This window comes from Mesorhizobium sp. M0518, from assembly GCF_040321125.1.
In the GTDB taxonomy this organism is placed as follows: Bacteria; Pseudomonadota; Alphaproteobacteria; order Rhizobiales; family Rhizobiaceae; genus Mesorhizobium.
On sequence record NZ_JAMYQY010000023.1, the window covers coordinates 1 to 56,932 of the forward strand.

General features: G+C 63.1%; 54 protein-coding genes. 37 read left to right on the top strand and 17 right to left on the bottom strand.

Features of this window, described 5'->3' with window-relative positions; genetic code table 11:
- Positions 1-225 precede the first annotated feature (225 nt).
- The 4 genes from nikC to NKI66_RS26825 are packed head-to-tail and all read left to right on the top strand — an operon-like array spanning position 226 to position 3,107.
- On the top strand, positions 226-1,152 hold the full coding sequence (gene nikC / locus NKI66_RS26810) for a nickel transporter permease (protein WP_023811431.1): 927 nt from the start codon (positions 226-228) through the stop codon (positions 1,150-1,152).
- Positions 1,149-1,994, top strand: a complete 846-nt coding sequence (locus NKI66_RS26815; protein ID WP_031213315.1) for an ABC transporter ATP-binding protein — start codon at positions 1,149-1,151, stop codon at positions 1,992-1,994. The genes nikC and NKI66_RS26815 overlap by 4 nt, the downstream gene beginning before the upstream one ends.
- Positions 1,991-2,740, top strand: coding sequence for an ABC transporter ATP-binding protein (locus tag NKI66_RS26820; protein WP_023811429.1), 750 nt, complete (start codon positions 1,991-1,993; stop codon positions 2,738-2,740). Before NKI66_RS26815 ends, NKI66_RS26820 begins: the two co-directional genes overlap by 4 nt.
- A gap of 37 nt (positions 2,741-2,777) precedes the next feature.
- Entirely contained in the window at positions 2,778-3,107 is a 330-nt protein-coding gene (locus tag NKI66_RS26825) for a hypothetical protein (protein WP_023811428.1), read from the top strand.
- Here the strand turns inward: NKI66_RS26825 and NKI66_RS26830 are convergent.
- The 3 genes from NKI66_RS26830 to NKI66_RS26840 are packed head-to-tail and all read right to left on the bottom strand — an operon-like array spanning position 3,104 to position 8,411.
- Positions 3,104-6,199: an efflux RND transporter permease subunit gene (locus NKI66_RS26830; protein ID WP_023811427.1), complete on the bottom strand. Its 3,096-nt coding sequence runs from the start codon at positions 6,197-6,199 to the stop codon at positions 3,104-3,106. The two genes, NKI66_RS26825 and NKI66_RS26830, sit on opposite strands and share 4 nt — an antisense overlap.
- Entirely contained in the window at positions 6,196-7,275 is a 1,080-nt protein-coding gene (locus tag NKI66_RS26835) for an efflux RND transporter periplasmic adaptor subunit (RefSeq protein ID WP_023811426.1), read from the bottom strand. Before NKI66_RS26835 ends, NKI66_RS26830 begins: the two co-directional genes overlap by 4 nt.
- The gene (locus NKI66_RS26840; RefSeq protein ID WP_023811425.1) at positions 7,272-8,411 is read right to left on the bottom strand and encodes an efflux RND transporter periplasmic adaptor subunit; all 1,140 of its coding nucleotides are present in this window, start codon (positions 8,409-8,411) and stop codon (positions 7,272-7,274) included. Before NKI66_RS26840 ends, NKI66_RS26835 begins: the two co-directional genes overlap by 4 nt.
- A 243-nt stretch (positions 8,412-8,654) precedes the next feature.
- Here NKI66_RS26840 and NKI66_RS26845 point away from each other — a divergent pair, with 243 nt between their 5' ends.
- Positions 8,655-9,932 carry a 4-aminobutyrate--2-oxoglutarate transaminase gene (locus NKI66_RS26845; protein ID WP_023811424.1) on the top strand — a complete coding sequence of 426 codons (1,278 nt, stop codon included), beginning with the start codon at positions 8,655-8,657 and terminating at the stop codon, positions 9,930-9,932.
- Positions 9,933-10,048: 116 nt separating this feature from the next.
- Here the strand turns inward: NKI66_RS26845 and NKI66_RS26850 are convergent, their stop codons facing one another.
- Complete coding sequence (locus tag NKI66_RS26850) at positions 10,049-11,302, bottom strand: NAD(P)/FAD-dependent oxidoreductase (protein ID WP_023811423.1); 1,254 nt, start codon at positions 11,300-11,302, stop codon at positions 10,049-10,051.
- A 433-nt stretch (positions 11,303-11,735) separates the two neighbouring features.
- On the opposite strand from NKI66_RS26850, the gene NKI66_RS26855 reads away from it, so the two are divergent.
- The 18 genes from NKI66_RS26855 (at position 11,736) to trmB (ending at position 29,393) form a co-directional block, all read left to right on the top strand.
- Positions 11,736-13,025, top strand: a complete 1,290-nt coding sequence (locus NKI66_RS26855; RefSeq protein WP_023811422.1) for an imelysin family protein — start codon at positions 11,736-11,738, stop codon at positions 13,023-13,025.
- A gap of 114 nt (positions 13,026-13,139) precedes the next feature.
- On the top strand, positions 13,140-13,451 hold the full coding sequence (locus NKI66_RS26860) for a (2Fe-2S)-binding protein (protein ID WP_023811421.1): 312 nt from the start codon (positions 13,140-13,142) through the stop codon (positions 13,449-13,451).
- Positions 13,417-13,902, top strand: a complete 486-nt coding sequence (gene bfr / locus NKI66_RS26865) for a bacterioferritin (protein ID WP_013527914.1) — start codon at positions 13,417-13,419, stop codon at positions 13,900-13,902. The genes NKI66_RS26860 and bfr overlap by 35 nt, the downstream gene beginning before the upstream one ends.
- A 12-nt stretch (positions 13,903-13,914) precedes the next feature.
- On the top strand, positions 13,915-15,516 hold the full coding sequence (locus NKI66_RS26870) for a di-heme oxidoreductase family protein (protein WP_023811420.1): 1,602 nt from the start codon (positions 13,915-13,917) through the stop codon (positions 15,514-15,516).
- On the top strand, positions 15,516-16,595 hold the full coding sequence (locus tag NKI66_RS26875) for an imelysin family protein (RefSeq protein ID WP_023811419.1): 1,080 nt from the start codon (positions 15,516-15,518) through the stop codon (positions 16,593-16,595). Before NKI66_RS26870 ends, NKI66_RS26875 begins: the two co-directional genes overlap by 1 nt.
- A 352-nt stretch (positions 16,596-16,947) precedes the next feature.
- Positions 16,948-18,054 (top strand): DUF1513 domain-containing protein, encoded by a 1,107-nt coding sequence (locus tag NKI66_RS26880; protein ID WP_023811418.1) that lies wholly within the window; start codon positions 16,948-16,950, stop codon positions 18,052-18,054.
- 95 nt (positions 18,055-18,149) lie between these two features.
- Positions 18,150-18,827 (top strand): tRNA (adenosine(37)-N6)-threonylcarbamoyltransferase complex dimerization subunit type 1 TsaB, encoded by a 678-nt coding sequence (tsaB, locus tag NKI66_RS26885; RefSeq protein ID WP_023811417.1) that lies wholly within the window; start codon positions 18,150-18,152, stop codon positions 18,825-18,827.
- Positions 18,828-19,322, top strand: coding sequence for a ribosomal protein S18-alanine N-acetyltransferase (gene rimI / locus NKI66_RS26890; protein WP_023811416.1), 495 nt, complete (start codon positions 18,828-18,830; stop codon positions 19,320-19,322).
- A 21-nt stretch (positions 19,323-19,343) separates the two neighbouring features.
- Positions 19,344-20,144: a lyso-ornithine lipid O-acyltransferase gene (gene olsA, locus NKI66_RS26895; protein WP_352580083.1), complete on the top strand. Its 801-nt coding sequence runs from the start codon at positions 19,344-19,346 to the stop codon at positions 20,142-20,144.
- A 72-nt stretch (positions 20,145-20,216) separates the two neighbouring features.
- Complete coding sequence (gene miaB, locus NKI66_RS26900) at positions 20,217-21,638, top strand: tRNA (N6-isopentenyl adenosine(37)-C2)-methylthiotransferase MiaB (protein WP_023811414.1); 1,422 nt, start codon at positions 20,217-20,219, stop codon at positions 21,636-21,638.
- An 83-nt stretch (positions 21,639-21,721) separates the two neighbouring features.
- Positions 21,722-22,714, top strand: a complete 993-nt coding sequence (locus NKI66_RS26905) for a PhoH family protein (protein ID WP_023758127.1) — start codon at positions 21,722-21,724, stop codon at positions 22,712-22,714.
- 18 nt (positions 22,715-22,732) lie between these two features.
- Positions 22,733-23,233: an rRNA maturation RNase YbeY gene (ybeY, locus tag NKI66_RS26910; protein WP_023811413.1), complete on the top strand. Its 501-nt coding sequence runs from the start codon at positions 22,733-22,735 to the stop codon at positions 23,231-23,233.
- A gap of 28 nt (positions 23,234-23,261) precedes the next feature.
- Complete coding sequence (locus tag NKI66_RS26915) at positions 23,262-24,374, top strand: hemolysin family protein (RefSeq protein ID WP_023811412.1); 1,113 nt, start codon at positions 23,262-23,264, stop codon at positions 24,372-24,374.
- 286 nt (positions 24,375-24,660) lie between these two features.
- Positions 24,661-24,978: a VOC family protein gene (locus NKI66_RS26920; protein WP_245273216.1), complete on the top strand. Its 318-nt coding sequence runs from the start codon at positions 24,661-24,663 to the stop codon at positions 24,976-24,978.
- Positions 24,979-25,080: 102 nt separating this feature from the next.
- Positions 25,081-26,673 (top strand): apolipoprotein N-acyltransferase, encoded by a 1,593-nt coding sequence (gene lnt / locus NKI66_RS26925; RefSeq protein WP_128304329.1) that lies wholly within the window; start codon positions 25,081-25,083, stop codon positions 26,671-26,673.
- 141 nt (positions 26,674-26,814) lie between these two features.
- Positions 26,815-27,234 (top strand): helix-turn-helix domain-containing protein, encoded by a 420-nt coding sequence (locus NKI66_RS26930; protein ID WP_023811410.1) that lies wholly within the window; start codon positions 26,815-26,817, stop codon positions 27,232-27,234.
- 168 nt (positions 27,235-27,402) lie between these two features.
- Positions 27,403-28,668, top strand: coding sequence for a methionine adenosyltransferase (gene metK, locus NKI66_RS26935; protein ID WP_023811409.1), 1,266 nt, complete (start codon positions 27,403-27,405; stop codon positions 28,666-28,668).
- A 23-nt stretch (positions 28,669-28,691) separates the two neighbouring features.
- Positions 28,692-29,393: a tRNA (guanine(46)-N(7))-methyltransferase TrmB gene (gene trmB, locus NKI66_RS26940; protein ID WP_023811408.1), complete on the top strand. Its 702-nt coding sequence runs from the start codon at positions 28,692-28,694 to the stop codon at positions 29,391-29,393.
- A gap of 10 nt (positions 29,394-29,403) precedes the next feature.
- Here trmB and NKI66_RS26945 read toward each other — a convergent pair whose 3' ends face one another.
- On the bottom strand, positions 29,404-29,571 hold the full coding sequence (locus NKI66_RS26945; RefSeq protein WP_013527898.1) for a hypothetical protein: 168 nt from the start codon (positions 29,569-29,571) through the stop codon (positions 29,404-29,406).
- A 297-nt stretch (positions 29,572-29,868) separates the two neighbouring features.
- On the opposite strand from NKI66_RS26945, the gene rimP reads away from it, so the two are divergent.
- The 10 genes from rimP to NKI66_RS26995 all read left to right on the top strand — a co-directional run bounded on the left by rimP (position 29,869) and on the right by NKI66_RS26995 (position 42,127).
- Positions 29,869-30,513: a ribosome maturation factor RimP gene (gene rimP, locus NKI66_RS26950; protein WP_013527897.1), complete on the top strand. Its 645-nt coding sequence runs from the start codon at positions 29,869-29,871 to the stop codon at positions 30,511-30,513.
- 49 nt (positions 30,514-30,562) lie between these two features.
- Positions 30,563-32,158, top strand: a complete 1,596-nt coding sequence (gene nusA / locus NKI66_RS26955) for a transcription termination factor NusA (protein WP_013527896.1) — start codon at positions 30,563-30,565, stop codon at positions 32,156-32,158.
- 38 nt (positions 32,159-32,196) lie between these two features.
- Positions 32,197-32,847 carry an RNA-binding protein gene (locus NKI66_RS26960; protein ID WP_023811407.1) on the top strand — a complete coding sequence of 217 codons (651 nt, stop codon included), beginning with the start codon at positions 32,197-32,199 and terminating at the stop codon, positions 32,845-32,847.
- A complete protein-coding gene (gene infB / locus NKI66_RS26965) occupies positions 32,844-35,420 on the top strand; it encodes a translation initiation factor IF-2 (protein WP_023811406.1) in 2,577 nt (858 codons plus the stop codon). The genes NKI66_RS26960 and infB overlap by 4 nt, the downstream gene beginning before the upstream one ends.
- A gap of 125 nt (positions 35,421-35,545) precedes the next feature.
- Positions 35,546-35,986 (top strand): 30S ribosome-binding factor RbfA, encoded by a 441-nt coding sequence (gene rbfA / locus NKI66_RS26970; protein ID WP_023811405.1) that lies wholly within the window; start codon positions 35,546-35,548, stop codon positions 35,984-35,986.
- On the top strand, positions 35,986-36,993 hold the full coding sequence (truB, locus tag NKI66_RS26975; protein WP_023811404.1) for a tRNA pseudouridine(55) synthase TruB: 1,008 nt from the start codon (positions 35,986-35,988) through the stop codon (positions 36,991-36,993). The genes rbfA and truB overlap by 1 nt, the downstream gene beginning before the upstream one ends.
- 44 nt (positions 36,994-37,037) lie before the next feature.
- Positions 37,038-38,132 (top strand): magnesium/cobalt transporter CorA, encoded by a 1,095-nt coding sequence (gene corA / locus NKI66_RS26980; protein WP_023811403.1) that lies wholly within the window; start codon positions 37,038-37,040, stop codon positions 38,130-38,132.
- A gap of 140 nt (positions 38,133-38,272) precedes the next feature.
- The gene (gene rpsO / locus NKI66_RS26985) at positions 38,273-38,584 is read left to right on the top strand and encodes a 30S ribosomal protein S15 (protein ID WP_269470859.1); all 312 of its coding nucleotides are present in this window, start codon (positions 38,273-38,275) and stop codon (positions 38,582-38,584) included.
- 276 nt (positions 38,585-38,860) lie between these two features.
- Entirely contained in the window at positions 38,861-41,008 is a 2,148-nt protein-coding gene (gene pnp / locus NKI66_RS26990) for a polyribonucleotide nucleotidyltransferase (protein ID WP_023811402.1), read from the top strand.
- A gap of 99 nt (positions 41,009-41,107) precedes the next feature.
- On the top strand, positions 41,108-42,127 hold the full coding sequence (locus NKI66_RS26995) for a class I SAM-dependent methyltransferase (RefSeq protein WP_023811401.1): 1,020 nt from the start codon (positions 41,108-41,110) through the stop codon (positions 42,125-42,127).
- Between the two features lie 74 nt (positions 42,128-42,201).
- Here NKI66_RS26995 and NKI66_RS27000 read toward each other — a convergent pair whose 3' ends face one another.
- The 4 genes from NKI66_RS27000 to fabA all read right to left on the bottom strand — a co-directional run bounded on the left by NKI66_RS27000 (position 42,202) and on the right by fabA (position 46,565).
- Positions 42,202-43,746 (bottom strand): putative bifunctional diguanylate cyclase/phosphodiesterase, encoded by a 1,545-nt coding sequence (locus tag NKI66_RS27000; RefSeq protein ID WP_352753539.1) that lies wholly within the window; start codon positions 43,744-43,746, stop codon positions 42,202-42,204.
- A gap of 206 nt (positions 43,747-43,952) precedes the next feature.
- The gene (gene fabI / locus NKI66_RS27005) at positions 43,953-44,765 is read right to left on the bottom strand and encodes an enoyl-ACP reductase FabI (protein ID WP_023811399.1); all 813 of its coding nucleotides are present in this window, start codon (positions 44,763-44,765) and stop codon (positions 43,953-43,955) included.
- 13 nt (positions 44,766-44,778) lie between these two features.
- A complete protein-coding gene (fabB, locus tag NKI66_RS27010; protein WP_023811398.1) occupies positions 44,779-45,999 on the bottom strand; it encodes a beta-ketoacyl-ACP synthase I in 1,221 nt (406 codons plus the stop codon).
- A gap of 50 nt (positions 46,000-46,049) precedes the next feature.
- Positions 46,050-46,565 (bottom strand): 3-hydroxyacyl-[acyl-carrier-protein] dehydratase FabA, encoded by a 516-nt coding sequence (gene fabA, locus NKI66_RS27015; RefSeq protein ID WP_013527885.1) that lies wholly within the window; start codon positions 46,563-46,565, stop codon positions 46,050-46,052.
- A gap of 242 nt (positions 46,566-46,807) precedes the next feature.
- On the opposite strand from fabA, the gene irrA reads away from it, so the two are divergent.
- The gene (gene irrA / locus NKI66_RS27020; RefSeq protein ID WP_024503471.1) at positions 46,808-47,239 is read left to right on the top strand and encodes an iron response transcriptional regulator IrrA; all 432 of its coding nucleotides are present in this window, start codon (positions 46,808-46,810) and stop codon (positions 47,237-47,239) included.
- Positions 47,240-47,298: 59 nt separating this feature from the next.
- A complete protein-coding gene (locus tag NKI66_RS27025; RefSeq protein ID WP_245486205.1) occupies positions 47,299-47,427 on the top strand; it encodes a DUF4260 family protein in 129 nt (42 codons plus the stop codon).
- Between the two features lie 29 nt (positions 47,428-47,456).
- On the opposite strand, the gene NKI66_RS27030 is transcribed toward NKI66_RS27025, so the two are convergent.
- Together NKI66_RS27030 and NKI66_RS27035 are read right to left on the bottom strand one after the other, a co-directional pair.
- A complete protein-coding gene (locus NKI66_RS27030) occupies positions 47,457-47,894 on the bottom strand; it encodes a DUF302 domain-containing protein (RefSeq protein ID WP_352439651.1) in 438 nt (145 codons plus the stop codon).
- A 4-nt stretch (positions 47,895-47,898) separates the two neighbouring features.
- The gene (locus NKI66_RS27035) at positions 47,899-48,438 is read right to left on the bottom strand and encodes a carboxymuconolactone decarboxylase family protein (protein WP_023811394.1); all 540 of its coding nucleotides are present in this window, start codon (positions 48,436-48,438) and stop codon (positions 47,899-47,901) included.
- Positions 48,439-48,554: 116 nt separating this feature from the next.
- On the opposite strand from NKI66_RS27035, the gene NKI66_RS27040 reads away from it, so the two are divergent.
- A complete protein-coding gene (locus NKI66_RS27040; protein ID WP_023811393.1) occupies positions 48,555-49,412 on the top strand; it encodes a LysR family transcriptional regulator in 858 nt (285 codons plus the stop codon).
- 111 nt (positions 49,413-49,523) lie between these two features.
- Here the strand turns inward: NKI66_RS27040 and NKI66_RS27045 are convergent, their stop codons facing one another.
- Positions 49,524-50,084, bottom strand: coding sequence for an SH3 domain-containing protein (locus tag NKI66_RS27045; protein WP_023811392.1), 561 nt, complete (start codon positions 50,082-50,084; stop codon positions 49,524-49,526).
- A gap of 219 nt (positions 50,085-50,303) precedes the next feature.
- On the opposite strand from NKI66_RS27045, the gene NKI66_RS27050 reads away from it, so the two are divergent.
- Entirely contained in the window at positions 50,304-51,305 is a 1,002-nt protein-coding gene (locus NKI66_RS27050) for a 2-hydroxyacid dehydrogenase (protein WP_023811391.1), read from the top strand.
- Between the two features lie 33 nt (positions 51,306-51,338).
- Here NKI66_RS27050 and NKI66_RS27055 read toward each other — a convergent pair whose 3' ends face one another.
- The 5 genes from NKI66_RS27055 to dnaA form a co-directional block, all read right to left on the bottom strand.
- On the bottom strand, positions 51,339-51,827 hold the full coding sequence (locus NKI66_RS27055; protein WP_023811390.1) for a GNAT family N-acetyltransferase: 489 nt from the start codon (positions 51,825-51,827) through the stop codon (positions 51,339-51,341).
- A 4-nt stretch (positions 51,828-51,831) separates the two neighbouring features.
- A complete protein-coding gene (locus NKI66_RS27060; RefSeq protein ID WP_023811389.1) occupies positions 51,832-52,587 on the bottom strand; it encodes a molybdopterin-synthase adenylyltransferase MoeB in 756 nt (251 codons plus the stop codon).
- Positions 52,588-52,618: 31 nt separating this feature from the next.
- Positions 52,619-53,764: a DNA replication/repair protein RecF gene (gene recF, locus NKI66_RS27065; protein ID WP_023811388.1), complete on the bottom strand. Its 1,146-nt coding sequence runs from the start codon at positions 53,762-53,764 to the stop codon at positions 52,619-52,621.
- A 184-nt stretch (positions 53,765-53,948) separates the two neighbouring features.
- Positions 53,949-55,067 (bottom strand): DNA polymerase III subunit beta, encoded by a 1,119-nt coding sequence (gene dnaN, locus NKI66_RS27070; protein ID WP_023811387.1) that lies wholly within the window; start codon positions 55,065-55,067, stop codon positions 53,949-53,951.
- A 304-nt stretch (positions 55,068-55,371) separates the two neighbouring features.
- Positions 55,372-56,847: a chromosomal replication initiator protein DnaA gene (gene dnaA, locus NKI66_RS27075; protein WP_023811386.1), complete on the bottom strand. Its 1,476-nt coding sequence runs from the start codon at positions 56,845-56,847 to the stop codon at positions 55,372-55,374.
- Positions 56,848-56,932: the final 85 nt, after the last annotated feature.

Below are 56,932 nucleotides of genomic sequence, written 5' to 3' on the forward strand. Positions count from 1 at the left end.
TGGTGTTCCCAAATGGCATCGCGAACCTCCCGGCGCAAAGCACGCCAAACTGTTCGCGATGTCCTCGCACACCTGTTCGCGATGTCTCCGGTCCAAACACCCCTGCCCGGGGGAGAGGAAAAGCCGGTCGCACGCTTCGCGCCTTTCCTCTCCCCCGTCGAGCGGGGGAGAGGTGGTCTGCGAAGCAGGCCGGAGTGGGGGTCGACAGCTCCAAGAGGCATCATCATGACCGCCTCCGACGCCCGTCCTCTCTCTCGTCGCGACTGGCTGCTCAGCGAGCGGCCGGCCTCGCGCACCCAGGCGAGGCTCGGCCGCGCCTATGTGGCGTGGCGGCGCTTTTCCGCCAACCGGCTGGCCTTTCTCGGCCTGCTCATTATCATTGCCTTGCTGATCGTTGCCGCCCTTGCCGGTGTGCTGGCGCCTTATTCTCCGACGTTCGGCGACCTGAAGAACGCGCGCCTGCTGGCGCCGAGCACCGAGCACTGGTTTGGCACCGACGATCTCGGCCGCGATATCCTGTCGCGCATCCTCTACGGCTCGCGCTGGACCCTTTATGTGGTCATCCTGGTCGCCATCATCGCGGCACCGATCGGCCTTCTGGTCGGCACGGTGGCCGGCTATGCCGGCGGCTGGACCGATGCCATCCTGATGCGCATCACCGACATCTTTCTCGCCTTTCCCAAGCTGATCCTGGCGCTGGCGTTTGTTGCAGCACTTGGCCCCGGCATCGAGAATGCGGTGCTGGCCATCGCCATCACCTCATGGCCGCCCTACGCCCGCATCGCGCGGGCAGAGACGCTGACGGTGCGAAATTCCGATTACATCAAGGCGGTGCAGCTGATGGGCGCCTCGCCCTTCCGCATCGTGCTGCGCCATATCATGCCGCTTTGCATTTCGTCCCTGATCGTCAGGGTGACGCTCGACATGGCCGGCATCATCCTGACCGCCGCCGGGCTCGGTTTCCTCGGCCTCGGCGCGCAACCGCCGCTGCCGGAATGGGGCACGATGATCGCGTCGGGGCGCCGCTTCGTGCTCGACCAGTGGTGGGTGGCCGGTGCGCCGGGCTTCGCCATCCTCATCGTCAGCCTCGGCTTCAACCTGCTCGGCGACGGCCTGCGCGACGCGCTCGATCCCCGCAGTGGTGACCAATGAGCAGGGAAACGAAGACGCTGCTCGAGGTCGACGATTTGCGCGTCACCTTCCCGACCCGCACCGGGCTGATCGAGGCGGTTCGCGGCGTCTCCTTCTCGCTCGGCCGCGAACGGCTCGGCATCGTCGGAGAATCCGGCTCCGGCAAATCGCAGACCGGCCGCGCCATCATGGGCCTGACGCCGCCGCAGGCGCGGATATCGGCCAACAAGCTCGCCTTCGACGGCATCGACCTGCTCAGCGTCTCGCCGCGCGAACGCCGGGCGCTGCGCGGCAAGCGCATCGCCATGATCCTGCAGGATCCGAAATACTCGCTCGACCCGGTGATGAGCATCGGCCGCCAGATCGTCGAAACGCTGCGCACGCATGAAAAGGTCGGCAAGGCCGAGGCGCGCGACCGCGCATTGGCCATGCTGGAGGCGGTGCAGATCCGTGATCCCTCTCGCGTCTTCAACCTGCATCCGCATGAAGTGTCCGGCGGCATGGGCCAGCGCGCCATGATCGCCATGATGCTGATCGCCGGTCCGGAAATGATGATCGCCGACGAGCCGACCTCGGCGCTCGACGTCACCGTGCAGCTTGATGTGCTCGGCATTCTCGACCGGCTGGTCAGTGAGCGCGGCATGGGGCTGATCTTCATCTCGCACGATCTGCGCCTGGTCTCATCCTTCTGCGACCGCGTCATCGTCATGTATGCCGGCAAGGTGGTCGAGCAGCTCAAGGCGTCCGAACTCGGCCATGCCCAGCATCCCTACACGCGCGGCTTGCTCAATTGCATGCCCAAGATCGGTGCCGACCGCCACCCGCTGCCGGTGCTCGACCGCAAGCCGGAGTGGGCGGCATGACTTCTGCGATTGCCGTCGACAGGCTGGAAGTGATCTTCGACCGTTTTCGCGCACTGAAGGGCGTCAGCCTCGACGTGCAGCCGGGTGAATCCTTTGGCCTGGTCGGTGAATCCGGCTCCGGCAAATCGACGCTGCTTCGGGCCATCGCCGGCCTTGCGCCGGTCGCATCGGGCAGCATCGCCGTCAACGGCAAGACGCTCGGGCCACGCCGCGACAAGGCCTTCTACCGCGAAGTGCAGATGGTCTTCCAGGATCCGTACGGCTCGCTGCACCCGCGCCAGACCGTCGACCGCCTGCTGCAGGAGCCGCTTGCCATCCACGGCTTCGCCGATGGCGAAAAGCGCATCCAGCGGGCGCTCGACGAGGTCGGGCTGGGAAACGGCTTTCGCTTCCGCTATTCGCACCAACTATCGGGCGGCCAGCGCCAGCGCGTGGCGATTGCCCGTGCCCTGATCCTCGAACCTTCGATCCTGCTGCTCGACGAGCCGACCTCGGCGCTCGATGCCTCGGTGCAGGCGGAAGTGCTCAACCTGTTGGAAGAGGTACGCAAGCGGCGCAAGCTGACCTTCCTGATGGTCAGCCACGACCTCGCCATCATCACCCATATGTGCGAGCGGCTGATGGTGATGCAAAGCGGCGAGGCGGTGGAGAATCTGGCGGCGGCAGACCTTGTCGAACGCCGCGTGACCAAGGATTATACGCGCAATCTGTTGCGGGCCAGCGACGGGTTTGTGAGAACCGGTTGAAATCTTTGCCACATGACCACTGGTTCAGGGAATTCCCATGGAGGAATGGAAGTTTGCAGATCCACCCAATGTCGCGGTGTTTTTGGACAGAGGCATAGTCACCCGCGGTGATTGGATTGCGTACGTTGTGCATGACGATGACGACGGTAGTTGGCAATTCCACAACAGCGAAACTGGACTTGTTGGCGAAGGCGAAATTATGATCGTCAGCTTGCAAAATGTTTTGCGGCGGGATGAAAGCATCCTGGAATTGGCCGACTTACCAGAGGGTTGGCATGCCTGGCGCAGCTCAAAATCGGCACCATGGCAACGCGCCAAGTCGCGCCAACACCCTCCAACGACAATAACTGATCCGGCAAAGCCTTAAGTCTGAGCTTGCACCGGTTCGCCGCTCTCCACGGGTGGGTCTTCCCGATCTTTCGGCTCCTTGATCCTGAACCACGTCACATAAAGCGCCGGCAGGAACAGCAGCGTAATCGCCGTGCCGGCAATGATGCCGCCCATCATGGCATAGGCCATCGGGCCCCAGAACACTTCGCGCGCGATCGGGATCAGCGCCAGGCTGGCGGCGGCCGCCGTCAGCGCGATCGGGCGCATCCTGTGTTCCGTCGCCTCGATGACGGCCGCCCAGCGGTCCTTGCCTTCTCGGACGAGATCCTCGATCTGCACGATCAGGATGACCGAGTTGCGGATCAGGATGCCGATCAGCGCCAGCACCCCGAGGATGGCGACGAAGCCGAGCGGCGCGCCGCTCGGCACAAGGGCCGCCACAACGCCGATCAGGCCGAGCGGCGCCACCGCCACCACCAGGAACAGGCGCTGGAAACTCTGCAATTGCACCATCAGGATCGTCGCCATGACGAACAGCATCAACGGCACGACGGCGGCGATCGGTCCTTGGCTTTTGGCACTCTCCTCGACCGAGCCGGCGGTAGCGATCGAATAGCCCGGCGGCAGGTTGGCGGTGAAGGCGTCGACCGAGGGCTTCAATTCGTTGACGACGGTGGCCGGCAGCACGTCGCCGACCAGTCCGGCGCGCACGGTGATGGTCGGGATGCGGTCGCGTCGCCACACCGTTGGCTGCTCCAGATCGTAGCGGAAGTTGGCGACGGCCGCGAGCGGGATCGCCTCGCCGGTACTGGTCGGCAGCTGCATGTTCTGCAACGTTTCGATCGAGCCGCGTTCGGACCCACGCGAGCGCGCCACGACATTGATCAGATAGGTGGCGTCGCGCACCTGCGTGATGGTGGCGCCGCCGACCGTACTGTTCAGCGCGCTGGCGATGTCGGAGGAGGTGATACCGAGCTGGCGTGCCTTGTCCTGTAGCACGTCGACCCTCAGCACACGCTGCGGCTCGTTCCAGTCGAAGGTCGGCGCGGCTAGCTTCGGATTGGCGGAGATGACACCGGCGAATTGCTGCGCCAGTTCGCGCACCGTCTGGATGTCGGGACCGCCGATGCGATACTGCACCGGGCGGCCGACCGGGGGCCCGAGTTCGAGCGGCTTGACGAAGGCGTCGGTGCCGACGAACTCCTCGCGCAGCAGTTTTTCAAGCGCCGGCTTGACCCGGTTGCGGGCCGCGATGCTCTTGGTGACGATGACGGTCTGGCCGAAATAGGGGTTGGCCGGCTGCACGTCATAGGCGAGCACGAAACGCACCGCGCCCTGGCCGATATAGGACGAAAAATGGTCGATGTCGGGATTGCCGACCAGCGCCCGCTGCTCGAACCGCTCCATCTGGTCGCGCGTATCGGCGATCGAGGCATTCTGCGGCAGGTTCCAGTCGACGATCAGCTCCGGCCGGTCCGATGGCGGAAAGAACTGCTGCTGCACCAGCCCGAAGCCGGCGATCGAGCCGGCAAACAAAAGCACGGTGACGATGATGGTCAGCCAGTGATGGCGCACCGAGCCGACAAGCACGCGCCGGAAAAGCGAGGTGAAGCGGCCGGGCTGGTCGTGATGCTTGGTTTTCATCGTCGCCGGCAGGATGGTGACGCCGAGCAGTGGCGCAAACAGCACCGCCACGACCCATGACACCAGCAGCGAAACGGCGATGACCACGAACAGGGTGAAGGTATATTCGCCGGCGGCGCTGTTGTTGAGGCCGATCGGGATGAAGCCGGCGACCGTCACCAGCGTACCGGTCAGCATCGGAAAGGCGGTCGATGTGTAGACATAGGTCGCCGCCTTGCGCAGATTGTCGCCGACCTCCAGCCGCGCCACCATCATCTCGACCGCGATCATCGCGTCGTCGACCAGAAGCCCGAGCGCGATGATCAGCGCACCCAGGGAAATACGCTGCAGCGAAATGCCGAGATAGGCCATGACCGTGAAGGTGATGGCCAGCACCAGCGGGATCGACAGCGCCACGACGAAGCCGGCGCGCATGCCGAGGCTGATGAACGACACCGCGAGCACGATGGCGACCGCCTCGAACAGCGCGCGCGTAAAGCCCGAGACGGCCTCCTCGACAATGACCGGCTGGTCGGCCACCAGATGCACGCCGACACCGACCGGCAGGTCGGCCAGCACCTTGTCCATCTCCTTGTGCAGCGCCTCGCCGAATTCGAGCAGGTTGGCGTTGGGTTTCATGCCGATGGCGAGCCCGATCGCGTCCTGGCCGTTGAAGCGGAATAGCGCCGTAGGAGGATCGACATAGCCGCGCGTGATCGTCGCCACGTCGCTGAGGCGGAAGAAGCGGTCATTGACGCGCAGATTGATGGCGCGCAGGCTGTCCTCGGAGGTGAACTGCCCGCCGACACGCACGCTGATGCGCTCCGGCCCGGACTGAATGACGCCGGACGGCGTAATCGCGTTCTGCGCCTGCAGGCTCGCCACGATCGCTTGCTGGTTGAGGCCGAGGGCGGCGATCTGGCGGGTCGAGAATTCGAGATAGATCGCCTCGTCCTGGGCGCCGACCAGGTCGACCTTGCCGGCGTTGGGCACGGTCAGGATTTTTGTTCTGGCGTCCTCGACATAGTCGCGCAACTGGCGCGGCGTCAGCCCGTCCGATGTGAAGGCGTAGATGTTGCCATAGACGTCGCCGAAGCGGTCGTTGAAGAACGGTCCCTGCACCCCCTGCGGAAACTGCGCCCCGATGTCGTTGACCATGTTGCGCACCTGAATCCAGTTCGGCACGACATCGCGTGCCTTGGTGGTGTCCTTCAGGTTGACGAAGATGACGGTCTGGCCGGCCGTGGTGACGGACTTGGTGTAGTCGAGGCTGTCGAGTTCCTCGAGTTTCTTCTCGATACGGTCGGTCACCTGCTGCACGGTTTCCTTGACCGAGGCGCCCGGCCAGTTGGCCTGGATGATCATCGTCTTGATGGTGAAGTTGGGGTCTTCTTCACGGCCGAGATTGAGGTAGGAGAACACGCCAGCCACGACGAAGACCAGCATGAAATACCAGACCATGGAGCGGTGGTTGAGCGCCCAGTCGGAGAGATTGAAGCCTTTCATGAGGCGCCTCCCTCGAGCACTTTCACCTTCTGGCCTTCGCTCAGGCTGTGGACGCCCGCCGTGACGACACGCATGCCCGCGTCAAGCCCTTCGGCCACGGTGAAGATAACGCCATTCTTCGACGCGATCTTGATGTCGCGTGCGTTCACGCTGGATGTCTGCGGGTCGACGATCCACACTTTCGCGGAACCGTTCTTTTCGAACAGCGCCGACATCGGCAGTTCGATCGTCGGTGCCACCTTGGTCACGCGGGTCGCCGTCACCGTCGAGCCGAGCCGGAAGGCCTGTGGCGGATCCGTGAGCGTCAGCTTGACGCGCCGCGTGCGGGTCGAGCCCTCGGATTGCGGTGCGATCTCGCGCAGCTTGGCCCCGGTCTGGATCGTCGGCAGCGACTGCAGGATCACCTGGAAGGGCGTGCCGGCCTCAAGATCACCGGTCAATTGATCGGGAATGTCGACCACCGCCTCGCGCAGGTCCGAACGCGCCACGGTGACGATGGTCTGGCCGGGCGAGACCGTCTGGCCAACTTCGGCGCCCACCGCGGTGACGACACCGTCGAAATCAGAGAACAGCCTGGCATAGCCGAGCTGCTCCTGCGATTTGGCAAGCGAAGCCTTGGCCCGCTCGACACCTGCCTCCGCAGCTTTGCGCGCCTGCTGCGCGGCATCGAAGACAGCTTGCGTGGCGTTGGCCGAGGCGAGCAACTGGCGCTGCCGTTCCTCGCTGGCGGCGGCGTTGGCGAGCTGCGCCTCGGCATTGGACAGTTCCGCCTTGGCCGCCTGGAGGCCCAACTCCAGCGCGGTCGGATCGAGTGCCGCTATCGTCGTGCCCTTGCTGACGATGTCGCCGACCTGGACGTCGCGCGAGACGACCCGCCCAAGCAGGCGGAAGGCCAGGTCGGCGCTGACCTGCGGTTCGACGGATCCGGCAAAACCGAAGATTTGCGTGGTGCGCGGCTCGATCACCATCGACAGCACCGGTCGGATGATCTCTGGCGGCTTTTCCTCCGACTTGGAGCAGGATGCCAGCGCGCCGAGCATGAGCACGCCGAGCAGGATGCGTGGCGTTCGGCTCATTGGCCCGCTCCCGATATTTCGATCGTCTGTCCAGGGCTGAGCAGCTGTCCTCCAGCGGTGACGACGCTCTGGCCCGCGTCCAGCCCCTTGGCGATCACGACCGTGCCCGAATTGAACGCCAGCACTTCGACCGGCGCCATCGTCACCGCCTTGGTCGAGGGATCGACGATCCAGACCGCCGGCTTGCCGCCGCTGGACGTCAGCGCCTGCCAAGGCAGCAGGATCGCCTTCGCCGGTTTGGCGCTTACCGAGCCGATGACGGCTGCCCCCAGCGGCATGCCGGCGGGCGTGTCGGGAATGGCGACTTTGACCCGGATCGAGCCCGAAGCCGGGTCGACCGCAGGCGAGATTTCGCGGACCTTGCCCGTCGCCCTGACCTGCGGATCGGACAACAGCGTGATCGTCACCGCAGGCGATGCCGGTGTCTTGGCGATCAGCGTCTCCTGCACGTTGAATACCGCGTCGCGGTCCCCGTCCTCGGCGACGGTGAAGACGGTTTGCGCGGCTTGCACCACTTGGCCGGTTTCGACTTGGCGGGCGGTAATCACGCCGGCGGCACCGGCCTTGAGTTCGGTGAAGGACAGGTTTTGCTGGGCGTTGGAGAAAGCGCTCTGCGCGGCATCGACGCTGCCTTGTGCCATCTTCAGGGCCTGGTCCGCGGCGTCATAATCGCGCCTGGTGGTGAAACCCTGGGCGAGCAGCGTCTTCTGCCGTTCGAAGGCGGCGGCGGACTGGGTCAATTGCGCCTGTGCCGCGTCGAGATCGGCCTGCGCCGAGCGCAAATCGGATTCCTGCTCCTGCGGATCGATCCGGGCAAGCACCGTGCCTTGATCGACATGCTGGCCGACATCGACAAACCGTTCGGCGACGCGACCGCCGACCCGGAACGACAGATTGTTCAGCGTACGCGCCGCGATCACCCCGGTCAGCGAGGTCCTTGGCGCATAGTCGGCCATCGCCACCGTTTCGGTGCGCACCATGATCTGCAGTTTCTTGTCCACCGCTTCCTGCTTCTGGCAGCCGACCAAAAGCAGCGCAGCCGTGCAGGCGAAAAGCGCCGGGGCGGCTGGAAAAGACAAAAGACCGGGAGCTTGGACCGACGGCTGCGAGACGGGCGAAGTCACGTTCCTGCTCATGGGCTCCCCCGGCCGCGGCGGCTCGCTGGTCGCGATGCCTCGTGGACATCCAGAGGATAGTCGATCCCCGGGAAAAGGAAACCGGTCTCGTACGTGTATCGCCTGACTGGTTAAGCGCCGGGATCTGCCCACCGCAGGCCCAATCGCCTGCCGGTGGTGCCGACTTGAGGAAAACGTGAAATAAGGTCAGAAGATGTCTCAACGGCATCAAACAGGACGGGCGCCGGCCCGGTGAGGGATACGATGAAGAATTCAGCCATTTCCGAACGCAAGAACCAATCGATTTCCCGCGGTGTCGGCATGACCACGCAGATCTATGCCGACCGGGCTGAAAATTCGGAAATCTGGGATGTCGAGGGGCGTCGCTATATCGATTTCTCGTCGGGCATCGCCGTCGTCAACACCGGGCATCGCCATCCCAGGGTGATCGAAGCGGTCAAGGCACAACTCGACCGCTTCACCCACACCTGCCACCAGGTGGTGCCCTATGAGAGCTATGTGCGCCTGGCCGAACGGCTGAACGGCATGCTGCCCGGCAAGTTCGAGAAGAAGACGATCTTCGTCACCACCGGGGCGGAGGCGGTAGAGAACGCCATCAAGATCGCCCGCAATGCCACCGGCCGTCAGGCGGTCATCGCCTTCGCCGGCGGTTTCCATGGCCGCACCTTCATGGGCATGGCACTGACCGGCAAGGTCGTGCCCTACAAGGTCGGCTTCGGCGCCATGCCGGGCGATGTCTATCATGCGCCGTTCCCGGTGCCGCTGCACGGTGTCTCGGTCGCCGACTCGCTGGCGGCGCTCGACCGGCTGTTCAAGGCCGATGTCGATCCGGCCCGCGTCGCCGCCATCATCATCGAGCCGGTTCAGGGCGAGGGCGGCTTCTACGACGCGCCGCGTGACTTCCTGGTTGCGCTGCGCAAGCTTTGCGACCAGCACGGCATGCTGCTGATCGCCGACGAAGTGCAGACCGGCTTTGCCCGCACCGGCAAGATGTTTGCGATGGATCACCATGAGGTGGCCGCCGACATCACCACCATGGCCAAGAGCCTTGCCGGCGGTTTCCCGCTGGCGGCGGTCACCGGCCGCGCCGAAATCATGGATGCGCCCGGGCCCGGCGGGCTCGGCGGCACCTATGGCGGCAGCCCGATCGGCGTTGCCGCCGCGCACGCCGTGCTCGACGTGATCGAGGACGAAAACCTGTGCGACCGCGCCAACACGCTGGGCGCAAGGCTGAAGCAGCGGCTGCAGTCGATCCGCGACGACGTGCCCGAGATCGTCGACATCAGAGGCCTCGGCTTCATGAACGCGGTCGAGTTCAACGACGTCAAGAAGGGCCTGCCGTCGGCCGAGATCGCCAATGCGATCCGGTTGAAGGCGCTCGACAAGGGCCTGATCCTGCTGACCTGCGGTGTCTACGGCAACGTCATCCGCTTCCTGGCGCCGATCACCATCCAGGACGAAGTCATGAACGAAGCACTCGACATCCTGGAAAGCTCGATCCGCGAAGTCTGCGCCGCCTGAACTTCTACCTCCCCCCTGTGGGGAGGTCGGACCGAAGGTCCGGGTGGGGGCCTCGCACAGACCCCCACCCCGCTGCTTCGCAGCGACCCTCCCCACAAGGGGAGGGTAAGCGGGGGCTAGCCCGCAGCCCTGGCAGGCTCATCCTGCTGAAACGCGGCCAGCGCCGCCTTCAAACCGTCAGGTCCCTCAGCAACCGTTTCCTGCGTCGGCGAAAAGCCGGCGCCGAGCATCTTGCGGCCAAGCATGTGGTCGCCGGGGCGGTTGACCGATTCGATGCCGAGCAGCCGGTCGCCGGCATAGTGGTAGATCGAGAATTTGTTTTCGGGCAGGTCGCCCAGCACGACATGGCTGTCGCCGCCGGCGGTCAGGCCGACCATCTGCAATTTCATGTCGCCGATGTCCGACCAGAACCATGGCACCGCCGAATAGGCGTCGGTGTGGCCTGATATCGTGCGCGCGGCAAGCCGCGCCTGATCGGTGGCGTTCTGCACCGATTCCAGCCGCACGTCGCCGCCGGTGAACCAGTGACGGTAGGAGGCAGCATCGCCAATGGCGAGAATCTCCGGCATCGACGTGCGCATCTGATGATCGACGCGGATGCCGTTGGCGATGCCGAGGCCTGCAGACTGCGCCAGTTCGACATTCGGCATGGCACCAATGCCGACGATGACCATGCGCGCCGGCAGCCTTTCGCCTGACGAGGTGATGGCGGCCGTGACATGACCGTTTTCGCCATCGAGCCTGGCGATCGAGGTGCCGGTGAGAATGCGCACGCCTGTCGCTTCCAGCCGTTGCCGGACGTGGCTCGCCACCACCGGCGCCACGGCGCGGCCGAGTAGCCGGTCCACGGCCTCCACCACTGTCACCGTGCGGCCGGTGGCCCGCAGTGTGGCTGCTATCTCCAACCCGATGAAACCGCCGCCGAGGATGACGATTTCGTCGCTTTGCGCGCTGAGGTCGCGGATCAGCCGCGCATCGGCCAGCGAGCGCAGCGACAGCACACCGGACAGGTCGGCACCGGGCAGCGGCAGCGTGCGCGGGCGCGAGCCTGTCGCCAGGATCAGATGGTCAAAGGCCAGCGCACCACCGCCGGCAATATCCAAACTGCGGCGTCGGGTATCGATCCGATCGATCCTGACGCCAGGCCGGTAATCGATGGCGCTGCCGGTGTAAAAGGCCTCGCCGCGCAAGGGTTGCGGCTTGGCCTCGGCATCCTTGATGAAAGTCTTCGACAGCGGCGGCTTGTGATAGGGAAGTTCGTCCTCATCCCCGACGAGGATCACCGGCCCGTCATAGCCGTCTTCGCGCAGACTGGCGGCCGCTTGCACGCCCGCATGACCCGCGCCGACAATGACCACACCGTTCTTCATCGCATTCCAATCCCGCTTCTATCCTAGGATGTCTCGCCAAGTGGCAATTGTCTGGTGCCGCCGCAAGAGAGCTTTTGCGGGTCGCACCCGGAATGGCAGCTGTCAATCGTACAGTTCAACGGCAAGACCGGTGCAGAAAGACGCATAAGTTGACAGTCGTAGTTTAGAATAATTCTAAACTGTTGTTTCAATTGACTTTTCCTACGGATTGTCATTGACATCCGACGATGTCGCAGCTTTATGGAAGCTCGCGCGTCAGCGCATCCCTTTAATGTCTGGGCCTTGAACCCTTTCGATTGGAGGCATTTTGGTGTCTTTCTTCCGCGAACCGCGCGCTAGCGCGGCATCTCTTGCGCCCAATGGCCCGCAGATGGCCTGGCGCCGGTTGCTGTGCGCGCCGTTTACAGAATTTCCGAGAAACTGGAGAGTGATTATGACAGCACGATATGGCAGCAGGCTTGCGGCGATCGGCGCCACTGCCCTGCTGACGGCGGCGGTATTCGTGTTGCCGGCAAAGGCGGAAACCGATGCAAAGGCCGTCATCAAGACCTATTCCGACATCGCGCTCGCCAAATATGAGGATTCGCTGACCACCGCGCAGGCGCTCGACAAGGCGGTCGACGCGCTGCTCGCCACGCCATCGGCGGAAACCCTCAACGCTGCCCGTGACGCCTGGAAGGCATCGCGCGTTCCCTACCAGCAGACCGAGGTCTACCGCTTCGGCAACAAGATCGTCGACGACTGGGAAGGCAAGGTGAATTCCTGGCCGCTGGATGAAGGTTTGATCGACTACGTCGCCAAGAGCTACGGCACCGAATCGGACGCGAATGCGCTCTACACGGCCAATGTGATCGCCAACAAGGAGATCGAGATCAACGGCAAGAAGGTCGATGCATCGAAGCTTTCGCCGGAATTCCTCTCCGGCACGCTGCAGGGAGCCGGCGGCATCGAGGCCAATGTCGCCACCGGCTACCACGCCATCGAATTCCTGCTCTGGGGCCAGGACCTGCATGGCACCGGGCCGGGTGCCGGCGAGCGCCCCTATACCGACTACGACCTCCAGAACTGCACCGGCGGCAATTGCGATCGCCGCGCCGAGTATCTGAAATCGGCCAGCGACCTTCTGGTTTCGGATCTTCAGGAGATGGTCGGCAACTGGAAGGAAGACGGCGCCGCCCGCAAGGCTCTCGTCGATGGCGAGCCGAACACGGCGATCTCGACCATCTTCACCGGCATGGGCTCGCTGTCCTACGGCGAACTGGCCGGCGAGCGCATGAAGCTCGGCCTGCTGCTGCATGATCCGGAAGAGGAGCACGATTGCTTCTCCGACAACACGTACAATTCGCATCTCTACGACGCCATCGGCATTCGCGCGGCCTATCATGCGAGCTACACGCGTCTCGACGGCACCGTCGTTTCGGGTCCCTCGGTGGCCGATATGGTGAAGGCGGCCGATCCGGCGATCGACAAGGAACTGTCTGACAAGCTCGATGTTTCGGTCGCCAAGATGGAGGCGATCAAGGCGCGTGCACTGGCCGGCGAGGCCTATGACCAGCAGATCGCCGAGGGCAACATTGAGGGCAACGCCACCGTGCAGGCGGCGATCGATGCGCTGATCGATCAGACCAAGTCGATTGAGCGCGCCGTCGGCTCCTTGAAGCTCAGCACCATCGCCTTCGAAGGGTCCGATAGCCTCGACGCGCCGGACAAGGTGTTCAAGTAAGGGTCGCAAGACAGGTGACTGATCCGGGAGCCGGAAAACCGGCTCTGGAACGGCCTCCGCTAGAAAATCAAGCCACACGGCGCGGGAGACGCCGTCAGCCAGCCGAGCAAGCCAATGCTGATTTGTCATTGCAATATCATCACCGAGAAGGAGATCGAGCAGACGATCGTCGGGCTGCTGGACCAGGATCCCTGGCAGCTGATCGTGCCGGCGAAGATCTATCATGCCATGCAAAAGCGCGGTCGCTGTTGCGGCTGCTTCCCAAATGTGGTGGAAACGATCATTCGGGTCACCGAAAATTACCACGCCCGCTCGGAGGCGAGCGGCGTGGATGTCGTTTCACACCTGGATCGCGTCAGAGGCCTGCGCGTCCAATACGGGAGCAGAATTCATGAAAGGCGATCCGCAGATCATCGAGCGGCTTAACGAGGCCCTTTTTCTGGAACTTGGGGCTGTCAATCAGTACTGGGTGCATTTCCGCCTGCTCGAGGACTGGGGATACGCCAAGCTGGCAAAGAAGGAGCGGGCGGAATCGATCGAGGAGATGCACCATGCCGACAAGCTCGTCGCCCGCATCATCTTCCTCGAAGGCCATCCGAACCTGCAGTCCGTGGCGCCGCTGCGCATCGGGCAGAACGTCAAGGAAGTGCTCGAATCCGACCTTGCCGGCGAATATGACGCACGTACCGCCTACAAGCGCTCGCGCGAAATCTGCAACGACGCCGGCGACTACGTGACGATGAAGCTGTTCGAGGAATTGCTGGCCGATGAGGAGGGTCACATCGACTTTCTCGAGACGCAGCTCGACCTGCTTGCCTCGATCGGCGAGGAGAAATACGGCCAGCTCAACGCCGCATCGGCGGACGAGGCGGAGTAAGGGCATGCGGGAATGCGGCGCCTGCTAGAATTCGTGCGCCGCTCGCGGCGGGCCGACGGCTCGCCGCTCCCTGAGAAGACGCCGGCCGGATTGGCGCGTCGGCGCTGTGTCGTGCTCGTGTTTGCGCTTGCCTCTTCGGCGATGGCCGGTGATCTTCAGCCGGCCGGGCTCGCCACCACGCGCACCGACCTCAATGCGAAGGATCAGGCGCGCGTCATCGCCGTCACCAGGCCGACCATGGATTTTTCCAGGCCAGAGCAGTTCGAACTGATGCAAGGTGGCGCCGGCACGTCCCGAAAGGACGTCAGCCGCGATTCCTTCTCGCAATCCTCGGCCAACATCACCTTCGAGGAAGAGGGCGACTTCAAGCTCGGCAATGCCCTTTTCCGCAAGAACTGGGTGTCGTCGCCATCCTCGACGCAGGCTTCGGACGGGCTCGGCCCGCTGTTCAACGAACGTGCCTGCCAGAACTGCCATCTGAAGGATGGCCGCGGCCGCCCGCCGCAAGGCGACGCCGGCACGACCTCGATGTTCCTGCGGCTGGCACGGGAGGCCAGCAACGCGGAAGAGAGGGCAGCGATTGCCGAACACAAGGTGCTCAACTTCCCCGACCCGGTCTACGGCACGCAATTGCAGGAGCTCGCCGTACCCGGTCTGCGCGGCGAAGGTGGGATGCATGTCGACTACCAGGAACGTAAGGCGGAGCTGACGGACGGCACCGTGATTTCCTTGCGCAAACCGAGCTATTCGGTCGTCGACCCTGCCTATGGACCACTCGACCCGCGCACCACGCTGTCGCCGCGACTGACGCCGCCAATGATCGGCCTGGGCCTGATCGAACAGATCGCGCCGGCTGATATTCTCGCCCACGCCGATCCGGACGACAGGGACGGCGACGGCATTTCCGGCAGGCCGAACATCGTGCGCGATAGCTTGAGCGGGGAACTGACGCTCGGCCGCTTCGGCTGGAAGGCGCAGACCGCGTCGATCCGCCAGCAGGCAGCGGATGCCTTTGCCGGCGACATCGGCATCTCGACGCCCGAAGAGCCGAAGCATTGGGGCGATTGCACTGCTGCGGAGGCAAAATGCATCGCCATGCCGAACGGCGTGCAGCAGCGTCTTGGCCCGGTCGAGGCGCCGCCGCCGGTGATGGATCTCGTCACCTTCTATTCGCAGAACCTGGCCGTGCCGGCGCGCCGCGACCTCGACACGCCGCAGGTGCTCATTGGCAAGAAAATCTTCTACGAGATCGGCTGCATCGCCTGCCATACGCCGAAATTCGTCACCCGTCGCGGCACGGCCCACAAGGCGCAGGCCTTCCAACTGATCTGGCCCTATTCCGACTTCCTGCTGCACGACATGGGGCCTGATCTGGCCGACGGCCAGGCCGTGGGAGATGCGACGGGCAATGAATGGCGCACGCCGCCGCTGTGGGGCATCGGCCTGACCGAGACGGTCAACGGCAATTCCTTCTTCCTGCATGACGGGCGCGCGCGCAGCTTGACCGAGGCGATCCTGTGGCATGGCGGCGAGGCGCAGAAAGCGCGCGACCGCTTTGCCGCAGCCAATGCGGCCGACCGCAATGCGCTGCTCAAATTCCTGGAGGCACTGTGATGTTCAAGCGCTCTGCATTGTTTCTCGTTCTTCCGCTGGCTCTGCTGGGCGTCGTCCCGGCGTCGGCGGCGGTCAAAGCCTCCGACATCATCCAGCGGGCGATCGATGGCTTTGTCCGCCCGGCCTATGCCGGCCTGCATCAGCATGCGGAAGCCTTGACGAAAGCGATGCACAAGCTCTGCGAAGCGCCCTCGCAAGGAGAACTCGATGCCGCACGCGCCGAATTCTCCGCCACCGTCTATGCCTGGTCGTCAGCCGAAATCATCGCCTTCGGACCGATCAAGGAGAACAACCGGCTGGAACGCATGCTGTTCTGGCCGGATCGCAAGAGCATCGGCCTGAAACAGGTACAGGCGGCGCTGTCCGACAAGGATCCGACCGCGACCGATCCGGCACAACTGGCTGGCAAGAGCGTTGCCATGCAGGGGCTGGGCGCGCTCGAATTCGTTCTTTACGGCGACGGCGCCGATGCACTTGCCGGCAAGGATGATCCCTACCGCTGCGCTTATGGCACTGCTGTTGCCGGCAACATCGAAACCATGGCCGGCGAGGTCAGCGCCGCCTGGAACAAGCCGGACGGCTTTCCAGCCCTTTGGGCCAATCCGGGGACGCAGAACCCGCTCTACCGCGACGGCAACGAAGCGGTGACCGAACTGGTCGGCGTCTTCATCAATGAGCTGGAAATGGTCCGCGACGTGCGCCTGAAAGGGTTTTTCGGCGGCAAGCCGGATGCGGACAAGCCGAAACAGGCGATCTACTGGCGCTCGCAAAACACCACCAATTCGCTGGCTGGAAATCTCTCCGGCATCGACACGCTGTTCCAGGCCTCGAAGCTTGGCGACGCCCTGCCGCCCGATGCGCGCTGGATGGCCCAATCGATCCATATCCAATTGGTCAACGGTGTCGCCACCGCAAAGTCCATTCAGGGCCCGATCGACAAGGCGCTCGCCGATCCGACACTGCGTGACAAACTCGACCATTTCGCGCTGATCACCTCCAGCCTGTCGACCTTGATCGGCACCAGGTTGACCGCTGAATTCGGCCTGACCGCCGGCTTCTCGTCGCTGGATGGGGACTGAGCATGACCTTGAGATTGGCCGAAACGCCCATAGCTTCGTCATCCTGGGGCGAAGCAAGGAGCGAAGCGACGCAGCGCAGACCCCGGGATCCATGCCGCGACTTCAAAGCGCTGCCGCGGTCCAGAATTTTGCTCCGTTGCACCCGACGGTCAAGGTCACGGCATGGATCCTCGGGTCTCCGCGACGGAGCTTCGCTCCTGCTCCGCCCGTGGATGACGAAGTTCCGGAGGCGTCGGCCAACTTCCAATGTCTGCGATGGATCATTCCAAGAATCGGTAGGTGCCAAGCGTCAGCTCCGATCCGTAATAATCACCGTGTCCTGGAGCGAGCCAGTGCAGGGGAGGATAGTCTCTTGAAAACCTCCCTCATCGATCGCCGCGATTTCCTGAGGGCTGCGGGTATCGGCTTTGCCGCGGCAATGGCGCCGTCGGCCTGGGCAACGACGCTTGCGGCCGACGCCGTCTTCGCCACCGCTTTCGTCAAACGCGACGGCAGCTTTGGCGCTGCCGTCCTGTCCGAGGCCGGCAAGCTCCTGCATGCGATCGACCTGCCCGATCGCGGCCACGATGTCACCTTCGATCCCATATCGAAACGCTCGGTGGTCTTCGCGCGTCAGCCCGGCACCTTCGCCGTGGTTTTCGATCACTCGGGCCGTGACGCGCCGCTGACCATCGCCAGCATCGCCGGCCGGCATTTCTTCGGCCATGGCGTGTTCTCGCCCGACGGGGCGCTGCTTTATGCCACCGAAAACGACTTCGAGAATGCTGCCGGCGTCGTCGGCGTCTACGACGCGCGGGCGAAATTCAGCCGCATCAGTGAGTTCCCGACCTACGGCATGGGTCCGCACGAGCTTCTGCTGCTGGGCGACGGCAGGACGATCGCTGTTGCCAATGGCGGCATCGAGACCCATCCGGATTACGGCCGCGCCGAGCTCAACATCGCCACCATGAAGCCGTCCTATGTGCTGATAGACCGCGTTACCGGCTATGTCATCGAGAAACACGAATTGCCGGCCGCACTGCATCAGCTGTCGATCCGCCACATGGACACCGATCCGGCCGGAAGCGTCTGGTTCGGCTGCCAGTACCGGGGACCGGGCAGCGATCGTCCATTGCTGGTCGGTCGCGCCGCGCGCGGCAAGGATCTGCAGTTGCTCGACATGCCGCAGGACGTTTTGTCCGGCTTCCGCAACTACATAGGCTCGGTCGCGGCCAATCGGGCTGCCGGAACCGTCGCCGTTTCCTCGCCGGAAGGCAACTCGCTTGTCGTGATCGATGCGGCCAGCGGCCGGGTCGTTGCGAACAGCGCGTTGGTCGAGGTCTGCGGCGTGGCCCCCGATGGAACCGGCTTCATGGCCACCACCGGCGCCGGCGAGATCGTCGAGGGCAGCGGCGCGACACGCTCCGAACCGGACTATGTCTGGGACAACCACATGCTGCGCATCGAACAGGCCGCATAGTCTACCAGCGAAGCCGTTTAACGAATTATGCACTATCCCCTTGCGGTGGCGGGCCGTGGCGGGCACAGGGAATTGTTTTTCGAACCGGTTGCCTCATGAAATTGCTTGCCATCGACTGTGCCGCCAACCTTTGCGCCGCTTGCGTCTATGATGCTGTGGCGAAGCGGGAGCTTGGCCGCTCGGTGCTCGATCTCGGCAAGGGCCATGCCGAGCACCTGATGGCGGTCACAGCCGAAGCGCTGGAGGCAAGCGCAACCGACTATGCCGGTCTTGGCGCCATTGCCGTCTCTGTCGGCCCCGGTTCCTTCACCGGTCTGCGGGTCGGCGTCTCGACCGCGCGTGGCCTGGCGCTGGCGCTGAAGATACCGGCGATCGGGGTGACGACCCTGGAGGCGCTGGCCGCCGAAGCAGCAGCCGCATTTCCCGGTCGCGCCGTGCTGGCGGCGCTCGATGCCGGCCGTGAGGAGATCCACGCCGCCTTTTACGACGAAACGTCAGCCTTGGCTTACGGTCCGGCCGTGGCCACGCTGGCTGACGTGGTGGCCATGGCGATGGAAACGTCTCCGGTGCTTGCCGGCACCGCGGCAGCGCTCATCAGCGCATCGGCCGGGCGCGAATTTGATGTCGGCCCTCGGACAGCCACCGCCGACATTGTCACCTACGCCCGCCTGGCTGCCGCCAAGGGCGCAGGCGAACGGCCGAAACCACTCTATATGCGCGGCGCCGACGCCAAGCCGCAGGCTGGCTTTATTCTATCAAGGCAAGAAAGATAAATGCGCATACCTTTTCTCCAACCACGCCGCCGGGACTACGCGCTCGAGCCGCTGAGGATCGCCGACAGTCCGGCGGTCTCGCTGCTGCATCGCGAGGACTTTGTCCGCCCCTGGACCGATGGCGAATTCGCCGCCCTGCTCGAACAGGACACCGTGTTCGGCTATGCCGCGCGCGAAACCGGGCAGGGCTCCAAGCCGCCCGTCGGCTTCGTGCTGGCGAGGCTTGCGGCAGGCGAGGGCGAGATCCTGACCGTCGCGGTGGCGCGATCGCATCGTCGCCAGGGGTTGGGCTGGCAATTGATGGACGCGGTGTTGCGCGAACTGCACGCGCAGCGCGCCGAAGCGCTGTTCCTCGAGGTCGATGAGACCAATGTCGCGGCGATCGCGCTTTATCGTCGGCTGGGCTTCCATGAGGTCGGCAAGCGGCCGAATTACTACAGATCGGCCGAACACGGACCGACCGGCGCGCTTGTCATGCGCCGCGATCTTCGCTAGCGACACGGCCGGGATGAGGCGATGATCAAGAAAATCAGGATTTTCCTGGCGCTGGGCCTCGTTGTCGCCGGTTCGCTGGTCCTCGTGCCGTTACAGATCCTGTCGATGAAGACCGGCTGGTGGCCGGAAACCTTCATCCTCAAGATCTGGCACAGGCTGATCGTCAGGGCGCTCGGCATGCGCATCCATGTCAAGGGAACGCTGTCCGACAAGCGCCCGCTGCTGGTTGCGTCCAATCACATCTCCTGGACCGACATCATGGTGCTCGGCTCTTTTGCCGACGTAAAGTTCATCGCCAGGGCGGATATGGAAGGCTGGCCGCTGATCGGCATGCTGTCGAAGCTGCAGCGCACCGTGTTCATCGAGCGCGAGCGCAAGCGATCGTCGGGCGACCAGGCAAGCGAGATTGCCAGCCGCATGGCCAAGGGCGATGCGATGGTGCTGTTTGCCGAGGGCTCGACCGGCGACGGCAATATGATCCTGCCGTTCAAGAGCACGCTGTTCGGCGCCGCCTCGATGGCGATTTCCGAAGGCGCGGCGGAACAGGTGTTCATCCAGCCGGTGGCGATCGCCTATACGCGTCTGCACGGCGTGCCGCTCGGCCGCCGGCATCGCCCGCTTGCCGCCTGGATCGGCGATGAGGATCTGATGCCGCATCTCAAGGTATTGCTCGCTGAGGGCGCGCTCGACGTCGAGGTGCATTTCGGCGAGGCAATCGCCTTTTCCAAGGGTTCGAACCGCAAGGAGACGTCGAAACTGATGGAAAGCCAGGTGCGTGAGATGATGCAGGCGGCGCTTGCCGACCCGCGGCCGAGCCGGTAGCTCCGGCATGCCCTTGCTGGCGCGCCGAGAATCGTCTGTTTTTTGTCACGGAAAGGCGTTAGAAGCCGCCTTATGGACTTGAACACGATAGAAAGCGACGACATCGGCACTACGGCTGGACAGCCGGCGGTGCTTCCCGCGGCAGCGAGAAAAGTCTTCATCAAGACCTATGGCTGCCAGATGAATGTCTATGATTCACAGCGTATGGCCGATGCGCTGGCTGCCGACGGCTATTCCGCGACCGATGCCATTGGCGAGGCCGACCTGGTGTTGCTGAACACCTGTCATATCAGGGAGAAGGCGGCCGAAAAGGTCTATTCCGAGCTCGGCCGTATCCGCGACATGAAAGCCGAGCGTGCCCTGGCCGGCCGTGAGATGCTGGTCGGCGTCGCCGGCTGCGTGGCGCAGGCCGAAGGCGCCGAGATCATCCGCCGTTCGCCTGCCGTCGACCTGGTCATCGGTCCGCAGACCTATCACCGGCTCCCGGACGTGCTGGCGCGGGTGCGCGGCGGCGAAAAGATCGTCGAGACCGACTACGCCATCGAGGACAAGTTCGAGCATCTGCCGCAGCCCAAGCGCGCCGAGGTCATCAAGCGCGGCGTCACCGCCTTCCTCACCGTGCAGGAAGGCTGCGACAAGTTCTGCACCTTCTGCGTTGTGCCCTACACAAGGGGCTCCGAAGTCTCCCGGCCGGTGGCGCAGATTGTCGCGGAGGCTGAGCGCCTGGCCGAAGCCGGCGTGCGCGAAGTGACGCTGCTTGGCCAGAACGTCAATGCCTGGCATGGCCGGGGCGAGGCCAAAGGGGGCAAGACCGAGGAGTGGGGCCTTGGCCGCCTGCTCTTCAGGCTGGCCGAAATCCCCGGGCTGGCGCGTCTGCGCTACACCACCAGCCACCCGCGCGACATGGATGACGAACTGATAGCGGCCCATCGCGATCTGCCGGCGTTGATGCCCTATCTGCATCTTCCGGTGCAATCCGGCTCCGACCGCATCCTCAAGGCGATGAATCGCCGGCACACGGCGAGGGATTATCTGGCGCTGCTCGACCGTATCCGTGCCGCGCGGCCTGACATCGCGCTCTCCGGCGACTTCATCGTTGGCTTCCCCGGCGAGACAGAAGCGGATTTCGAGGCGACGATGGAGTTGGTGCGTCAGGTGAATTACGCCTCGGCCTTCTCGTTCAAATATTCGCCGCGCCCCGGCACGCCGGGCGCCGAAATGTCCGATCATGTGCCCGAAACGGTCAAGGACGAGCGCTTGCAGCGGCTGCAGGCTCTGCTTGTGAAGCAGCAGCAGGATTTCGGCTTGAGCCTCGTTGGAAGCACCATCGACACGCTGATCGAGAAGCCCGGCCGTCAGGCTGGCCAGAAGGTTGGCCGCTCACCTTGGCTGCAGCCGGTTATTGTTGATGAAAAGGCCGGCGAAATCGGTGACATTATCCAGGTGCGAATCACGAAGACGGGCTACAATAGCCTGTTCGCCGAATTGGCCTGAGGGTCTCGGCAGATGAGGAGAGACGGTTGAGCGCAGCAGAGCTGAAGAACCTGCCCCCGGTACCGGCATCTGGGGCTTCTGACATGGCGCACATCGTTCTGACTTTCGACAACAACAAGCTTGCCAGCGCCCTTTATGGTCAGTTCGACGAAAACCTCGCCAGGCTGGAGCAGAAGCTTGGCGTCGACATCCGCTCACGCGGCAACCAGCTGACCATCAAGGGTTCGGCGTCGGCCGCCGAGCAGGCGCGCCGCGCGCTCGACAATCTCTACGGCATTCTCCAGAAGGGCGTCGATATCGGCCAGTCCGACGTCGATGGCGCCGTGCGCATGGCGATTGCCGCCGACGATCAGCTGACCCTGCCGACGCTGGAGCGTAAGGGCAAGGTTTCCGCCGCCCAGATCGCCACCCGCAAGAAGACGATCTATGCCCGTTCACTCAACCAGGACGCCTATATGCGGGCGCTGGAACGGTCGGAACTGGTGTTCGGCATCGGCCCGGCCGGCACCGGCAAGACCTATCTGGCGGTGGCGCATGCGGCGATGCTGCTCGAGCGCGGCATGGTCGAGCGCATCATTCTCTCGCGGCCTGCGGTCGAGGCCGGCGAACGGCTGGGCTTCCTGCCCGGCGACATGAAGGAGAAGGTCGATCCCTATCTGCGGCCGCTCTATGATGCGCTCTACGACATGATGCCCGCCGACAAGGTTGAGCGCGCCATTGCCGCCGAAGTGATCGAGATCGCGCCGCTCGCCTTCATGCGCGGCCGCACGCTGGCGCATGCCGCCGTCATCCTCGACGAGGCGCAGAACACCACGCCGATGCAGATGAAGATGTTCCTGACGCGTCTGGGCGAAAATTCGCGCATGATCGTCACCGGCGACCCGACCCAGATCGACCTTCCCTCCAACACCAAATCGGGCCTGGTCGAAGCCTTGCGCGTGCTGGACGGTGTGGCGGGCGCGGTCACCGTGCGCTTCAACGACGGCGATGTGGTCCGCCATCCACTGGTGGCGGAAATCGTCAGGGCCTACGACCGGGACGCCAAGCTGGCGCGCGGCCTCGGCGCCGAGAATTGATGTTGACGATGCGGCTTCATGCCTGAGGACATAATATCCGGCGACGGGAATGTTCCCGTCGACATCGACATATCGGTTGAGGCGGGCAACTGGCCCGACGAGGTAAGCCTGACGCGGCTGGTCGATGGCGCGGTCAAGGCGGCTTTTGCCGAAACCGGCGTGGCGGGCCGTTCCGAACTCAGCCTCGTTTTTACCGACGACGCCCATGTCCAGCTCCTCAATGCCGGCTGGCGCGGCAAGGACAAGCCGACCAACGTCTTGTCTTTCCCGGCTTTTCCGTTTGCGCAAGGCGGTCCGTTGCCGCCGATGCTGGGCGACATCGTGCTGGCCGCCGAAACGGTCGCCCATGAAGCGGCACTGGAAGACAAGCCGGTCGAGAACCATATCACCCATCTCGTCATCCACGGCCTGCTGCATTTGCTGGGCTACGATCACGAGACCGAGGCCGAGGCCGAGGCGATGGAAGCCGTCGAACGCGCGGCGCTTGCAAGGCTTGCCATTCCCGACCCCTACGCGTAACTACATCTGATCAATTGACCGGACGACGATGAACGACAAACCAGAGACTGCCGCCCGCCCCGACGCCGGCAGTGCGAACAAGGCTTCCGACACGTCGGAAGAGGGATCAAGTCCGAGTACCGTTACGTCTGGCGCTAGCAGTACCTCTGCTGCTGCCGGTGCTGGCAGCGCTGCCAGCGAGACGTTGCCTGCCGGTCCCTCACTGTTCGACCGCGTTCTGGGCCTGTTCAGGCAACGCAACGGAACCAGCCTGCGTGAGGAAATTGCCGGCGCGCTAGCCGAGACGACGAGCGATGCCGGCGCCTTCTCGCCCGGCGAACGCGCCATGCTCAACAACATCCTGCGGCTGCGCGAAGTGCGCGTCGAGGACGTCATGGTACCGCGCGCCGACATTCAGGGGGTCGAAATCACGACGACGCTCGGCGATCTCCTGGGCACTTTCGAACAATCCGGCCATTCGCGCATGCCGGTCTATTCCGAGACGCTCGATGATCCGCGCGGCATGGTCCATATCCGTGACGTGCTGGCCCACATCACCAAGATCGCGCGCGTCAAGAAGGGCCGCACGACCAGGAAAACCCCCGCTGCCACGGTTCTCGATCTTGCCCAGGTCGACCTCGCACGCACCATTGGCGACCTCAATCTGATCCGCCCGGTGCTGTTCGTGCCGCCGTCGATGCTTGCCTCCGACCTGATGGGCCGCATGCAGACGACGCGCACCCAGATGGCGCTGGTCATCGACGAATATGGCGGCACCGACGGCCTCGCCTCGCTGGAAGACATCGTCGAGATGGTGGTCGGCGACATCGAGGACGAGCATGACGACGACGAGCCGATGATCACCCAGAGCGGCGACGGCGTGTTCATCGTCGACGGCAAGGCCGAGATCGACGACGTCGCCAAGATGATCGGCGGGGATTTCGCCGCCGGTGAACATGGCGAATATGTCGACACGATCGGCGGCATGATTTTCAACACGCTTGGCCGTGTTCCGGCCCGCGGCGAGGTGGTGCAGGCCATACCCGGCTTCGAGTTCCACGTCCTCGACGCCGATCCGCGCCGCGTCAAGCGCGTGCGCATCGTGCAGAGCCAGAAGGGTGAGCGCCGCCGGCGCGCCACCGCGCGCACCGAACAGGCGTAAGCATGATGCCGAAAAGTTGCAGACTTTTTGGATGAACATCATGCGGCAAAACCAGGGCTTAAGCATGATGCCGAAAAGTTGCAGACTTTTCGAATGAACATCATGCGGCAAAACCAGAATCCAGGCGCTTAGGGATGGCGGTCGAGGACCCCTTCAAGCATCCAAGTCTGGGGTCCGGTGTTTTCTATAAGGACCCTCGTGCCGCGCTGGACTGGCTGGAAGCAGCCTTAGGCTTCGCGCGCAGCATGGTGGTCAGCGATGCCGAGGGAAACTCGTCCATGCAGAGATGCGATTCGGCGACAGCTACATCATCGTAGATTCCGAATGGAGCGATTATGTTGCCAGCCCGGCTTCGGTCTTGGGCAAGAACACGCAGTCGATCTATGTCAGGCTGAAGCGCGGCCTGGATGCGCATTGCGAGCAGGCGCGGGCGGTCGACGCTGATATAATCCAGGAGCCGGCGGATCAGTTCTACGGCGAGCGCCAGTATCGTGCACGCGACCCCGAAGGCCATGTCTGGACCTTCACGCAGACCATCCGTTCGGTTCCGCGCGAGGAGGCCGAGCGGCTGGGCGGCGTCCAAATCGAGGGTTGGCACCGGTAGGGCAGGGCCGAAGCTGTGCATCTCAGCCAGCCCATCCGCCGTTTGGAGCGCGGAGCGCAGCCTGTTAAATCTTGTGTCCTGATTCGCGACTCGGAAGTATGCATGGAGCGCCTCACCGGCCGGATAATTCTGCTTTGGGGTTGGCGGCGTGCGCTCGTGGCGTTTCTCGCAGGCGCTTTTGCCGTGCTTGGGCAGGCGCCTTACGATTTCTTCGCCGCCTGTTTCGTCTCGTTTCCGCTGCTGGTCTGGCTGCTCGACGGCGCCACCGGCGAAGCTTCCGGCAGCCTGTTCCAGCGCCTGCGGCCGGCTTTCGCCGTCGGTTGGTGGTTCGGTTTCGGCTATTTCCTCGCCGGCCTCTGGTGGATCGGCTCGGCGCTGCTGGTCGAGGCCGACAGTTTTGCCTGGGCGCTTCCCTTCGCGGTGGTCGGCATTCCTTTCATGCTCGCCTTTTTCTACGGCTTTGCGGCAATCGTTGCCCGGCTGCTGTGGAGCAACGACATTGGCCGCATCGCCGCCCTTGCCTTCGGCTTCGGCCTGGCGGAATGGCTGCGCGATTTCCTGTTCACCGGTTTTCCCTGGAATGCCGTCGGCTACGCGGCCATGCCCGTGCCGCTGCTGATGCAGAGCGTCTCGGTGACGGGCATGATCGGCATGAACGCGCTCGCGGTGTTCGTCTTCGCATTGCCGGCACTGCTGGCGGCACGTCGGCATCTGCGCCTCGGCGCGGCACTGTTTGTCGTGCTCGCCGCCGCCCATGTCGGCTTCGGCTATGTCAGGCTTGCCGCTCCCGAACCGCCAGCTTCACGCAGCCTGGATGTCCGCATCGTCCAGCCGGCCGTTGACCTGTCGGAAAAATGGGATGCCTCGGTGCGCGACCGCATCTTCGCGGTCCTGATGGGGCTCTCGGCCAAGGCGCCGGACCCAGGCCATCAAAAGCCGCAACTGATCTTGTGGCCCGAAACCTCGGTGCCGTTCCTCTTCACCGAGCGTCCGGACGCATTGACGGCGCTGGGGGACATGCTCGGACCCGGCCAGATGCTGATTGCCGGCGTCGTTCGCGAGGAAGGCGGTTCGGCCGCGAATGCCGACAGCCGTTACTACAACTCCGTGGTGGCGATCGACGACAAGGGTGAAATCGCTGACGCCGTCGACAAGGTTCACCTGGTGCCGTTCGGCGAATACCTGCCTTTCGCCGATCTGCTCCAGCGTTTCGGCATCGAGCAACTGGTTGCCGGGCCGATGAGTTTCGCGGCCGGCAATGAGCGCCACGCCATCACGCTGCCCGATGGCATCCGTGCGCTGCCATTTATCTGTTATGAGGTGATCTTTCCCGATCTTGTGGCAGTTGACGCTGCGTCAGCGCAGCTTATTGTGAACGTTACCAACGATGCGTGGTTCGGCGACACGCCGGGTCCGTATCAGCATTTCAGGCAGGCCCAGATCCGTGCGGTGGAAAATGGATTGCCATTGGTGCGTGCTGCCAACAACGGCATCTCGGCCGTCGTCGATCCGCGTGGGCGCATCGTCGATGCGCTTGCGATCGACGCACGCGGCGCCATCGACGCCCACATACCGATTTCCGGACAGGCGCTCATATCTCCCGGCCAACGGCGCATTAACGGAATGCTGATCATGTTGCTGTTTGCCGTTGGGGCAGCGCTGTTGAACGTAAGGCAAAGGCTACGGGTGAATTGACAGCCCACACATTAGAAACTCATACTGTAAGTGCCTGAAAATTTCTCGAAGCCGGTGGATCGTTCTGTTGGGGCAGTTGCCTCCGGCTTTGTTTGGGCAGGAAAAAAATAGAGAAAGCCGAAAAAATTCGGCGAGGAAAAAATGACAGAAGACAACAAGAAGAAACCGAATCCGATCGACATCCATGTTGGCAGTCGCATCCGGCTTCGCCGCAACATGCTGGGAATGAGCCAGGAAAAGCTGGGAGAAAACCTCGGCATCACATTTCAACAGATTCAGAAATATGAAAAAGGCACCAACCGCGTCGGCGCCAGCCGATTGCAGGCGATAGCGTCCATACTCGGCGTGCCTGTCGCCTTCTTTTTCGAGGATGCGCCCGGCCAGGAGCCCGTGGCGGGCCGCGGATTTGCCGAGGACGCGTCGATGGCTTTCGCCGTCGAATTCTGCGGCAGTCCCGAAGGACTCCAGCTCAACCGGGCCTTTGTCAAGATCGCGGACGCCAAGGTGCGCCGCAGGATCATAGACCTGGTCAAGTCCCTCTCCACCGACGATCCCGACTGATCGGCAATCACGCCAGGACTGGCGGCGTCTTGCCGCCGGTGGCACAAGATAACTGCATCGACATCATGCCAGAACCGAAGCACCGCTTGACGAGCGGCGCTTCGCCCCGCTAACACGTGGCGCGCCAAAATCGGCAGCCTGCCGATCGTTTTTCAAGAGGGGACACCCGTGACGCGGCAGAACTACTTCTTTACCTCGGAATCCGTTGCCGAGGGCCATCCCGACAAAGTCTGTGACCGGATTTCCGACGAGATCGTCGATCTGGTGTATCGCGAAGCCAAGAAGACCGGCATGGACCCGTGGAAAGTCCGTGTCGCCTGCGAGACGCTGGCCACCACCAACCGTGTCGTGATCGCCGGCGAAGTGCGTGTTCCCGACACGTTGCTCAAGCGGGACAAGGCCGGCAATATTCTCAAGGATGCCGCCGGGCATTCGGTCGTCAATCCGGCCAAGTTCAAATCGGTCGCCCGCAAGGCGATCCGCGAAATCGGCTACGAGCAGGCCGGCTTTCATTGGAAAACGGCGAAGATCGAGGTTCTGCTGCACGGCCAGTCGCCTGACATCGGCCAGGGCGTCGACAATGCCTCCGACCGTCAGGGCGAAGAGGGTGCCGGCGACCAGGGCATCATGTTCGGTTACGCCTGTCGCGAGACGCCGGATCTGATGCCGGCGCCGATCTACTACAGCCACAAGATCCTCGAACTGCTGGCTGCCGCCCGTCACGAAGGCAGCGGTGAAGCCGGCAAGCTCGGGCCGGATGCCAAGAGCCAAGTCACCGTTCGCTATGTCGACGGCAAGGCCGCCGAGGCGACGCAGATCGTGCTGTCCACACAGCATCTCGATGCGAGCTGGGATTCGAAGAAGGTCCGCAAGGTCGTCGAACCCTATATCCGAGAGGCGCTGGGCGACCTCAAGATCGCCGACGATTGCATGTGGTACATCAATCCGACCGGCAAGTTCGTCATTGGCGGGCCGGACGGCGATGCCGGACTGACCGGCCGCAAGATCATCGTCGACACCTATGGTGGTGCCGCACCCCATGGCGGCGGCGCCTTCTCCGGCAAGGACACCACCAAGGTGGATCGTTCGGCGGCCTATGCGGCGCGCTACCTGGCCAAGAACGTCGTGGCGGCGAAACTCGCCGACCGCTGCACCATCCAGCTTTCCTACGCCATCGGCGTTGCTCAGCCGCTGTCGGTCTATGTCGACTTGCACGGTACCGGCAAGGTCGACGAGGCAAAGCTCGAGGACGCGTTGCGCACGGTGATGGATCTGTCGCCGTCGGGCATCCGCCGTCACCTCGATCTCAACAAACCGATCTACGCCAAGACGTCGTCCTACGGCCATTTCGGCCGCAAGGCCGGCCGTGATGGGTCTTTCTCCTGGGAAAAGACCGATCTCGCCAAGGCACTCAAGGACGCGGTCGCCGCCTGACAGCGGCACCGCAAAGTCCCGCCATGGATCCGAAGGACAGACCAAGCCGCGCGACCGAAGCCTTTTTCGGTCGCCGGCGCGGCAAGACCATGCGCCCGCAGCAGGCGGCCGCGCTGGAAAGCGGCTTCGGCACATATCGGCTCGATCTGGCGGCCGAGCCGCCGGCTGATCTCAGCGCTTTGTTTGAGACGGATGTCCGCGCGGTTCGCCTCGAGATTGGCTTCGGCGGTGGCGAGCATCTCCTGCATCGTGCGACCGAGGCCCCAGCGATCGGCTTTATCGGCGTCGAGCCCTTCGTCAACGGCATGGCCAAGATGATGATGGCGGTGCGCGAGAAACCGCTCGGCAATTTGCGGGTTTATGACGACGACGCCACAAGGCTGCTCGACTGGCTGCCGCAAGCCTCGCTCGACGGCATCGATCTGCTCTATCCCGATCCCTGGCCGAAGAAGAAACACTGGAAGCGGCGCTTCGTCAGCCCGGTCAATCTCGAGCGGTTCGCGCGTGTGCTGAAGCCTGGTTCAAAATTCCGCTTTGCGTCCGACATCGACACCTATGTCAACTGGACCCTGCTGCATTGCCGCGCGCATGGCGCGTTCGCATGGCAGGCTTGCGAGGCGGCGGACTGGCACCGGCCCTATGAAGGCTGGCCGGGCACCCGTTACGAGGTCAAGGCCATTCGTGAGGGCCGGCGGCCGGCCTATCTTACCTTCATTCGGAAATAAGCTTGCAGTCTTAGAAGCGGCGGCCGATGCGATCGAAGGCGGCAGGCTCGACGCCGAGGTTGCGCAGGTCGTCGGCGCGCGGCCTGCGACCGGCTTCCACGGCCCGTGAAGCGGCCACGGCGCTGCCGAATACGGTGAAGAAGTCGCCTATTGCAGAAAATATCTTGCGATTGCTCATGATCATGTCCTTTCGCGCACGTGTGACCCACGGCCACATTTGTGCAGCGCAACATAGGTAGGTGCGTTTCGGCGCCAATCCCATGGGGGTCGCCGCATAGGCGCCATGCACCCCATGCAACGCTGGCGCGGGCCGCCTCGATGGCGGCGTTGCCCGACCAGCATAGCGGGCTTGAAACACAGGCCATGATCGTTTATATCAGCCTCAAATTCTTGGTCGGTATGACGAAGAGTGGGTCCACCCGGTCCCGCTCTTTTTTATTACCTGCCGATAACCTAGTAGAACGACAGGGCTTCAATGACTGCAACGGCAAGCGAGGGCGACGATCGCATCATCCGCGAAAGCGGCATCGATGCGCGCATCGCGCTGATCGTCCAGCCGGTCCTGCGTGGCATCGGCTTCCGCCTCGTGCGGGTGCATCTGTCGGGCCAGAACGGGCTGACGCTGCAGATCATGGCCGAACGCGAGGACGGCACCATGACCGTCGAGGATTGCGAAGAGGTCAGCCGCGCGGTGTCGCCGGCGCTCGACGTCGACGATCCGATCGAAAAGGCCTATCATCTTGAAGTCTCATCGCCCGGCATCGACCGGCCGCTGGTCCGCAAATCGGATTTCACGACCTGGACGGGTCATCTGGTGAAGATGGAAACATCGATCGTCGTTGCCGACCGCAAGCGCTTCAAGGGCAAGATCGCCGAAGCCGGCGAAGACGATGTGCTGATCGAGCGCGACAAGGCCGCCTATGGCGAGGAGCCGACGGTGCGCGTCCCCTATGATGCGATTGCCGATGTGCGCTTGATCCTGACAGACGATCTTATCCGCGATGCCCTGTCGAAGGACAACAGGGCGCGCAAGGAAGCCAAGAAACGCCGCGGCGAACCGGACGACGACGAGTCGGGTGCGGAAGCGGACGCCACGGAAGAACACGAACAGGAACTATGATTGAGCTGCCGGGCGCAAAGGTCCGGCAAACAGGCTCGGGAGAAAAACGATGGTTGTAAGCGCCAACAGACTTGAATTGCTGCAGATCGCCGACGCGGTCGCGCGTGAAAAGTCGATCGACAAGTCGATCGTCATCGCCGCCATGGCCGATGCGATCCAGAAGGCGGCGCGCTCGCGTTACGGTCAGGAGACCAACATCCGCGCCGACATCAACCCGAACACCGGTGAGATGAAGCTGCAGCGGCTGATGGAAGTCGTCGAGAAGGTCGATGACTACGCCACGCAGATCGCCATTTCCTCGGCGCGCGAGCGCAATCCCGACGCTCAGCTCGGCGACTTCATCGCTGAACAGCTGCCGCCCATGGATTTCGGCCGCATCGCCGCCCAGTCGGCCAAGCAGGTCATCGTGCAGAAGGTCCGCGAGGCCGAACGCGACCGCCAGTATGACGAGTACAAGGACCGCATCGGCGAGATCGTCAACGGTACCGTCAAGCGCGTCGAATACGGCAACGTCATCGTCGATCTCGGCCGCGGCGAAGCGATCATCCGCCGCGATGAGCTGATCCCGCGCGAGAACTACAAATATGGCGACCGCGTCCGCGCCTATGTCTACGATGTGCGCCGCGAGCAGCGCGGCCCGCAGATCTTCCTGTCGCGTACTCATCCGCAGTTCATGGCCAAGCTGTTCACCATGGAAGTGCCGGAAATCTATGACGGCATCATCGAGATCAAGTCGGTCGCCCGCGACCCGGGTTCGCGCGCCAAGATCGCCGTCATCTCGCGCGACAGCTCGATCGATCCGGTCGGCGCCTGCGTCGGCATGCGCGGCAGCCGCGTCCAGGCCGTCGTCGGCGAATTGCAGGGCGAGAAGATCGACATCATTCCGTGGTCGCCTTCGGCGGCGTCCTTCATCGTCAACGCGCTGCAGCCGGCGGAAGTCGCCAAGGTCGTGCTCGACGAGGATGCCGAACGCATCGAAGTCGTGGTTCCCGACGACCAGCTGTCGCTGGCCATCGGCCGCCGCGGCCAGAACGTGCGCCTGGCTTCGCAGCTGACCGGTTGGGATATCGACATCCTGACCGAGGCCGAAGAATCCGAGCGCCGCCAGAAGGAATTCGTCGAGCGTTCGTCGCTGTTCATGGAAGCCCTCGACGTCGACGAGATGGTCGGCCAGGTGCTGGCCTCCGAAGGCTTCACCAGCGTCGAGGAAGTCGCTTATGTCGATTCCGGCGAGATCGCCTCTATCGACGGTTTCGACGAGGACACCGCTTCGGAAATCCAGACCCGCGCTCGCGAATATCTGGAGAAGATCGAGGCCGAGCACGACGACAAGCGCAAGGCGCTCGGCGTTTCGGACGAATTGCGCGAAATCCCCGGCGTCACCACCGCCATGATGGTGACGCTTGGCGAGGACGGCGTGAAGACGATCGAGGATTTCGCCGGCTATGCCGCCGACGACCTGACCGGCTGGAAGGAACGCAAGGACGGCGAGACAAAAGTCTATCCGGGCGTGCTCGCCAATCATGGCGTGACCCGCGCAGACGCCGAACAAATGGTTCTGGCCGCCCGCCTCAAGGCCGGCTGGATCACCGAAGACGAGCTTGCAGCCGAAGAAGTCTCGGCTGACGAAGCCGTTGGTGCGTGAGGTGAAACCGCATCGCACCGAACCCGCCCTTGGACGAGATGAACGATCGCACCTGCATCGTTACGCGCAAACAAGCCGAACCGGATGATCTGATCCGGTTTGTCGTCGGCCCGGATTCGGCCGTCGTTCCCGACATCAAGAGAAATCTGCCCGGCCGCGGTTGCTGGGTGAGCGCCGACCGCCTACATATCGACAAGGCTGCGGCGAAGAACCTCTTTGCCCGCGCCTTCAAGGCACAGGTGGTCGTGCCGCCCGATCTTGGCGGCATGATCGACGGGCTACTTTCCAGGCACGCTCTGGGCATGCTTGGTCTTGCCCGCAAGGCAGGCGCAATTTCGCTTGGTGCTACCAAGGTCGAAAGTGCTGTCCGCGGTGGATTGGCGCTTTTCGTGCTCCACGCGACCGAGGCGTCCGACGACGGCGTGCGCAAGATCAGCCAGGCGCGACGGGCGACAGTCCATCTCGGCGGGCCCGCCATCCTTGCCTACAAACTTTTCTCCGAGGCCGAGTTGAGCTTGGCATTGGGGGGTACAAATGTGATACATGCTGCCGTTCTCGCGGGAGACGCGGGCAGGGCGGTCCAGAAGCGCATGGTTGCGCTCGACCGGTATCGGGGCGGTTCCCCGGACGATCTGGCAATGCTTGCGGCTGTTGCTGACGAAGATGATGCCGCAGAGGATATGGAATGAGCGATACGAAATCGGGTGACGACAATACGCTGAGTGTGACGCCGAAGAAGACCTTGACGCTGAAGCGGCCCGGTATGGAACAGGGCACTGTGCGCCAGAACTTCTCGCACGGCCGCACCAAGCAGGTCGTCGTCGAAACCAAGAAGCGCAAATTCTCGATGCCCGGCGACAAGCCGGAGCCCGTTGCCGCCCCCGTCTTCACACCGAAGCCGGCGGTCGTGGCCGCGCCCGTCGTCGTGCCGGAAGCACCGAAGGCGCCGCCACCCCCGCCGCCACCGGCCCCCGTCGAGCGCAGCGGCATGGTGCTGAACGAACTTTCGCGCAGTGAAATGGAAGCACGCCGCAGGGCCCTCGAGGGCTCGAAAGTTCGCGAGGTCGAGGACCGCCAGCGCGCCGCCGAGGATGCCAAGCGTCGCGCCGAGGACGAAGAGCGCCGCAAGCGCGAACGCGATGAATCCGCACGCCGCCAGGCCGAGGAAGAGGCGCGGTTGCAGACCGAAGCCGAATCCCGCCGTCGGGCTGAGGAAGAGGCCCGTCGACGCGCGCCATTGGCTGCCGAACTGGCAACAGTCGATGATGAGGAAGTGGCCAAGCCGAAGCGTGTTGGTGCCGGCGCACCGGTGCGCCGTCCGGTCACGCCCGAAGTGGCGCGTCCGGCCAAGCCGACCAAGGCCGAGGAAGACCGCCGCCGCGGCAAACTGACGCTGAATTCAGCATTGTCCGACGAAGACGCGCGAGCCCGGTCGCTGTCGTCGATGCGTCGCCGCCAGGAAAAATTCAAGCGCGCGATGCACAATGAGCCGCGCGAGAAAGTCATGCGCGAAGTGATCCTGCCAGAGACCATTACCATCCAGGAACTGGCGCAACGCATGTCCGAGCGCGCGGTCGACCTGGTCAAGTTCTTCATGAAGCAGGGCCAGATCCTGAAGCCGGGCGACGTCATCGACGCCGACACGGCCGAGCTGGTTGCTACCGAATTCGGCCACACGGTCCGCCGCGTCGCCGAGTCCGACATCGAGGAAGGCCTGTTCAACATCGCCGACAATGCCGAGGATCTGGTTTCGCGTCCGCCGGTCGTGACGATCATGGGTCACGTCGATCACGGCAAGACCTCGCTGCTCGACGCGATCCGCAACGCCAATGTCGTCTCCGGCGAAGCCGGCGGCATCACCCAGCACATCGGCGCCTACCAGGTCGAGAAGAACGGTCACAAGATCACCTTCATCGACACGCCCGGCCACGCCGCCTTCACGGCGATGCGTGCTCGTGGCGCCCAGGCGACCGACATCGCCATCCTGGTGGTTGCGGCCGATGACAGCGTCATGCCCCAGACGATCGAATCGATCAGCCATGCCAAGGCGGCCGGCGTTCCGATCATCGTGGCGATCAACAAGATCGACAAGCATGATGCCGATCCGCAGAAAGTGCGCTCCGAACTGCTGCGCCACGAGGTTTTCGTCGAATCCATGGGGGGTGAAGTTCTGGACGTCGAAGTGTCGGCGACCAAGGGCACCAATCTCGACAAACTGCTCGAGGCGATCCTGCTGCAGGCCGAAATTCTTGACCTGAAGGCCAATCCGGATCGTACCGCCGAAGGCGTCGTCATCGAAGCCCAGCTCGACAAGGGCCGTGGCCCCGTCGCCACCGTGCTGGTGCAGACCGGCACGCTGATGCCGGGCGACATCCTGGTTGCCGGCAACGAATGGGGCCGGGTGCGTGCGCTGGTCAACGATCGTGGCACGCAGATCAAGGAAGCGCCGCCGGCGATGCCGGTGGAAGTGCTTGGCTTGCAGGGCACCCCGCAGGCCGGCGACCGCTTCGCCGTGGTCAACAACGAGGCCCGTGCCCGCGAGATCACCGAATACCGCCAGCGTCTGGCGCGCGAGAAGGCGGTTGCCAAGCATGCCGGCCAGCGCGGTTCGCTCGAGCAGATGATGTCGCAATTGCAGACAAGCGGGCTGAAGGAATTCCCGCTGGTCATCAAGGGCGACGTGCAGGGCTCGATCGAGGCGATCAACGCCGCGCTCGACAAGCTCGGCACCGACGAGGTGCGTGCGCGCATCGTCCATGCCGGTGCCGGCGCCATCACCGAAAGCGATGTGTCGCTGGCGGAGACTTCGGGTGCCGCGATCATCGGCTTCAACGTCCGCGCCAACGTCCAGGCACGTGCCGCCGCAGCGGCGGCTGGCATCGAGATCCGCTACTACTCGATCATCTACAACCTCGTGGATGACGTGAAGGCGGCTCTGTCGGGCCTGCTGTCGCCGGAGCGTCGCGAGACCTTCATTGGCAACGCGCAGATCCTCGAGATCTTCGACATCACCAAGGTCGGCAAGATCGCCGGCTGCCGTGTCACCGAAGGCAAGGTCGAACGCGGTGCGGGGGTGCGCCTGATCCGCGACAACGTCGTCATCCACGAAGGGACGCTGAAGACGCTGAAGCGCTTCAAGGACGAAGTTTCGGAAGTCCCCGGCGGCCAGGAGTGCGGCATGGCCTTCCAGAACTACGAGGACATGCGCGTCGGCGACGTCATCGAGTGCTTCCGCGTCGAGATGGTGACCCGGACACTCTGAGTTCGAGTGACTTGTCCATACCGGGCGGTGGCCGAGAGGCCGCCGCCCGAGGTCTATTGAGAACGACCCATATGAGACATGCGGCACGGTCCCATCCCGCGCCTCACGCTTTCAGGATAGAGAAAATGCCCCGTCCAACCACATCCAGCCCATCCCAGCGCATGCTGCGCGTCGCCGAACAGGTGCGCCATGCGCTATCCGAAACCCTGCAGCGCGGCGAGATCATCGATCCGCTGATCGAGAGCACCGTGGTGTCGGTTTCGGAAGTGCGCATGTCGCCCGATTTGAAGGTCGCTACCGCTTTCGTCTCGCCGCTCGGCGCCAAGGATACCGATGCGGTGGTCGAGGCGCTGAACAAGCATGCGAAATTCGTCCGTGGCCGTGTCTCCGGCGCGCTGCGGCAGATGAAGTTCATGCCGGAGTTCCGCTTCAAGCTCGACACCTCCTTCGACAATTTTGCCAGGATCAATGACCTGTTGAAGTCACCTGAAGTGGCGCGCGATCTGGGTCCTGAGGACCAGGAAAACGCGGATCAGGGCAAAGACGACAACAAGGACACCGAATAGTGGCGCGCCGCGGCAAGAAGAAGGGCCGGCCGATCTCGGGCTGGCTGATCCTGGACAAGCCGGTCGGCATGGGCTCGACCGAAGCCGTCTCCAAGATCAAATGGCTGTTCCAGGCCGAAAAGGCCGGCCATGCCGGCACGCTCGACCCGCTGGCGTCCGGTATGCTGCCGATCGCGCTTGGCGAGGCCACCAAGACCGTTCCCTACGTGCAGGATGGCGCAAAGATCTATCGCTTCACCGTTGCCTGGGGGCAGGAGCGCTCCACCGATGACCTCGAAGGTCCGGTGACGAAAGAGTCCGACCTGCGCCCGTCGCAAGCCCAAGTGCTCGCCCTGCTGCCGAAATACACTGGCGTCATCATGCAGACGCCGCCGCAATTCTCGGCCATCAAGATCGCGGGCGAGCGTGCCTATGATCTGGCCCGCGACGGCGCGACAGTCGACATACCCGCGCGCGAGATCGAGATCGGCCGTCTGGACGTTGTCGAGCATGGCGCCGACCATACTGTTTTCGAGGTCGAATGCGGCAAGGGCACCTATGTGCGCGCGCTGGCCCGCGACATGGGCCGCGACATGGGCTGTTTCGGCCACATTTCCGAATTGCGCCGGGTCGAGGTCGAGCCGTTCACGGCGGAGGATTTCGTCACCATTGCCGAACTGGAAGCCGCCCGTTTCGGTGTCCAGGACGAAGACAGCACGACGGACGTCACGGACGCAACGGAAGCCGCTGACACGACAGAGGCTGTCGACAAGGTGGAAGTACCAATCGACTTCGACGCCATCGATGCGCTTCTGGTCGATACATCGGCCGCCCTTGACTGCCTGCCGCAGATCGCCATCAGCGACGATGCGGCGACCAAGGTCCGCCTCGGCAATCCAGTCATCATCCGCGGCCGTGATGCACCGGTGGTAGCCGAGGAAGCCTGCGCCACGGCGCGCGGCAAGCTGGTCGCCATCGGTGCCATCGAGCAAGGCATGTTCAAGCCCAAGCGGGTCTTTGCCGGGTGACTCCTGTCGTCTAATGTCGAGGCGAGGACTCGCACGAGGGGCATATGGCAAAGGCTGAGACCGTGAAGACGCGGGCACCAGTGAAAACGCGGCGGCCGCCGGTCGGTGCGTCGCCCGGCACGCTGATCGCCGATCCCTCGGCGCGGCGCAGCGAACTCAGGCTGACGCTGATCTCGCCCGAAAAATTCAAGACTATCGAAAATGCCAGCATCGACGACCTCAACACCCATTGCGACAAGTGGCCGGTTATCTGGCTCGATTGTACCGGCCTCGCCAACATCCCGCTGATCGAGGAGATCGGCCGCATTTTCAGCCTGCATCCGCTGGCGCTGGAGGACGTCGTCAACACCGGCCAGCGGCCGAAGGTCGACTTTTTCGAGGATCATGCCTTCGTCGTCGTCAGGATGATCGACGACGTCGCCTCGCACCGCTATGAGCAGATCGCCGTCTTCTTCGGCAATAATTTCGTCGTCACCTTCCAGGAGCGTGAAGGCGATCCGTTCGATCCCGTGCGCAAGCGCATCGAAAGCTCAGCGCCCAACCGGTTGCGCGCGCGCGGTGCCGATTACCTCGCCTATGCGCTGATCGACGCCATCGTCGACAGCTACTTTCCGCCGATCGAGGCCGCCGGCGATACGGTCGACAGCATCGAGGACCAGATGCTGCATTCGCCGCACAAGCATCAGATGCGGCAGCTGCATGAATTGCGGCGCGACGCCAACGTGCTGAAAGGCGTGCTGTGGCCGATGCGCGATGCGCTGGCGACGCTGATCCGCAACGATGTGCCCTATGTGAAGGCCGAGACCAAGATCTTCCTCAACGACACGCTCGACCATGCGCTACGGTTGATCGAGCTGGTCGAAACCCAGCGCGACATGCTGACCGGCCTGATCGAGATGCACCTGTCGCTGAGCCAGGCGCGCACCAACGACGTCATCAGCTATCTCACCATCGTCTCGGTCATCTTCATGCCGCTCACCTTCCTGGTCGGCATCTGGGGCATGAATTTCGATCCGGAGTCTTCGCCCTGGAACATGCCGGAACTGAAGGCCTATTATGGCTATCCCTTGTCGCTGTTGTTCATGGCGCTTGTCGCGTTCGGGCTGATCGCCTTCTTCAAATGGAAGAAATGGCTTTGACAAGGCTAAAACTCGCCATTTCGGGCTGAAAAGCCGGCTTGCGAATTGGGCTGGTGTTTTCCGGGGAATTGCACTATATGCGCCGCAGCATAGCGCTATGACGTTTTGCTTGCACCGGCCCCTGCTGGACGACATCCCGGCTGAGGGCGACCCGTTTCCTCAAACAGATAAGGAAAAACACGATGTCGATTACTGCCGAGCGCAAACAGGAATTGATGGGTGAATTCGCAACCGCCAAGGGCGATACCGGGTCTCCGGAAGTCCAGGTGGCCATCCTTTCCGAGCGCATCAAGAACCTGACCGACCATTTCAAGGACCACAAGAAGGATAACCATTCCCGCCGTGGTCTGCTTGCTCTCGTCTCCCAGCGCCGCAGCCTGCTTGATTATCTCAAGCGCAAGGACGACGCGCGCTACCAGACGCTGATCGAGAAGCTCGGTCTGCGCCGTTGACGAATTGACCGGCGGGCTTTCGAAGGAGAGCCCGCCGGTCGCGCATTCTGCCAGTCGCATCGACTGGCCAGACCCGGTTTCGATCGTGCAGAGGGCACTCGAAACCGCCCATGGACGGTCATGGGGCAGGATTGCAGGACGCTCGCGCGCGCACCGCGCCGAAATCACCCGAGCTTCCCGTTGTCTTGCCCGTGGCTGCCCGAGAAAGGAAGCCAGGGAAAGGGCATCCGCGCACCGTGAAACGGCGCGGCCCTTTCCTCATATTAAGGACAAGACATGTTCAATCACCACAAAGTGGAAATCGAATGGGGCGGCCGTCCGCTCATCCTCGAAACCGGCAAGATCGCACGCCAGGCTGACGGCGCGGTGCTCGCCACCTACGGCGAGACCAAGGTTCTCGCCACCGTCGTTTCGATGAAGGAGCCGAAGCCCGGCCTCGATTTCTTCCCGCTGACCGTCAACTACCAGGAAAAGACCTACGCCGCCGGCAAGATCCCGGGTGGCTATTTCAAGCGTGAAGGCCGTCCGAGCGAGAAGGAAACGCTGGTTTCCCGCCTCATCGACCGCCCGATCCGCCCGCTCTTCGCCTCCGGCTACAAGAACGACACCCAGATCGTCGTCACCGTCGTCCAGCACGATCTCGAGAACGATCCGGACATCCTGTCGATCGTTGCCACTTCGGCCGCCCTGACGCTCTCCGGCGTTCCCTTCATGGGCCCGATCGGCGGCGCTCGCGTCGGCTATATCAACGGCGAATATGTGCTCAACCCGCATGTCGACGAGATGCAGGAATCGAAGCTCGATCTGATCGTCGCCGGCACCACAGATGCCGTGCTGATGGTCGAGTCCGAAGCCAAGGAACTCGGCGAAGAGCTGATGCTCGGCGCGGTCATGTTCGGCCACAAGGGCTTCCAGCCGGTTATCGACGCCATCATCAAGCTGGCCGAAGTTGCCGCCAAGGAGCCGCGCGACTTCACCGCGCCGGACTATTCCGCGCTTGAAGCCGAGATGCTGAAGATCGTCGGCGACGAACTCAGCAATGCCTACAAGAACGTCGACAAGCAGAAGCGTTACGCCGCCGTCGACGCCGTCAAGGCGAAGGTCAAGGCAGCGTTTGCCCCGGCCGAAGGTGAAGACGCCAAATACACTTCCGAGCAGATCGGCAGCGTGTTCAAGGAACTCCAGGCCAAGGTCGTGCGCTGGAACATCCTGGACACCGGTTCGCGCATCGACGGTCGTGACCTGAGCACGGTTCGCAAGATCGTTTCCGAAGTCGGCGTTCTGCCGCGCACCCACGGTTCGGCGCTGTTCACCCGCGGCGAGACCCAGGCGCTGGTCGTTGCCACGCTCGGCACCGGCGAGGACGAGCAGTATGTCGACTCGCTGACCGGCATGTACAAGGAGAAGTTCCTCCTTCACTACAACTTCCCTCCCTACTCCGTCGGCGAGACCGGCCGCATGGGTTCGCCGGGCCGCCGCGAAATCGGCCATGGCAAGCTCGCCTGGCGCGCGATTCGCCCGATGCTGCCGAGTGCCGACCAGTTCCCCTACACGCTGCGCGTCGTCTCGGAGATCACCGAGTCCAACGGTTCGTCGTCGATGGCCACTGTCTGCGGCACCTCGCTGGCGCTGATGGATGCAGGCGTGCCGCTGGCCAAGCCGGTCGCCGGTATCGCCATGGGCCTGATCAAGGAAGGCGAGCGTTTCGCCGTTCTGTCCGACATCCTGGGTGACGAAGATCACCTCGGCGATATGGACTTCAAGGTCGCCGGCACCGCCAGCGGCATCACCTCGCTGCAGATGGATATCAAGATCGAAGGCATCACCGAGGAGATCATGAAGATCGCGCTGGACCAGGCCAAGGATGGCCGCCAGCACATCCTCGGCGAGATGGCGCATGCTCTGACCGGCGCGCGTTCGGAACTGGGTGAGTTCGCACCGCGCATCGAAGTGATGCACATCCCGACCGACAAGATCCGTGACGTGATCGGCTCGGGCGGCAAGGTGATCCGCGAGATCGTCGAAAAGACCGGCGCCAAGATCAACATCGAGGACGACGGCACGGTCAAGATCGCTTCGTCCAACGCCAAGGAGATCGAGGCGGCGAAGAAGTGGATCCACACCATTGTCGCCGAGCCGGAAGTCGGCGAGATCTACGAAGGTACGGTCGTCAAGACCGCGGACTTCGGCGCTTTCGTCAACTTCTTCGGTCCGCGTGACGGCCTAGTCCACATCTCGCAGCTTGCCAACGACCGGGTCGCCAAGACCTCGGACGTGGTCAAGGAAGGCGACAAGGTCTGGGTCAAGCTGATGGGCTTCGACGAGCGCGGCAAGGTCCGCCTGTCGATGAAAGTCGTCGATCAGGCCACCGGCAAGGAACTCGCCCGCGACAAGAAGACCGAAGGCGAAGAAAACGCCGCCTGATTGGTCTGAGCCATGAATCGAAACGGGCGCGGCTTATGTCGCGCCCGTTTTCATTTTCAGCCTGGGTTTCAAAGCGCTTAGACAAGTCGAGATCGAACAATGTCCGCCGAGCCGTTGAAGACGCTTTTCCATCCCTTCGAGGCCGAGGCTGTTCCTCTGCCGGGAAAGGGCACGCGCGCCCTGTTTCTCGGCGCTGAGCCGGGTTTTCGCCTGCCTGAAGGCTTTGAGGCGACCCTTCACCTCGTGCAGGGCTTCCGGCCGCATTTTAGCGCGCTGCAGGCGTCGGGCTTCGTCGTCACCGCGCAAGTGGAAGGCGATGGCTTCGATATGGCACTTGTGCTTGCCGGCCGGCATCGCGGCCTGAACGAAGTGCGCCTCGCGCAGGCGCTTGAGCGCGTGGCGCCGGGCGGCCTGGTCGTCATTGCCGGCGGCAAGGACGATGGCATTGCCAGCCTGCGCAAGCGCGTTGACGAGCTTGTGCCGCTTGAAGGCCATTTGCCCAAATATCACGGCATTGCCTTCTGGTTGCGACGTCCCGCCGATCTGGCCGCCGCGGAAGAATTGCGCGCCGCCAATCCCGCTCTGCTGGTTGAAAGCCGGTTCCACACCGCGCCCGGCATGTTTTCCTTCGACCGGATCGATACTGGCTCGAAATTGCTGGTCGAGAATCTGCCCAATGATCTGCGTGGCAACATTGCCGATTTCTGCGCCGGCTGGGGCTATGTAGCTGCCGAGATCGCCGCCCGCTCCCCCGGCGTTCAGGCGCTCGACCTCTATGAGGCCGATTTCGCCGCGCTCGAAGCCGCAAAGCTCAATCTGACAGGGGTCACCCAGTCGATCGCCAGAAACTTCTTCTGGATCGATCTGTTGAAGGAACCAGTCGAGAAGCGCTACGACGCGATTGCGATGAACCCGCCCTTTCATCGCAGCCGGGCGGCCGAGCCGGAGATCGGCGCCGGCATGATCCGCGCGGCGGCCAAGGCCTTGAAGCCGGGTGGGCGGCTGCTCATGGTCGCCAACCGTCAGCTTCCCTATGAGCCGATCCTGGCGGCTGCCTTTTCGAGCCATGCCGAACTCGCCCGCGACGGCATGTTCAAGGTGCTTTCCGCTCGTCGTTGAAGCATGATCCCGAAAAGTAGATACCGGTTTTCGGAAAAGATCATGCTCAGACAGAAGCAGGCATCGCGTCGCACTCAATGCAGATTGGCGACGCGCCGGACCTCATCGGTGACATGCACGTCGCCGACCCTGATCTTGAGGGGGGCGGGCCTGCCGTAAAGATAGCCTTGCACCACCTCGCAGCCGGCCGCCCTGAGCAGCGTCGCCTGGCTTTCGGTCTCGACGCCTTCGGCAATGATGCTGACGCCGAGCGCGCGCGAAAGCCCGACGATGGTCGAGACGACAGCGCCGGAGCTGGAATCGGTGTCGAGGCGGCTGACGAAGGACCGGTCGATCTTCAGCTTGCCGAATGAGAAATCGATCAGGTAGCTCAAATTGGAATAGCCGGTACCGAAATCGTCGACGGCGACCGAGATGCCCATATCCGCAAGCTCCTTCAGGATGGCGGCGGCGCGGTCGCGGTCCTGCATCATCGCCGTCTCGGTCACTTCCAGCTCCAGCCGCGACGGCTTGATGCCGGTGCTCGTCATAGTGTCGCGCACGATGCCGACGAAGTCCTTGGTCATGAACTGGACGGGCGAGATGTTGACGGCGACGAAGCAATCATCGGGCAGATGCTGTGCGTCGCTGCAGGCTTTGCGCAGCACCCATTCGCCGATCGGGCCGATCATGCCGGTTTCCTCGGCGATCGGAATGAACTCCATCGGCGGGATCATGCCGCGTTCCGGATGCCGCCAGCGGATAAGCGCTTCATACCCGACGATGCGGCCGGTCGGGAGATCGAGCTGCGGCTGGTAATGAAGGTCGAAGTCGTCACGCTCGAAGGCTATATGCAGTTCGGATTCGATCCATTGGCGATGGTCGGCGACCCTGCCCATTTCGGCATGGAAGACCGACCAGTTGCCGACGCCACTGGCGCGCGCGTTCTGCAGCGCCAGATTGGAGCGGCGCAGGATGAGGACCGGATCGACGCCGTCCTTTGGCATCGCCACGATGCCGACCGACAGGCTGACCGATTGCAGGTGCGTACCGAGATCATAGGGCTCCATCATCTCGTCGATGAGCCTCTCGACGGTGCTTTCCAGCGATCCGGACACCTGATTGTCGGGCAGCAGGATCGCGAATTCACCGGCGCCGATGCGTCCGATCAGAGCGCGCGGCGGCACGCACGTCTTTAAGCGCTTGGTGAAGGCGCGGATCAACTCGTCGCCCTGGCTGTAGCCGATGGCGTCATTGATCTGCTTGAAGCGGTCAATGTCGATATCGATGAGGAACATCGGCTCGCCGGTCCGGCTGGTCGCGCATGCCGCCTCGGCAATCTTGCCGACCATCGCCGGGCGTGCCACCAGGCCGGTCAGCTTGTCGAAATGGGTTTCCGTGAAGACGAAATCCGCCGATTCATCGACGCCGGCGAAAAAGGACATCGCGGCGACCGAGGCCGCCAGTGCGCAAAGAGCGGCCATCACCGAGACCATCATATCCGCGGAGATGCCGGCAAAACCATCGCCGAGACCGAGCTTCAAGCCCCAGAGCCCGAGGACGAAACTGCCGAGACCCGAACTCGCTATGGTGAGCAGTCGGAACACCGGTGTTCGCTTCGGGTTGCTGACGGCGAGCATTGAAAGTTCCCCTGAGTACGGGGCTTTCTAGCGGATATCTCCTTAAAATGAGTTTCCGCGAATGAATCCAATTTTATTGGACCGAAAGTATTTCTTGAGCGGATCAATACGCCTGGCGCTGAAACGGATTCAGTTGGCGCGCTTTAAGCTTCGTGTCTTCAAATGTCGCCATTCCAAAACCGCCGCGCACCTTTGGGCGACAGGCGTTAGTCTCGTCCGCCGTCGGTCTGCTTCAATTCGTCGAGTGTCGGCATGGAAACGATGTGATAGCCGGAATCGACATAGTGGATCTCGCCGGTAACCCCGGAAGACAGATCCGACAACAGATAAAGTGCCGAGCCGCCGACCTCGTCGATGGTCACCGTGCGGCGCAGCGGCGAGTTTCGCTGCTGGTAGGAGAACATATGGCGCGCATCGGAAATACCGGCGCCGGCGAGCGTGCGCACGGGTCCAGCCGATATGCCGTTCACCCTGATGCCACGCGGACCGTAATCGTTGGCGAGGTAGCGGACACTCGCCTCCAGCCCTGCCTTGGCGACGCCCATGACATTGTAGTTCGGCATGACGCGGACGGAGCCCGCATAGGTCAGCGTGATCATCGATCCGCCGTCCTGCATCAAGGTGGCTGCATGGCGGGCGACCTCGGTGAAGGAGTAGCAAGAGATCACCATGGTACGGACGAAATTGTCCCGGCTGGTGTCGGCGTAGAGGCCTTTCAACTCGTTTTTGTCGGAAAAGCCGATGGCGTGGACGATGAAATCCAGCCCGCCCCATTCCTTGCCCAGGGTCTCGAATGTGGCGGCGACCGAAGCGCTGTCCTCGACGTCGCACGGCACCACCAGCGAGGCGCCGAGCTTGTCGGCCAGCGGCTTGACCCGGCGTCCGAAGGCATCGCCCTGATAGGTGAAGGCGAGTTCCGCCCCATGTTCGGACAATTTCCGGGCAATTCCCCAAGCGATCGAATGATCGTTGGCGACACCCATGACAAGCCCGCGCTTGCCCTTCATCAATCCGTCCATGGCCGGCAAATCCTTATGCGGAATAGCGCTGGAAAACGAGCGTGGCGTTGGTGCCGCCGAAGCCGAACGAATTGGACAAGACAGTATCGATCCTGGCGTCGTCGATGCGCTTTCGCACGATCGGCATGCCCTCGAATTCGGGGTCGAGGGTCTCGATATGGGCGCTTTCGCCGATGAAGCCGCCCTGCATCATCAGGATCGAATAGATGGATTCCTGCACGCCGGCCGCGCCCAGCGAATGGCCGGTCAGCGACTTCGTCGAGGTGATATACGGCATCTCTGGGCCGAACACCTCGCGGATCGCTCCCATTTCCTTGGAATCTCCCACCGGCGTCGAGGTGCCATGGGTGTTGATGTAGTCGACCGGTGTGGAAACCGTGGCCAGCGCCTGGCGCATGCAGCGGACCGCGCCCTCGCCTGAAGGAGCAACCATGTCGTAGCCATCCGACGTCGCGCCATAGCCGACGATCTCGGCATAGATCTTGGCGCCGCGCGCCTTGGCATGCTCAAGCTCTTCCAGCACCAGCACCCCGGCGCCGCCAGCGATGACGAAGCCGTCGCGATTGGCGTCATAGGCGCGGGAAGCGGTCGATGCCTTGTCGTTGAATTTCGACGACATCGCGCCCATGGCGTCGAACAGGTCCGACATCGTCCAGTCGAGATCCTCGTGGCCGCCGGCAAAGATGATGTCCTGCTTGCCCCACTGGATCAATTCGTAGCCATTGCCGATGCAGTGCGCCGAGGTCGAACAGGCCGACGAGATCGAGTAGTTGACGCCGTGGATCTTGAACCAGGTGGCAAGCGTTGCCGATGCGGTTGATGACATTGCCTTCGGCACCGCGAACGGACCGATGCGCTTGGGACTGCCATTCTTCAGCGTCGTTTCGGCAGCTTCGACGATGGTGCGGGTGGATGGTCCGCCCGATCCCATGACGATGCCGGTGCGCTCATTGGTGATGTCGCTCTCGCCGAGGCCCGCATCCGCGATCGCCTGATCCATGGCGACATGGTTCCAGGCAGCCCCCTGGCTCAGGAAGCGCATCGCACGGCGGTCGATCATGGCCGATGGATCGAGCGTCGGCGCTCCCCAGACCTGGCAACGGAAGCCGTGTTCGGCGAAGGAATCGGAGAAGCTGATGCCGGATTTGGCGTCATGCAGAGAGGTCTGCACCTCGTTGGCATTGTTGCCGATCGACGACACAACGCCGATGCCTGTGACTACGACACGTCTCATTCGCAACTCCTTCCAGGGATGCTGGCCAGAGAGCTGGCCAGGGATGCCGGTCAGCCAACCGCCGACTGCTTGGACAGACCGACTTTCAAATCCGTTGCCGCGTATATGGGTTCGCCATCCGCCTTCAGCCAGCCATCGGCGATGCCGAGCACCAGCCGGCCCCGCATCACGCGCTTGAAGTCGATGCCATATTCGACCTTCTTCACCGAGGGCGTGACCATGCCCTTGAATTTCACTTCACCGGTCGACAGCGCCATCCCCTTGCCGGGTTCGCCCAGCCAGCCAAGATAGAAGCCCGTCAATTGCCACATGGCGTCGAGGCCGAGGCACCCCGGCATGATCGGATTGCCGATGAAATGGCAGGCAAAGAACCACAGGTCCGGCTTGATGTCGAACTCCGCGCGGATGAAACCCTTCTCGAAGGCGCCGCCCGTCTCGCTGATCTCGGTGATGCGGTCGAACATCAGCATCGGCGGATAAGGAAGCTGGGCGTTGCCCGGTCCGAACAGTTCGCCGCGGGCGCAGGCCAGCAATTCGTCGTACTCGTAGCTGGATTTACCCGCCATCAATCTCATCCCATATCGTTCCGGGCTATCGGGTGCCCTTGTCGTTGGTTTCCTAACACAATCTGTTTCAGGCCGGAAACCGGCGTTTGCGCTTAGCCTGCTCGTCTGCCTGGGTCAATGCGCGCTATTGATCGCATTCGGACGACAGAATATATGTCCTGAGAGGTCCGGTTTCGGCAGACGTTCATTTTTTTGCCATTCTGGGCGTGTCTTGGGGCGGAACTGTGGGGTTCGACGAGAAGATGGACCTGGACGGCCGGAAGGAAAATGTCGCTGTGGACAAGCGGGTCCGTGAAGCCGGCCTGAGGCCGACGCGTCAGCGCATTGCGCTGGCCGATCTGCTTTTCGCCAAGGGCGACCGGCATCTGTCGGCCGAGGAACTGCACGAGGAGGCGGTTGCCGCCGGCGTGCCGGTGTCGCTGGCCACCGTCTACAATGCCCTTCACCAGTTTACCCAGGCGGGACTTTTGCGCATCCTCGCCGTCGAGGGCGCGAAAACCTATTTCGACACCAATACCTCCGACCACCACCATTTCTACATCGAAGGCGAAAACCGCATATTCGACATCGACAGCGGTCCGGTGACGGTTGCCAACCTGCCGGAGCCTCCGGAAGGGATGGAGATCGCCAATGTCGACATCGTGGTGAGGCTGCGCCCCAAACGCCGCGAATGACCGGCGAGGCCCCCTGACCGTGCCCGCGCTGTTGCTGCTCGCCGGGCACATGTGGGGCAATGCGATGGCGGTTGCTGATCTGGATCGCCCACATCGCCATCGACCGTGCGCTGGGCTATGGCCTGAAGCTGTCGACCGGCTTTCCGGACACCATCTCGGCCGCATCGGGACTAGATGACCACGCCTGATGCAGGCGGCCGGACCGCTCATGGCTCCGCTAGATATCGCCTCCCGACACCGGCATCGTGGAAACCGTCTCGAGCATTCGCTCCGTCGCGTCGAACAGTTCATGGGCGAGACCAAAAAGCCGGGGATATGGCGAGAACACCAAAATCGGGTTCAAGGCGCAGACCGTCACGCCGGCTGCTTGTTCGCTGACCACGAACTTGAACGGCGCTTCGGGCACGGCGCCAGGATCGGTCAGCAACAGGCGCGCCATGTATCGCGGGTGGAACCAAAGCAGTTGACGGAGCCGAATGGTGGAGATCCCGCCTTTCCTGAGCAGGGCCTGCGGATCGATCTCATGGATGATCCATAGCTCGGCAGCAGCGATGGCGTCGCGAAGCCGTTGCAGTGTCTCATCGAAACCATAGCTGGAGGAAACGACGATCTGGTGACGCGGAATGGTCGCCATCGAACTCGGATCGAGGGTCACGAGGTCAGTCATTGAGAAGCACTGTCCGTGGAAAGTCGAGTTCTGGCTGGGCGAAGTGATTGAGGATGTTGGAATAGAAGTTGAGTGCGACATGCGCGATCACCTCTGCCAGTTCCTCGTCGTCGAGCCCCGCGGCCCTGGCGGCGCCGAATGCCTGGTCGGTGACGGCTCCGCGGCTACGCGCCACATCCGCAGCCAACGCCAGCGTGGCCGCCACTCTGGCATCGCTTGAATCGCCCCTGCGATTTAGCTCCAATTCCGTATCGGAGATGCCGATCTTGGATCCGCGAAATGCGTGGGCCGAAACGCAGTATTCGCAGCGGTTCACCTCAGCAGTTATCAGGGCGATCTGCTCGCGCAATTTCGAACTGAGACGGCCGCTCTGCAGCGACTCGCGAAATTGCAGATAACCTTTGAGAGCGACCGGAGAGTTGGCCAGGACGCGATAGAGGTTCGGGACGCGTCCGAGCTGGCGTCGCGTTTCCGCCAGAAGCTTGCCGGCTTCCGTGTCGGAATCTTCGTTTATTGGCGATAGGCGAGACATCTAATCATTCTCCTTCCGGGTCAGCCGGCAACCGCCGTGCTTCGTCGGAATCCATATGACTCGACGAGGAGCATTTGGAAATGTCATAGTAGCTGTCTCTATGATATGAGTACGAAATGAAGCATCTTGCCATCGAACAGCTTCGCAGCTTCGTGCTTGTTGCCGACTGCGAGAGCTTCACCACCGCGGCCGATCTTCTCGGGACCACCCAGTCGGCGATCAGCCTGCGGGTCCGCAAGCTCGAGCAAGCGATGGAGCGGCGTCTCCTGGCGCGGACGCCGCGCGCGGTTTCGCTGACGCCCGAAGGCGCGCGGTTCCTTGCTTCGGCGCGGCAGGTCCTCGAGGCTCATGACCGGGCCGTGGCTACATTCGATGCTGGCACGCAAACCACCACGCTCCGGGCGGCCATCGGCGATCACGCCGCCGGTGCGCTTCTGGAGTCGGCGTTTGGGCGTCTGAGCCAAGTCTTTCCGGAATTGCTGCTGGAAGTGTCGGTGGGTCTCTCAGCCGAGATGCAGGCCCGCTACGACGCAGGCAAGGCCGATTTTGCCGTCGTGCGCATGGATATCAGCCGGCGCCAGGGCATCCCGCTCTACCGAGACCAGCTTGTCTGGTGTGCAAGGTCGCCTGACGTCTGGCGGTCGTCTGCCGCGTTGCCGCTGTTGGCATTGCCCGGATCCTGCACCGTCCGACTGGCAGCGGAACGCGCGCTCGATGGCAGCAATACCGCCTGGCGCCTCGCCTTCACCGGCGGTTCGGTGACTGCGTTGCAATCGGCCGCCAGCGCGGGCTTGGGAGTGGCGGCGATCGGGCAGAGCCAGGTACCGGCCGATTGCGTGATACTGAACCGGTCGCATGGATTGCCGGATTTGCCAGCCAGCCGGATTACGCTCCTGACACGGTTGAGCAACCCGCTGAGAGGCGCAATCGCTGCCGCATTCGCAACGGACGCGAGCGATCGGCGGCGTGAATGACAATGCTGCAATTGAGTTTGATGAAGCGGAGGCGCAAGCACCTTGTTGCCGTATCCGTGATTGCCGGCCTATTTCTGATCCCGAGTTCTTCCGAGCCTCGCGATGAAGTTGTCAGTCCTTGACCCGTTCGCCGGGATAGGCGCCCCAGACAACCGACTGGGCAAGCCAGCCGGTGTGGCCGTCGAACGTCATTTCGCACCACTGGCCGTCGCAGGATTTGATCGTACCCATGACGCCAGGTTCAATCATCGCGACCACTCTTGCGTCCTTGTCGGGACTGTTGAGAAGGTCGATCTGGGCGCCCTTGCCGCGCTGCCATGGTGCGACGATTGCCGTGCGTCGGCCGGAAAGCAGCGACTGGTTGATCCAGCCTTCCGAACCATCGGCATCGCGCACGCGGCGCCATGTGTCGAATTCCTGGATGATCTCCATCGGCAGGCCGGCCTTCATATACATCCAGTCGACCGAGTAGTTGGCCCCGGGACCGACGCGCGAGTTGACGCGGCCGGATTTCAGGCTGACGAAGCGCGGCAGCGGCAGGCCGCTCGGACCAAGCGTGACGACGCCCTGGGCAGGTGCTGCGGCACTCTGCGCGCCCGCAAGCGGAGAATAAAGCAGAGCGCCGAGAAATGCTGCGCTGAGGGTCAGGCGAAGCGACGCGAAACCAGACACTTTCATTCCTTTCGGCGCTTGCCCATCGGCCTCGGCGCCCCTTTTTCTTTGTCTTCGGCGGCACCGCTTGTTACAGGGAGTAATCGGCACCGCGACCGGCTTTCAGTTTCGCCGGTCTTGGTTAAAGAGGTCTCAACGAGATCGGGTTAGAAGCAATTCCAGCAAAAGTGTGAAGCGGTTTTGCGTTCGGAATTGCGGCAAGTACTCGAGAGGGAAACAATGGCAGGCAAAAAGAAGCCTCTCGTCGTCATCACGCGAAAGCTGCCCGACCCCGTCGAGACCCGCATGCGCGAGTTGTTCGACGCAAGGCTGAATGTCGAGGACCGGCCGATGACGCAGCCGGAACTGGTCGCGGCGGTCAAGGAGGCCGACGTGCTGGTGCCGACGGTAACCGACCAGATCGACGCCGCACTGATCGCCCAGGCCGGCGACAACCTCAAACTGATCGCGAATTTTGGCAATGGCGTCGACAAGATCGATGTCGCGGCCGCGGCCAAGAGGGGCATCACCGTCACCAACACGCCGAATGTCCTGACCGAGGACACCGCCGACATGACCATGGCGCTGATGCTGGCGGTGCCGCGGCGGCTGGCGGAAGGCGCCAATGTGCTCACCGGTGACAAGAAATGGGCCGGCTGGTCGCCGACCTGGATGCTGGGCCGGCGCATCTGGGGCAAGCGGCTCGGCATTGTCGGCATGGGCCGCATCGGCACCGCCGTCGCCAGGCGGGCCAAGGCCTTCGGACTGTCGATCCATTATCACAATCGCCACCGCGTGCTGCCGGCCGTGGAAGACGGGTTGGAGGCGACCTATTGGGAAAGCCTCGACCAGATGCTGGCCCGCATGGATATCATCTCGGTCAACTGTCCCTCGACGCCGGCAACCTTCCATCTGCTTTCGGCGCGGCGGCTGGCGCTGCTGCAGCCGACTGCCTATGTCGTCAACACCGCACGTGGCGACATCATCGACGAGGAAGCGCTGGTCAAGCTGATCCAGGACGGCAAGATCGCCGGCGCCGGGCTCGATGTCTACGAGCATGAGCCGGCCTTGAACAGCAAGCTGCTGAAGCTCGCCGCCAAGAACAAGGTCGTGCTTTTGCCGCATATGGGCTCGGCGACGCTCGAGGGCCGCATCGACATGGGTGAAAAGGTCATCATCAATATCCGCGCCTTCGTTGACGGCCACCGCCCACCAGACCGCGTGCTGCCGCTCAGGACCTGACGCTGTCGCGGCCCACAAACCGTAAGATAAACCTTACGGGATAGCTTTGCGCATGGTGATCGAGGTCGGCCTGGCATAGCCCTCGTGCGCCGTCCGTTCAGTTTCGCGAAAGCCGAGGCGAGCAAAGGCCGCATGATTCCCGGTCAGCTCGATCCGCGTCTGAAGCTCGATTGCCGCCTTGCCGCGGCTGCGGGCAAGGTCTTCGACCGCCTGCATCAGCCGCCGGCCAATGCCTTGTCCCTGGCAGTCCGGCGCGACCGCGAGCTTGCCGACATAGAACTCTGTCACCTTTTCAAGGGCAAAGACGCAGCCGACGATCCGATCGCCCTTGAGCGCCACGAAGCCGGTCTCCCACCGCGCCTTGTCCCGCAGAGTGTCGGTGGTCAAAAGGTGGGCCGAGGAGGGCGGGTCGATGACGCCGTCCATCGAGGCGAAAGCGCGCATGATCAATGCGAGCACATCGTCCCAGCGGTCGAAATCGGTCGGGATCCGCGTGATGGAGGCAGCTTCGATCCGGTCCAAGAATTCAGCTTCTCTTGTAGCGGATGGTGTCGAAGCGCGCCGCCAGCCCGTCATAGAGCAGCAGCCGGCCGACCAGCGGTTCGCCGACGCCGGTGATCAGCTTGATCGCCTCCATGGCCTGCAGCGTGCCGACGACGCCGGTCAGCGCGCCAAGCACGCCGGCTTCGGCGCAGGACGGCACCAGGCCCGGCGGCGGCGCCTCGGGAAACAGATCGCGATAGCCTGGATTGGGTTTGCCGTCCTTGCCGTCTTCGAATGGCTTCAGCACCGTTACCGAACCATCGAAGCGTCCGACGGCGGCATGCACCAGCGGCTTGCCTTCGCTCGCGCAGGCATCGGCCACGGCATAGCGCGTTTCGAAATTGTCGGAACCGTCGACGACGATGTCATAGCGGGCGACGAGGGCGGGCGCATTGTCCGTGGTCAGCCGGATTGCGTGCGCTTCAACAATTGTGTTGGGATTGATGCGAACGATTGCCGCCTTGGCGCTATCGGTTTTCAGCAGGCCGACAGTGTCGGTACCGTGAATGACCTGGCGCTGCAGATTGGACAGCGAAACGGTGTCGTCATCGACCACGCCTAGTGTGCCGACGCCGGCGGCGGCGAGATATTCAAGCACCGGCGCGCCCAGCCCGCCAGCGCCGATGACCAGCACCCGGGCCTGTTTCAGCCTTTGCTGGCCGGCTCCGCCGATCTCCGGCAGCACGATGTGGCGGGCATAGCGTTCGATCTCGTCTGCGGTCAGGGCGGCAGTGGTCATTGCCTGATCATACAGGGACTGAAAAACCTTGTCAGTGGTCTTCGGTTGGCCCAACCGTCCCATGGTCGACAGTCAGGAATTGCGCGCGTCCCTGGAGACTGGAAAACAGCGCAGCATCGGTTCCTGTCATGAACGCCTGGCAGTTCAGTTCCTCCAGGATGGAAAACAGCGCCGTGCGGCGCCGGCTGTCGAGATGCGCGGCGATCTCGTCGAGCAGCAGGATCGGCGTCATGCCCGACATTTCGCCGGTCAGCCTTGCATGCGACAGCACGATGCCGACCAGCAGCGCCTTTTGCTCGCCTGTCGAGCAAAGCTCGGCCGGCATCGCCTTGGGGCGGTGCCGAACCATCAGGTCCGAACGATGCGGGCCCTCGAGCGTGCGCCCGGCAGCGCGATCGCGGTCACGACCCTCGACAAGGGTTCGGCGGAAGCGCTCCTCGACATCGACTGCCGGCGCGGTCGCAATTTCGGCTTCCAGGTCTCCCGAAAGGCCAATATCGGCCTGCGGAAATGGCCCCGTGTCGGGCAGCCTGTCGATCATGGCGGTCAGAAGGCGCACCATCTCGGCTCGCGCGGCGGCGATCGCCACACCGGTTTCGGCCATCTGCGTCTCGATTGCGTCGAACCAGCGGTCGTCTCGAGAGCCTTCAGTAAGCAAGCGGTTACGGCCACGCATCGCCTTCTCGTAATCGATCGCACGTTGCCCGTGGCCGGGATCGATCGCCAGCACCAGCCGGTCGAGAAAGCGCCGGCGATCCGCGGCCGGCCCGGTGAACAACGCGTCCATGGCCGGCGTCAGCCACACCACGCGCAGCCATTCCAGCATGTCCTCGGCCGAACGCGCCGGAGCTCCGTTGATGCGCACCCGCCTGCCGCCTTCGCCGGCGGTGTCGCCGCCGGAAATGCCTGTTCCGATCTCGACTTGGCCGTCAGGTCCGTCGAGCCGGGCATGCAATGCAAAGCCGCCGTCGCCGCCCTCGCGTGCGACATCCGCGTAAGGGGCGCGGCGCAAGCCACGCCCCGGTGTCAAAAAGGAGATCGCTTCGAGGAGATTGGTCTTGCCGGCGCCGTTGTCGCCGGAAAAAACCACGGCACCTGGCGCCAGATCGATCGTCAGCGCCGCATAGTTGCGGAAATTAGTAAGTGTTAGCTTACTTATATGGTTCTGTCCCGGCAACCGCTATCCGCCTATAGAGCGCTCCATCGTTTCACGGAAACGCAGGACCGCTCTATCTCTTTGTTTTGACGCAACTCCGTACGGAAAACCGCTTCACACTTTTCCTGGAATTGCTCTAGGAGTTGCCGTAAATATCGCGCTTGCCGCCGGTCCACAACAGGACCGAAGTGCTGACACCGTGCCGCTACACCCGCATCGGCATCAGCACATAGAGTGCGGTCTCGTCGGCCATGTCGTGGATCAGCGTCGGCGAACCGGCGTCGGCCAGCATGAACTTGGCTTCCGTGCCGGTCAGTTGCGCGGCAACGTCGAGCAGGTACTTGGCGTTGAAGCCGATCTCGATCGGATCGGATGAATAGTCGGCGGACAGCTCTTCGGTGGCGCTGCCTGAATCGGGATTGTTGACCGCAAGCGTCACCTGACCCTCGCTGATCGACAGCTTCACCGCGCGGCCGCGTTCGGAAGAGATGGTCGAGACGCGATCGACGGCGGCGGCAAAACTCTGGCGGTCGATGATGAGCTTCTTGTCGTTGCCGGTCGGAATGACCCGCTGATAGTCGGGGAAGGTGCCGTCGATCAGCTTCGAGGTCAAAACCACGCTGCCGATGGTGAAGCGGATTTTGGTGTCCGACAGTTCGGTGGTGACCGCGACATCCGGATCGTCGACGAGCTTCTGCAGCTCGCTCACCGTCTTGCGCGGAATGATGATGCCCGGCATGCCTTCGGAACCCGCTGGCGCATCGATCTCGGCGCGCGCCAGGCGGTGGCCGTCGGTCGCCACCGAGCGCAGCTTCAGCTTGCCGCCGACCTCATGCGTGTGCAGGTAGATGCCGTTCAGGTAATAGCGCGTCTCCTCGGTGGAGATGGCGAATTGGGTCTTCTCGATCAGGCCTTTCAGGGCAACCGAGTCGAGACGGAAGATATGCGAGAAGGATCCGGCCGAGAGCTCCGGGAAGTCGGATTGCGGCAGACACTGAAGGCGGAAGCTCGAGCGGCCAGACGTCACCGTCATGGCGTTGCCGTCCTCGTCCGTCTTCAGCATCACCTCGGCGCCATCGGCAAGCTTGCGCACGATGTCGTAGAGCAGATGTGCCGGGACTGTCGTCGCCCCGCCGCGCTCCACCTTGGCGGGCGTCGCTTCGGTCACCTCGAGGTCGAGATCGGTCGCCTTCATTTCAAGGCTGGCGCCTTCGGCGCTGAGCAGCACGTTGGACAGGATCGGTATGGTGTTTCGCCGCTCGACCACACGATGGACGTGGTTGAGCGACTTCAGGAGATTTGACCGTTCCAGGATAACACGCATGACGAAACAGGCTCGCTTGAATGAATGACGGGTCACCAGTGGGCGGCGTCCCGCGAAAGGTCTGAACAGGCTCAGAATCTGCGTAAACTGACAGGAAAAAACCAGCAAACGCAAGCCCGCGCCACCGGTTCAGGCCGGCTAGGCGGGCTTTCTGGGGATAACGCGCCCGAAGTCCGCTAGCCAGTGTCGTAAAACCGAAATCCAGATCGCTCCCAGGCGGCGCCACGAGCCCGATCCAGGCCCAGCGCCGCACTGGCAAGCCATTGAATTCCGGTATTGTTCCGGCTCTGCCATCCCCGGAGGATCAGGCCTGGTCGTTGATCAACCGCCTCAGAAGCTCAAGTTCCTGCGCCAGCGTGTTGTCGTTGCCGGAAAGGTCCTCGATCTTGCGCACGGCATGCAGCACCGTGGTGTGATCGCGGCCGCCGAAACGCCGTCCGATCTCAGGCAGCGAGCGCGGCGTCATCACCTTCGACAGGTACATGGCGACCTGCCGCGGCTTGACGATGGTGCGCGTGCGCCGGTTGGACAGCAATTCGGTCTTCGACACATTGTAGTGACGCGCCACGATGCGCTGGATGTCCTCAATACGGACACGCTTCGGCTCGCCGGTGCGATAGATGTGGCCGAGGATTTCGTCGATCCGGTCGATGGTGATCTGCGGCTCGAAGGATTGACGGAACAAAAGCTGATTGAAGGCGCCTTCCAGCTCGCGTCCGCTGCCGGTCACGGTGCGGGCGACGTGATTGAGGATCTCCTCCGAAATGTCGAGCGACGCGTCGTCGCTCCTGGCCGTGGCAAGGCGCAATTTGAGCATGCCGAGGCGCATGGCGAAATCGGGCGCCGACATTTCAAGCGCGACACCGCCATTGAGGCGCGAACGGACCCGCGGTTCGAGCGATTCCAGTTCCGATGGCGGCCGGTCGGCGGCGACGACGACCTGCTTGGCGCTGTCGAGCAGCATGTTGATGAGGTGGCAGAATTCGTGCTGGATCGACTTGCCCTGCAGAAACTGCATGTCGTCGATGATGAGCAGGTCGATGTCGCGCAGCTGTTCCTTGAGCGTCAGCGCGTTGTTGTCGCGGATCGCGGTGGCAAAGCGCCACATGAAATACTCGGCCGTGAGATAGACGACGCGCGACTTGGGGTTCTGCTTCAGCGATTCCGCGGCGATGGCCTGCAGCAAATGTGTCTTGCCGAGCCCGACGGTTGCGTGAAGGAAAAGCGGATTGAAGCGCACCGCGCTCGATTGCGATTCCGCCACTGCCTTGGCGGCGGCGAAGGCCACCCGGTTCGACGGTCCCTCGATGAAGGAGCCGAACGTGTAGCGCGGATCGAGCGGTGATCCCAAAACGTTGTGGCGGAATTCGCTCTCGATCGGTGTGCCCGGACGCGGAGCCGGTGCGCGCTCCACCCGGCTGGGGCTGACTGTGCCGGCGGCAAGCGCCGTCTGCGTCTGCCGTGTCACCTTGCTGCGTGCTGGCGTTACCTCTGGCTCGGCCTGGCTGCGTCCCTGACGGGTTGCCGTGCGCACGACGATGTCGATCTTGAGGAGATCGGGATCCTCCTGCTTCCACAACTCGGAGATGAGGTCGAGATAGTGGCCGTTGATCCATGAGCGCAGGAAGGCAGTAGGCACCGAGATGCGGACGATGCCCTTGGAAGCCTCGGCGACCTTCATGCGGCCAAACCAGCTCGAATAGACTTCGGTTCCCAGGCGCGCCTTCAACTGGGCTTTGACCCGGTCGAATTTCTGTTCCGCGTCGCTGGACACCGCCATGTCGTTTGCTCCGATCAAAGTTCCAGGAAATGGGAGGTCGCCCGTAAGCTCCCTTTCGATGCCGCTCTGCATGATCTTTTCCTTG

What these genes read in the sequence shown, in the direction of transcription:
- NKI66_RS26860 (WP_023811421.1), top strand. Translation starts at nt 13,140, where the DNA reads ATGCTGATTTGTCATTGCAATATCATCACCGAGAAGGAGATCGAGCAG.
- NKI66_RS26825 (WP_023811428.1), top strand. Translation starts at nt 2,778, where the DNA reads ATGGAGGAATGGAAGTTTGCAGATCCACCCAATGTCGCGGTGTTTTTG.
- NKI66_RS26815 (WP_031213315.1), top strand. Translation starts at nt 1,149, where the DNA reads ATGAGCAGGGAAACGAAGACGCTGCTCGAGGTCGACGATTTGCGCGTC.
- NKI66_RS26845 (WP_023811424.1), top strand. Translation starts at nt 8,655, where the DNA reads ATGAAGAATTCAGCCATTTCCGAACGCAAGAACCAATCGATTTCCCGC.
- fabA (WP_013527885.1), bottom strand. Translation starts at nt 46,565, where the DNA reads ATGGCGGGTAAATCCAGCTACGAGTACGACGAATTGCTGGCCTGCGCC.
- NKI66_RS26915 (WP_023811412.1), top strand. Translation starts at nt 23,262, where the DNA reads ATGAACGACAAACCAGAGACTGCCGCCCGCCCCGACGCCGGCAGTGCG.
- NKI66_RS26840 (WP_023811425.1), bottom strand. Translation starts at nt 8,411, where the DNA reads ATGAGCAGGAACGTGACTTCGCCCGTCTCGCAGCCGTCGGTCCAAGCT.
- corA (WP_023811403.1), top strand. Translation starts at nt 37,038, where the DNA reads ATGGCAAAGGCTGAGACCGTGAAGACGCGGGCACCAGTGAAAACGCGG.
- tsaB (WP_023811417.1), top strand. Translation starts at nt 18,150, where the DNA reads ATGAAATTGCTTGCCATCGACTGTGCCGCCAACCTTTGCGCCGCTTGC.
- bfr (WP_013527914.1), top strand. Translation starts at nt 13,417, where the DNA reads ATGAAAGGCGATCCGCAGATCATCGAGCGGCTTAACGAGGCCCTTTTT.
- NKI66_RS27035 (WP_023811394.1), bottom strand. Translation starts at nt 48,438, where the DNA reads ATGTCTCGCCTATCGCCAATAAACGAAGATTCCGACACGGAAGCCGGC.
- rimP (WP_013527897.1), top strand. Translation starts at nt 29,869, where the DNA reads ATGACTGCAACGGCAAGCGAGGGCGACGATCGCATCATCCGCGAAAGC.
- nusA (WP_013527896.1), top strand. Translation starts at nt 30,563, where the DNA reads ATGGTTGTAAGCGCCAACAGACTTGAATTGCTGCAGATCGCCGACGCG.
- fabB (WP_023811398.1), bottom strand. Translation starts at nt 45,999, where the DNA reads ATGAGACGTGTCGTAGTCACAGGCATCGGCGTTGTGTCGTCGATCGGC.
- infB (WP_023811406.1), top strand. Translation starts at nt 32,844, where the DNA reads ATGAGCGATACGAAATCGGGTGACGACAATACGCTGAGTGTGACGCCG.
- trmB (WP_023811408.1), top strand. Translation starts at nt 28,692, where the DNA reads ATGGATCCGAAGGACAGACCAAGCCGCGCGACCGAAGCCTTTTTCGGT.
- NKI66_RS27025 (WP_245486205.1), top strand. Translation starts at nt 47,299, where the DNA reads ATGCGATGGCGGTTGCTGATCTGGATCGCCCACATCGCCATCGACCGT.
- dnaN (WP_023811387.1), bottom strand. Translation starts at nt 55,067, where the DNA reads ATGCGTGTTATCCTGGAACGGTCAAATCTCCTGAAGTCGCTCAACCAC.
- pnp (WP_023811402.1), top strand. Translation starts at nt 38,861, where the DNA reads ATGTTCAATCACCACAAAGTGGAAATCGAATGGGGCGGCCGTCCGCTC.
- NKI66_RS26855 (WP_023811422.1), top strand. Translation starts at nt 11,736, where the DNA reads ATGACAGCACGATATGGCAGCAGGCTTGCGGCGATCGGCGCCACTGCC.
- NKI66_RS26995 (WP_023811401.1), top strand. Translation starts at nt 41,108, where the DNA reads ATGTCCGCCGAGCCGTTGAAGACGCTTTTCCATCCCTTCGAGGCCGAG.
- rimI (WP_023811416.1), top strand. Translation starts at nt 18,828, where the DNA reads ATGCGCATACCTTTTCTCCAACCACGCCGCCGGGACTACGCGCTCGAG.
- NKI66_RS26820 (WP_023811429.1), top strand. Translation starts at nt 1,991, where the DNA reads ATGACTTCTGCGATTGCCGTCGACAGGCTGGAAGTGATCTTCGACCGT.
- NKI66_RS27000 (WP_352753539.1), bottom strand. Translation starts at nt 43,746, where the DNA reads ATGCTCGCCGTCAGCAACCCGAAGCGAACACCGGTGTTCCGACTGCTC.
- rbfA (WP_023811405.1), top strand. Translation starts at nt 35,546, where the DNA reads ATGCCCCGTCCAACCACATCCAGCCCATCCCAGCGCATGCTGCGCGTC.
- nikC (WP_023811431.1), top strand. Translation starts at nt 226, where the DNA reads ATGACCGCCTCCGACGCCCGTCCTCTCTCTCGTCGCGACTGGCTGCTC.
- miaB (WP_023811414.1), top strand. Translation starts at nt 20,217, where the DNA reads ATGGACTTGAACACGATAGAAAGCGACGACATCGGCACTACGGCTGGA.
- NKI66_RS26945 (WP_013527898.1), bottom strand. Translation starts at nt 29,571, where the DNA reads ATGAGCAATCGCAAGATATTTTCTGCAATAGGCGACTTCTTCACCGTA.
- dnaA (WP_023811386.1), bottom strand. Translation starts at nt 56,847, where the DNA reads ATGGCGGTGTCCAGCGACGCGGAACAGAAATTCGACCGGGTCAAAGCC.
- NKI66_RS26850 (WP_023811423.1), bottom strand. Translation starts at nt 11,302, where the DNA reads ATGAAGAACGGTGTGGTCATTGTCGGCGCGGGTCATGCGGGCGTGCAA.
- irrA (WP_024503471.1), top strand. Translation starts at nt 46,808, where the DNA reads ATGGACCTGGACGGCCGGAAGGAAAATGTCGCTGTGGACAAGCGGGTC.
- NKI66_RS27050 (WP_023811391.1), top strand. Translation starts at nt 50,304, where the DNA reads ATGGCAGGCAAAAAGAAGCCTCTCGTCGTCATCACGCGAAAGCTGCCC.
- NKI66_RS26905 (WP_023758127.1), top strand. Translation starts at nt 21,722, where the DNA reads ATGGCGCACATCGTTCTGACTTTCGACAACAACAAGCTTGCCAGCGCC.
- NKI66_RS26930 (WP_023811410.1), top strand. Translation starts at nt 26,815, where the DNA reads ATGACAGAAGACAACAAGAAGAAACCGAATCCGATCGACATCCATGTT.
- NKI66_RS27060 (WP_023811389.1), bottom strand. Translation starts at nt 52,587, where the DNA reads ATGACCACTGCCGCCCTGACCGCAGACGAGATCGAACGCTATGCCCGC.
- NKI66_RS26920 (WP_245273216.1), top strand. Translation starts at nt 24,661, where the DNA reads ATGCGATTCGGCGACAGCTACATCATCGTAGATTCCGAATGGAGCGAT.
- ybeY (WP_023811413.1), top strand. Translation starts at nt 22,733, where the DNA reads ATGCCTGAGGACATAATATCCGGCGACGGGAATGTTCCCGTCGACATC.
- olsA (WP_352580083.1), top strand. Translation starts at nt 19,344, where the DNA reads ATGATCAAGAAAATCAGGATTTTCCTGGCGCTGGGCCTCGTTGTCGCC.
- fabI (WP_023811399.1), bottom strand. Translation starts at nt 44,765, where the DNA reads ATGGACGGATTGATGAAGGGCAAGCGCGGGCTTGTCATGGGTGTCGCC.
- NKI66_RS26830 (WP_023811427.1), bottom strand. Translation starts at nt 6,199, where the DNA reads ATGAAAGGCTTCAATCTCTCCGACTGGGCGCTCAACCACCGCTCCATG.
- NKI66_RS26875 (WP_023811419.1), top strand. Translation starts at nt 15,516, where the DNA reads ATGTTCAAGCGCTCTGCATTGTTTCTCGTTCTTCCGCTGGCTCTGCTG.
- NKI66_RS26835 (WP_023811426.1), bottom strand. Translation starts at nt 7,275, where the DNA reads ATGAGCCGAACGCCACGCATCCTGCTCGGCGTGCTCATGCTCGGCGCG.
- NKI66_RS26960 (WP_023811407.1), top strand. Translation starts at nt 32,197, where the DNA reads ATGAACGATCGCACCTGCATCGTTACGCGCAAACAAGCCGAACCGGAT.
- NKI66_RS27040 (WP_023811393.1), top strand. Translation starts at nt 48,555, where the DNA reads ATGAAGCATCTTGCCATCGAACAGCTTCGCAGCTTCGTGCTTGTTGCC.
- lnt (WP_128304329.1), top strand. Translation starts at nt 25,081, where the DNA reads ATGGAGCGCCTCACCGGCCGGATAATTCTGCTTTGGGGTTGGCGGCGT.
- NKI66_RS26870 (WP_023811420.1), top strand. Translation starts at nt 13,915, where the DNA reads ATGCGGCGCCTGCTAGAATTCGTGCGCCGCTCGCGGCGGGCCGACGGC.